Source organism: Prauserella alba (assembly GCF_024171735.1).
Classification (GTDB): Bacteria; Actinomycetota; Actinomycetes; order Mycobacteriales; family Pseudonocardiaceae; genus Prauserella; species Prauserella alba.
The window spans coordinates 114095-154892 of the sequence record NZ_JAMTCH010000008.1 but is presented as its reverse complement, the minus strand read 5'-3'; the positions used below and the strand labels follow the sequence as shown (position 1 = coordinate 154892).

Sequence of the window (40798 nt, the reverse complement as noted above, 5' to 3'; positions counted from 1 at the left end):
GATGGGTTAAGGCCCCCAAGAGATGATTGGGTTGATAGGCCAGACATGGAAGCGCAGTAATGTGTGTTGGAGTGGACTGGTACTAATCGGCCGAGGACTTGCCCACGAAGATGCTACGCACCCACTCTACGATCCTGAAACACCACACCACCCCACACGCGGGTGTGTGGGGAAGCGACAGCATGTGTTGTTTCGTAGTGTTTCGGTGGTGATAGCGGTAGGGGTACGCCCGGTCCCATTCCGAACCCGGAAGCTAAGCCTGCCAGCGCCGATGGTACTGCATCCGAAGGGGTGTGGGAGAGTAGGACACCGCCGAACTTACTTACAGTGGTAGGGCCCGCTGGAAGCGACCGTCCCGGGAGGGATGGGCGCCCAGCGGGCCCTATCCGTATGCTCAACGAGAACTTCAACAGTGGGAGGACCCGTGTCCGACACGAGCGGGCGCGACCGTTCCGGCCGCGATGACCGTGGCCGCAATGACCGTGGCCGATCCGAGCGTTCCGGCGGCGCCGGCGATTCCGGCAACCGTGGCCGCAGCAATCCCGGGCGGCCGGGACAACAGAGCCGAGGTCGTCACGACGGCCCCCGCGGCGGTGCGAGCGGCGGCCGATCGGGCGGCCGCGACGACAGGCGAGATGGTGGCCGGGGCGGTTACGGCCGAGGATCCGACGATCGCGGACGCGGCGGTGAACGCGACGACCGGCGCAGGCAGCCCGGTGGCCGTGACGACCGCGGGGACCGACGGGAGCGGTTCCGGGACGACCGCACCCGGGACGACCGGGAAGGCGGCCGGGACCAGCGCCGATCCGGGGACCGCAGTGGCGGCCGTGACGACCGCGGACGCGGCGGTCACGGTGGTTCGCGCGACGATCGCGGTCCGCGTGACGGCAGGGGCAGGCCCGGCGGCGACCAGCGCCGGACCGGTGACTCGCGCCCCGGGAGCGGCGACCGGCGTTCCGGCGGCGGGGATCGGAAGTTCCGCGATGACCGCAACCGTGACGATCGGAAACGCGACGACCGCAACCGAGGTGACGGCCGTACGTTCGGCGACAGCAGACGTCGCGACGACCGCCGTCCCGACCGCGGTGCAGCCGGCCACGGTGGCAAGGCCGAATCGGGGAAGCCGGAGCGGAGCGCTCCGCGCGACGTGCCGACGGCGCCGGAGCTTCCCGACGAGGCCGAGTACTCGATGCTCGACGGTGACGCGAAGCGCGAACTGCGGTCGCTGCCGAAGGATTTCGCCGAGCGGATCGGCCGGCATCTGGTGGCGGCGGGCATATTGCTCGACACCGATCCGGACGCGGCGCTGGCCCACGCGCGCTACGCCAAGAAGCGTGCTTCCCGGATCCCGGTCGCGAGGGAAGCGCTCGGACTGGCCGCCTACCACACCGGCAACTGGTCCGAAGCGCTGTCGGAACTCCGGGCCGTGCGGCGCATGACGCACACCGACGCGCACATCGCGGTCATCGCCGACTCCGAACGAGCGATGGGCAGACCGGAACGCGCGATCGACATCGCGAAGGAAACGGACGTCGCGGGGCTCCCGAAGGAGACCGCGGTCGAACTGAAGATCGTCGAGGCCGGCGCCCGGCGCGACCTCGGCCAGCTCGACGCCGCCGTCGTCACGCTTCAGGGCGACGACCTGGATCCGCAACGTCCGCAGCCGTGGAGTGTGCGGTTGTTCTACGCCTACGCCGAGAATCTCGCGGCGGCGGGACGGACGGCCGACGCGGTGCAATGGTTCCTGCGTGCCGCCGAGATCGACGACGACGTGCAGACCGACGCCGCCGACCGTGCCGCGGAGCTCGCGGATGAGTGACACCGCGACCCTGCTCGACGTCTGCGACGCGTTGCTGTTCGACCTGGACGGCACGGTGTATCGAGGCGGGGAACCCGTACCGGGCGCCGCCGAGGCGGTGGCGTGGGCGCGGGGACGCGGTACACCGGTCCGGTTCGTGACGAACAACGCGTCGAAGGCGCCGGATGCCGTCGTGCAGCACCTGGCGAACGTGGGCGTGCCCGCCGACGACGGGGAAGTGAGCACGAGTGCGCAGGCGGGGGTGCGGCTGCTCGCCGACCGGCTGCCGGCCGGGGCGAGTGCACTGGTCGTCGGCACGGAGGCGCTGGCCGACCAGGTCGCCGCCGCGGGACTGAAACCCGTGCGGACCGCCGACGACTCCGTCGCCGGCGTCGTGCAGGGACATTCACCCGACACGGCGTGGCCCGTGCTCGCCGAGGCATGCCTCGCGATCCGCGCGGGCGCGGTGTGGGTCGCCTGCAACGAAGACGCGACGCTGCCCGCGGAACGCGGCCTGCTTCCCGGCAACGGGGCGATGGTCGCGGCGCTGCGTGCGGCCACGGGGGCGGCTCCGCTCGTCGCGGGCAAGCCCGAGACGCCGCTGTTGCGTCTCGCCGCGGATTCGGCCGGCAGTACCCGCCCACTCGTCGTCGGCGACCGACTCGACACCGACATCGCCGGCGCCGTCGCCGCGGGAATGGCCTCGCTGGCCGTCCTGACCGGCGTGGTGACACCGGCGGCTCTGCTCACGGCAGGGCCCGCCGAGCGGCCCGGATACCTCGCCGCCGACCTCGCCGCACTGGACGAGCCCGCCGACCGCGTGGCGGTCGGCGCCCAGGAGCCCTGGCACATCGACAACGGTGGCGACGCGCTGACGGTCACGGCGGCCGCACGGACGGAGCACGCAGACCCGGTCGCGCTGCTTCGCGGTCTGTGCGACGCGGCGTGGCGCACCGGAACGACGGCGGTGCGTTCCGGCGACGCCACGGCGAGGACCGCACTGGCCGAACTCGGCCTCGGCTGAACGTCCCGTCGCCGGCCGGGTCCGGCGCCCTGCGCAGGCCCTGGCGGCGACGGCTGCCGGTGCCGGATCGGATAGCGTTGGGGCGTGCACGACGACAGCCCGGTCCCCGGCCCGCCGCAGGAGGCCGGCCAGGAGACACCAGCGAACCACGATGTGGAAGCGGCCCAGGACACCGACCCGAAGGCCGGTATCGACGACGCCGTCACCGCTCTCGACGACCTCGACCGGCTGCCCGTGGCCGACCACGTCGAACGGTTCGAGGCTGTGCACACCGAGCTCACCGTCGCTTTGTCCAGCATCGACAAGGTGTGACCATGGCGGCCAACGGCTTGGGCACATCGGTGCGCCGCTGGTGGAAGCGGTCGAGCCATGCCGCGTAGGGCACGGCTCGACGCCGAACTGGTGCGGCGCGGGCTCGCGCGGTCCCGCGAGCAGGCCAGCACGCTGATCGGCGAAGGCAGGGTCACCGTCCGCGGCATGGTGGCGACCAAAGCGGCGACGGGCGTCGAGGCGGACGCACCGATCGTGGTCCGTAGCGACGACGACCCCGGCTGGGCGTCGCGGGGCGCGCACAAGCTGCTCGGCGCACTGGAGGCGTTCACCCCCGATGGGCTGACCGTCGCGGGTGCCCGTTGCCTCGACGCGGGCGCGTCCACCGGCGGATTCACCGACGTGCTGTTGCGGGAAGGTGCCCGTGAGGTCGTGGCGGCCGACGTCGGCCGCGGACTGCTCGACTGGCGCCTCCGCACCGACGAACGCGTCGTGGTACTGGACAAGACCAACGTCCGCAGTCTGAGCCCCGACGACATCGGCGGTCCGGTGGACCTGGTGGTGGCGGACCTGTCGTTCATCTCGCTGACGCTCGTGCTCGGCGCGTTCGCCGCGTGCGCGGCCGACGGCGCCGACCTGCTGCCGATGGTCAAACCGCAGTTCGAGGTCGGAAAGCACCGGTTGGGCAGCGGTGGTGTCGTTCGTGATCCGGAACTCCGCGGCGAGGCGGTGCTGACCGTGCTGGCGGCGGCGGCCGAACACGGCCTGCACCCGCGCGGCGTCACAGCCAGCCCGTTGCCGGGACCCTCCGGCAACGTCGAATTCTTCGCCTGGCTGCGCAAGGGCGGTGCGGACACCGGCGCCGAACGGCCCGACCCGGAACAGCTGGTGCGCACCGCGGTCGAGAAGGGACCGCAGTGACGGTGACGACGGTGAGGGGGCCGCAATGAGTTTCGGGCCTCGTGAAGTGCTGCTCGTGGTGCATCCGGACCGGGAGTCGACCCAGGACGCCGCGCGCGCGGTCGCCGCGCGGCTGGCAGGCGCCGGGATCGGCCTGCGCGTCGTCGACGACGAGGTGCGCCAGCTCGTCGGCCGCGCAGGGGACACGCCGTGCGTGGTGGTCGACCCCGAGCATCGCCCGGCGGACGGGGCCGAACTGGTGCTCGTGCTCGGCGGTGACGGAACCCTGCTGCGGGCGGCCGAACTGGCCCGGCCCGCCGGGGTGCCGGTGCTGGGCGTGAACCTGGGCCGCGTCGGGTTCCTCACCGAGGCCGACTCGCACGCACTGGCCGATACGGTCGAACGCGTCGTGCGGGGTGCCTACCGCATCGAGGAGCGCATGACCATCGACGTCACGGTGACGCGGGGCGACGAGGTCGTGGCCGCGACCTGGGCCCTCAACGAGGCCAGCGTGGAGAAATCCAGCCGCGAACGCATCCTCGACGCGCTGATCGAGGTCGACGGGCGGCCGGTGTCGGCGTTCGGCTGCGACGGGGTGCTGTGCTCGACGCCGACCGGATCGACCGCCTACGCCTTTTCGGCGGGCGGGCCGGTGGTGTGGCCCGACGTCGAGGCGCTGCTCGTGGTGCCCAGCAACGCCCACGCCATGTTCTCGCGCCCCCTCGTGGTCTCGCGCGAGTCGATCATCACGGTGAGTGTCGACCCCGACGGGTTCCCCGCGGTGCTGACCTGCGACGGGCTGCGTCACATCGAACTCGACGCAGGCATGCAGGTGCGGGTCGTGGCCGGCACGGTTCCCGTCCGGCTGGCGCACCTGTGGGACGGGCCGTTCACCGACCGCCTCGTGCACAAGTTCTCGCTGCCGGTGAAGAGCTGGCGCGAACGCCACGACCGCGGCGACCCGAGCTGACGACCGAACCGGCGTGGCTGCGCGGCGGATGCCGGGCACCACCGGCGACCGATTCAGCCGCTCTCGTCCCGGTGCCAGGCTCGCACCCCGAGCGTGCCGGTCGACCCGAGGTCGATGTGCAGCCCGTCCCGGTCCGCTGCCGACTGCTCCACCGGCTGCCAGGGCCGCCCCGCGGTGGGAGCGATCTCCAGGTACTCGCCGACGCCGGGTGCGCCGGTCGCGGTGTTGGTGTTGCGCCACATCAAGCCGGTCCGCGCGGTCCCGCCCGGTTGCAGTGTGAGCTCCCGCGGCGGGTCGTCGAACCCCTCCACCGTGGCGATACCCGCGGACCCCTCGCGGACGCGCACGTCCATCCGCGTCCGGTTCTCGTCGAGCACCCGTAGCCGGGGATATCCGCTCAGGTGCTGCGGCCGTTCGCTGCAGTTCGTGAACTCCAGATGCAGTATCCGCAGCCCCATGGCGGCCTCGCTGCCGACGGCTGCGATCCGCGCATCGCTCGCAGGACACGATTCGCCGGGTGCCGAGGGTGCCGAGGGTGCCGACGTCGGGGTTCCCACGGCTTCCGGCGCCGAGGTGGGCGTGCAGGCTCCCAGGAGCAGCATCGCCAGGAGTCCGGCCGATGCGGGTACGCGATGTCTCACCGGTGCATCCTCCCGGTTGTCGGTGACTGCCGATACGGTGGTGCCCGTGCTGGCCGAGATGCGAATCCAGGGCCTCGGAGTGATCGAGGACGCCCTGCTCGAACTGCACCCGGGTCTCACCGTCGTCACCGGTGAGACCGGGGCGGGCAAGACCATGGTCGTCACCGGACTGCACCTGTTGTCGGGTGGCCGGTCGGAGGCGTCGAAAGTGCGCGCGGGAGCGGCCAAGGCGGCCGTCGAAGGGCGTTTCGAGGGAATCGGTGCGTCCGGTGACCGTGCGCCCACGATCGTGACCGACGCGGGCGCGGACATCGACGAGGACGGCAGCGTCATCGCGCTCCGCTCGGTCGGTGCCGACGGCCGCTCGCGGGCGCACCTCGGCGGCCGGTCCGTACCGGTCGGGGTTCTCGGTGACCTGGCCGAGCAGCTGATCGCCGTCCACGGGCAGAACGACCAGCTGAAACTCCTGCGCGCGGCGCAGCAGCGTGCCGTGCTCGACCGGTTCGCCGGCGACCCCGTCGCGGCGTCGCTCGCCGAGTACCGGCGGGTCCGGCGGGAATGGCTCGAGGTGATCACCGAGCTCGAAGAACGGTCGTCGCGGTCCCGTGAACTGGCGCAACAGGCGGACATGCTGCGGCACGGCCTCGCCGAGATCGAATCGGCCGCCCCGGAGCCCGGCGAGGACACCGAACTGACCGAGCAGGTGAAACGGCTGTCCGCGGTCGACGAACTGCGGGAGACGGCCTCGGCGGCGTCGGCCGCCGTCTCGGGGGCGGCCGACGGCGACCCGGACGCCCCCGGCGCGCTCGGGCTGCTCGCCGAGGCCCGCCGCAGGCTGTCGGCGGCCGACGACACGGTGCTGCGCGAATTGGAACCCCGCGTGGCCGAGGCCGCAACGCTGCTGTCCGACGTCGGTGCCGAACTCACCGGCTACCTCGACGGTCTCGAAGCCGATCCCGAGCGACTGGAACGGATCCTCGCCCGGCAGGCGGACCTGAAGAAACTGACCCGCAAGTACGCCGCGGACGTCGACGGCGTGCTCGCGTGGGCGGAGGACGCGCGGGAACGACTCGCCGGGCTGGACACCTCCGACGAAGCCCTGAGCGCACTTGCGGCCCGCCGGGACGACTTGGCTGCCGAACTGGCGGCCCACGCGGAGGCGGTGAGCACCGCCCGGCGCAGCGCTGCGGCGGAGCTGGCGGCGGGGATCACCGCCGAGCTGGCCGGCCTGGCCATGGGGCAGGCCGAGGTCGAACTGGCCGTCGGCACCAAGGCGGCCGACGACGCCGATCCGCACGCGCTGACCGTGGCGGGGGAGCGGGTGCACGCGGGCCCAGAGGGTGTCGACGAGGTCGAGCTGGTGCTGAAGGCCCATTCCGGGGCGCAGCCGATGCCGGTGCACAAGGCGGCCTCCGGCGGTGAGCTATCGCGCGTGATGCTGGCGATCGAGGTCGTGCTGGCGCACGCAGACCCCGTGCAGACGCTCGTGTTCGACGAGGTGGACGCCGGCGTCGGGGGCCGCGCGGCCGTCGAGATCGGCAAACGGCTCGCGACGCTGGCACGGACCCACCAGGTGCTGGTGGTGACCCACCTGCCGCAGGTGGCGGCGTTCGCCGACCGGCATCTCGTGGTGGACAAGGGAACGGCCGACGGCATCACGCGCAGTGGTGTGACCGTGCTCGACCCGGAACACCGGGTCGACGAGCTCGCGCGCATGCTGGCCGGTCTCGACGACAGTGAGGCGGGCCGCGCCCACGCGGAGGAACTGATCGCCACCGCGGACACGTACAAATCGGAACCGGCCCCCGGGAAGGGCGGCGCTGCGAAGGGCGGCGCTGCGAAGGGCGGCGCTGCGAAGGGCGGCGCTGCGAAGGGCGGCGCTGCGAAGGGTGCCGCGGCGAAGGGTGCTGCGAAGGGCGGTGGCTCGGACGCCACGGCTTCGCGGCGGACGGGCTCGACGGCCACGCCGCGGCAGGAGAAGGCACCGCGGGATGAGAGGACACCGCGGGATGAGAAGGCACAGCGGAGCGAGAAGGCACAGCGGAGCGAGAAGACTCGGGGCGAGAAGAAGACGTCCGGAAAGTCGGGTTCCGGGAAGGGATCGGCCGGTCGCGACCGGACGTGACCCGTCCGAAGTGGATCTTTCGCCGACGGCGGCGGTGGTGCCGGGAGCGGGCGGCGGCGATGCGCCCGCTCCCGGTGTGACCGGTTCCCGGCGGCGCGCAGGTGGTGTGATCCACGGCGCGGATGAAGGTGATCGTCGGCCGTTCCCGGCGCGTCGCCGCGGTTTTCGGCGAGTTCGTTTGCCAGTATCGAGCCATGAAACTCTCCGGCTTGCTCACCCGGGCCAAGGAAACGCTGCCCGGCATCAGCGGAGTGGCACGCGTCGACCGGCGCACCCGGGAGTTGTTGCGGCGGGTGGGCTCCGGGGACATCGTCGTGATGGACGAGGTCGACATCGACCGTGCCACGGCGGACGTGCTCACCGCGGCCGAGGTCGCGGCGGTCGTGAACGCCGCGCCGTCCATTTCGGGGCGCTTTCCCAACCTCGGCCCCGAGATCCTCGTCGAGGCGGGCATCCCACTGATCGACAACGTGGGATCCGACGTGGTGCAGCGCATCAAGGACGGCAGCAAGGTCCGCCTGTACGAAGGCACCCTGTACGCCGGGGACGAGGAGATCGCCTCCGGAACGGTGCAGACGGCCGAGAGCGTCGCCGACGCCATGATCGAGGCCAAGGCCGGGATGTCCACCCAGTTGGAGGCGTTCTCGGCCAACACGATCGAGTTCCTCCGCCGTGAGCGGGCGCTCATCCTCGACGGCGTGGGCGTGCCCGAGCTGCGCCTGCCGTTGACCGGCCGGCACGTGCTGGTCGTCGCGCCGGGCAACGAACACGCCGACGACCTCAAGGCGCTGAAGAAGTACATCAACGAGCATCGGCCCGCGCTGATCGGCGTGGACGCGGCGGCCGACACACTCCGCGAGCTCGGGTACACCCCGGACGTCGTGGTCGGCGATCCCAGCGGTATCGGCGCGCAGACGCTCAAGGAATGCCACGAGGTCGTCGTGCCGGCCCAGCCGGACGGCTACGCGCCGGGCGTCGAACGCATCCAGGACCTCGGGATCGGTGCCGTGACGTTCCCGGCATCGGGCAACTCGGAGGACCTCGCCCTGCTGCTGGCCGACACCCACGACGCGGGCCTCGTCGTCACGGTCGGGTTCCAGGCGACGCTGCGGGAGTTCCTCGACCACGGCCGGTCCGGGTCGAACCCGTCCACGTTCCTGACCCGGCTCAAGCTCGGCACGAAACTCGTCGACGGGAAAGCGGTCGCCACGCTGCACCGCAACCGCGTGTCGATGAGCGCCGTCGTGCTGCTGGTGCTGGCCGCACTGGCGGTCGTCGCGGCCGCGCTGCTCGTCTCCGACGTCGGCAGCGTGTACGCGGACTGGTTGCGCGACACCTGGAATTCGTTCGCGTCCTGGGTCAGGGGGCTGCTGTCGTGATCTCGCTGCGGTACCACATCGTCTCGATCGCGGCGGCGTTCCTCGCACTGGCGATCGGCGTCGTGCTCGGCTCGACCGCCCTGAACGGGCCACTGCTGTCCGGACTGTCGGACGAGCGCGGGGAACTGGCCGCCGAGGTGAGCGACCTCGAATCGCAACGGAACGCGTTGGAGGCACAGCTCGCCGACGCGGACGAGTTCGCAGGGTCGGTCGGCGGCAGTGTGGTCGACGGGCTGCTCGACAAGCGGTCGGTCGTGTTCATCACGACGCCGGACGCGAGTTCGGCCGACCGGGACGCGCTGACCGAACGGGTCGAGCAGGCGGGCGCCGACGTCACCGGTGAGGTCCAGCTGACGGAGGCGTTCACCGATCCCGGCCAGTCCGACCAGCTGCGGGAGATCGCCACGCGGCTGCAGCCGTCGGGAGCGCAGTTCCCGACGGCCGGGGACCCGGGCACGCTCGCCGGGGCGCTCGCCGGTTCGGTGCTGCTGCTCGACGGCGAGAACGCGAAACCCCAGGCGTCCGGTGACGAACGGCAGGCCGCGCTGTCCGGACTGACCGAGAGCGGGTTCGTCAACCCGAGCAAGGACTCGGTCAAACCGGCGCAGTTGGCGATCGTGCTGACCGGTGGTGAGGCCACGGGTGACGGGGCCGGCAACAAGGCCGCGACGGTGGCACGGTTCGCAGCCCAGCTCGACCGGTCCGGTGCGGGCACCGTGCTGGCCGGCAGGCAGGGCTCGTCGGGCGGCGCCGGTGCGGTCGGCGTGGCCAGGGCGGACACGGCGACCACGTCCGTGTTGTCCACAGTGGATAACGTTGGTGCGCACTCCGGCCGGATCGCCACCGTGCTGGCCCTGCGCGAACAGCTCGAAGGCGACGCGGGCCGCTACGGCACGGCGGGCAACGCCGAGGCGCCCGCACCGGGAGTGGACAAGGAGAGCCGCTGACGCGCCGGGACACGTACGGCACGCGGGCGAGCCGGCGGCGCACGCGTCCCCGTGAGTCGCGTCCTGCCGGGTCGCTGTGGCGTGCCGGTCAGCAGTCCGAGCGTCAGGCGGGCCAGGTTTCAGACGGGCCGGGTGTCCGACGGCGCTGAGTTCAGACGGCGCTGAGTTCAGACGGCGCCGAGTTCAGACGGCGCCGAGCATGGCGTGCCACGCGTCGACGAAGCCGGGGAACGTCTTGCCGACCGTGGCGGGGTTCTCCACCTCGACGCCGGACACCCGCAGGCCCAGCACCGCACCCGCCATGACGAGCCGGTGGTCGTCGTAGGTGTGGAACGTGCCCGCGTGCAGCGGCGCCGGGCCGATGACGAGCCCGTCGGCAGTCTCGCTGACCGCGCCGCCGAGCGCGGTCAGTTCGGTCGCGAGCGCGGCCAGCCGGTCCGTTTCGTGCCCGCGCAGGTGTGCCACGCCGGAGATACGCGAGGGACCGTCGGCGAAGCACAGCATCGCCGCGACCACCGGGGTCAGCTCGCCGACCTCGTGCAGGTCGAGCTCCCGGCCGGCCAGCCGGCCGTCGCCGCTCACGCGGAGCACGTCGGAACCGTCGGCGCCGCGCTCGAACACGGCCTCACCGCCGAGCTCGGCGACGAGGCTGCGCAGCCAGTCCCCCGGCTGGGTGGTTTCGCGTGGCCAGCCCACGATCCGGACCGTGCCGCCTGTCACCAGCGGCGCCGCGACGAACGGCGCCGCCGTCGACAGGTCCGGTTCGACGGCGTAGTCGGCCAGCGTCAGCGTGGCGGGCGGCACGTGCACCTCGCGGCCGCGGCGCTCCGGTGCCGCGCCGAACCGGCGGAGCATGTCGAGGGTCATGGCGATGTGCGGCTCGCTGGGCACCTCGCCGAGCAGCCGCACCGTCACGCCGTGGTCGAAGGCCGGTGCGGCCAGCAGCAGGGCCGACAGGAACTGGCTGGACGCCGACGAGTCCAGGTCGACCTCGCCGCCGCGCAGTCCGCCGTGGCCGTGGACGGTGAACGGGGGAGCGCCTGGCTCGCCGGGGCCGTCCTCGATGTCGGCCCCGAGCGTGCGCAGTGCGTCCAGCAGCGGTGACAGCGGCCTGCGGCGGATCGCGGCGTCCCCGTCGAAGTGGACGGTCCGCTCGCCCAGTGCCGCCAGCGCGGGCGTGAACCGCGCCACGGTGCCCGCGTTGCCCAGTACCACGTGGGTCTCGCCGTCGCCCTGCGTGAGCGGGCTGATACGCAGTCCGTCGGCCGTGTGCTCGGCCGTCGCCCCGAGTTCGCGCAGCGCGGCGAGCATCAGGCGGGCGTCGCGCGAATCGAGCGGTTCGCGCACCAGCGTGGTTCCCGCCGACAGTGCCGCGAGAACGCAGGCGCGGTTGGTGATGGATTTCGACCCGGGCACGCGCACCGTGGCACGGAGGGTGGCGTCACCTGCCGTGGCCGGTGTGGTCGCCGCCGTCGGGGCGGTCCAGGAAGTGGCGGTGGGCACGGGGTCGTCGGTGGACACGGAGTCACTGTCGCATGCGCGGCGCGCCACGGCGCGCGTGAGGCGCCTGCGCACGAATCCGGAAGCGTGAGTTAAGGTGGAAGCCCGTGGGACTTCAGCCGCGGACAACCAAGTACGTCTTCGTCACCGGAGGCGTCGCCTCCTCGCTCGGCAAGGGGCTTACCGCCTCCAGCCTGGGCCAGCTTCTCACCGCTCGTGGGCTCCGCGTCACGATGCAGAAGCTGGATCCGTATCTCAACGTCGACCCGGGCACCATGAACCCGTTCCAGCACGGTGAGGTGTTCGTCACCGACGACGGCGCCGAGACCGATCTGGACATCGGGCACTACGAACGCTTCCTCGACCGTGACCTCTCCGGTTCGGCCAACGTGACCACCGGCCAGGTGTACTCGTCCGTGATCGCCAAGGAGCGCCGCGGCGAGTACCTGGGCGACACGGTGCAGGTCATCCCGCACATCACGGACGAGATCAAGGCGCGCATCATGGCCGTCGCCGACGGTGACGGCAGCGGTAAGCGGCCCGACGTCGTGATCACCGAGGTCGGCGGCACGGTGGGTGACATCGAGTCGCTGCCGTTCCTCGAGGCGTGCCGCCAGGTCCGGCACGACGTCGGCCGGGACAACTGCTTCTTCCTGCACGTCTCGCTCGTGCCGTATCTGGCGCCGTCCGGTGAGCTCAAGACGAAGCCGACCCAGCACTCGGTGGCGGCGCTGCGCAACATCGGTATCCAGCCGGACGCGCTGGTGTGCCGCGCCGACCGCGAACTGTCCGACGAGGTCAAGAACAAGATCGGCCTGATGTCCGATGTGGACAGCGAGGCCGTGGTCGCCTGCCCGGACGCGCCGTCCATCTACGACATCCCGAAGGTGCTCCACGCCGAGGCGCTCGACGCCTACGTGGTGCGCAGGCTCGGCTTGCCGTTCCGCGACGTCGACTGGACGGTGTGGGGCGACCTGCTCGAACGCGTGCACAACCCGAGCGAGACGGTGCGGATCGCGCTGGTCGGCAAGTACATCGACCTGCCGGACGCCTACCTGTCGGTGACCGAGGCGCTGCGTGCGGGCGGGTTCGCCCACCACGCCAAGGTGAAGATCGTCTGGGTTGCCTCGGACGACCTGCTCACCGAGTCCGGGGCCGCCGCCGCTCTGTCCGATGTGGACGGAGTGCTGATTCCCGGTGGGTTCGGCATCCGCGGCATCGAGGGCAAGATCGGTGCGATCAAGTTCGCCCGCGAACGCAAGATCCCGGTGCTGGGGCTGTGCCTGGGGCTGCAGTGCATGGTCGTCGAGGCCGCCCGCAACCTCGCCGGTATCGACGGCGCGGACTCGGCCGAGTTCGACCCCGCGACCCGTCATCCGGTGATCTCCACGATGGCCGACCAGAAGGAGGTCGTCGCGGGGGAGAAGGACATGGGCGGCACCATGCGGCTCGGTGCCTACCCGGCGAAACTGCAGGCGGGTTCGCAGGTCGCGGCCGCCTACGGCGACACGGAGATCTCCGAACGGCACCGCCACCGCTACGAGGTCAACAACGCCTACCGTGCCCGGTTGTCGGAAGCGGGCCTGGTGTTCTCCGGCACCTCGCCCGACGATCGGCTCGTCGAGTTCGTGGAACTGCCCGCCGCGGAGCATCCGTTCTTCGTCGCCACGCAGGCACACCCCGAACTGAAGAGCAGGCCGACGCGCCCGCACCCGCTGTTCAGCGCGTTCGTCCGTGCGGCCGTCGATTACCACACCGCGGAACGGCTCCCGGTCGAGCTGCCGGAATCGGCGGGAACGCGGTGACGGAGCCGGGAACGCACGCGTTCGACGTGGTGTCCACGCAGGACATCCACATCGGACGCGTGGTGGGGCTGCGTATCGACGAGGTGTCGATGCCGGGCGGCGGCACGGCGCGGCGCGAGGTGGTCGAGCACCTCGGCGCGGTGGCCGTGTGCGCGGTCGACGACGACGGTGGCGTGACGCTCATCCACCAGTACCGCCATCCGGTGCGGGACCGGCTGTGGGAACTGCCCGCGGGCCTGCTCGACGTCGACGGCGAGGATCCCGTGGACACCGCGGCCCGCGAGCTGGTCGAGGAAGCGGGACTGACGGCGGCGCGGTGGGACACGCTCGTCGAGGTCGCCGCCTCGCCCGGCTTCACCGACGAGGTCGTGCGCGTCTATCTGGCACGCGAGCTGACGCCGGTGCAGCGGCAGGCCCACGGGGACGAGGAGGCCGACCTGACGATCACGACCGTCCCGCTGGCGGAGGCGGTCGGCATGGCGCTGGCCGGTGAGATCGTCAACGGTGCGAGTGTCGCGGGTGTGCTCGCGGCGCACGCCGTGCTGACCGGGCAACGCTCCCCGCGCGGGCCGCACGCCCCGTGGCGGCACCGGCCGATGACGTTCGCCGAACGGCTCCGCGACCGCTGACGCCCCGACTCGGCAGCGACGGCAGCGACGAGGTCAGTCGCGGAGTCGGCGGCCGTTGCCGTCGACTCCGCCGCGAGCCAGCAGCACGATCCCGTCGATGAACGGCCAGATCGAGCCCACGCCGAGCGTCAGCAGCGTCACCAGCAACTGGGCGAGCGCCAGGCCGGTGTGTCCCGTGTAGAACCTGCCGATGCCGAACGGAAGCAGGATCTGCAGTAGTCCGGCGAGGATCTTCGACTTGTCGGACGGCGGCAGCACATCGGCGGTGCGGCCGGCTGTGGGCGCCGTTCCGGGGCGGTGCACTGTCGGGGGAAGCGACTCGGGCGAAGGCCGGAGGAACGTCGGGTGCGGCGCGGGAAGGTCGTCGAACAGTCTGCTCAGGTCGGCACGCGTCCGGGCCGCGGCGGCCGAGCCCACGCGCTCCTCGTACTCGGCCATCGACAGCCGGCCGGAGCTGAAGTGCTCGGCGAGCACGCGGGAGGCTTCCTCCCGTTCCGCGTATCCGACGCGGAGCTCGTTCGGGTCCTGCGTCATGAGTTCGACGGTACCGTTTCGACGCCGGTTCGGACGGTCTTCGCAGGCGGGCGCCGTTCGCCCACGCGAACGAAAGGGAACAGGCCGGGGCGAATGTGCCTGCCGACGCGGCGGATCCGTCTACAGTGTCCGCGTGACACGCGCGCGAGGGTCCGTCGAGCAGGTCGTGGCGACCTATCTCGACCACCTCGCGGTCGAACGCGGCACGTCGAAGAACACCCTCGACGGATATGCCCGTGATCTGCGTCGTTACGTGGCGTTCCTGGAACGCCACGGCATCACCGAGCCGGCGGCCGTGGAGCCCGCGCACGTCGCCGAGTTCGGTGCGGTGCTGCGGGAGGGTGACGACGAGCATCGGCCGCTGGCGGCGTCGTCGGCGGCACGGGCCCTGGTCGCGGTGCGCGGGCTGCACAAGTTCGCCAGTGCGGACGGCATCACCGCCCACGACCCCGCCCGCGACGTGCATCCACCGGCGCCCGCACGGCGGTTGCCGAAGGCACTGCCGGTCGACGACGTGCTGCGCCTGCTCGCCACTCCCTCACCCGAAGGGGAGCGCCCGCTGCGGGACCGTGCGCTGCTGGAACTGCTGTACTCGACCGGCGCGCGCATCTCGGAGGCGGTCGGACTCGACGTCGACGACATCGATACGGGCGAGCGCACCGTACTGCTCGACGGCAAGGGCGGCAGGCAGCGGCTCGTGCCGATCGGCAGGCCTGCGCTGGAAGCACTCGACGCCTACCTCGTCCGTGCGCGTCCGGTGCTGGCCAGGTCGGGCCGTGGCACGGCCGCGGTGTTCCTCAACGCGCGCGGCGGCAGACTGTCGCGGCAGAGCGCGTGGCACGTGCTCAAGACCGCCGCGGAGCGGGCCGGCATCAGTGCGACCGTGTCGCCGCACACGCTGCGGCACTCGTTCGCCACCCATCTCATCGAAGGCGGCGCCGACGTGCGGGTGGTGCAGGAGCTGCTCGGGCACGCCTCCGTGTCCACCACACAGGTCTACACCCTCGTCACCGTCACCACGCTGCGCGAGGTGTACGCGACGGCCCATCCCCGCGCGCTCCACTGACGGTCCCGCCGCCGGTCGTACCGCGCCACCGTCGTACTGCACCGTCGCGCCACCGGCGGTCCCGGCGGCCTCGCCGATCGCGGCGTGTCCGGCCGCTACCGAGCGGCCGGTCGGTGACAATCGGCTCGCCGCGCGGCGAGCCTCTTTGCCGCTATGTCTACACCGCGAATAGGCTGACGGCGTTCTTGCCCCAAGGAGGAGCTTCCGCCCTATGTCGACCTCCCAGCAGCCGCGTTCCGAGTCCGGCGACACGACCGCCGGGGGCAGCGGTACGACCGCAGGCGCCACGTCCGAGCCCGCGGCAGGCCCCGGCTACTCCGGTGCGGCCGCGGCCGAAACGGCACCCGCCGCGGCCGGCGAGGACCAGACCGGCGGCAGGCAGACCGAGCAGACCGAGGAGGTCAAGCTCGGCCCGACCGGCAGGCCGCTGCGGGAGATCCCCGAACCCCCGGAGCTGCACCGTCACGGCCCGGCCACCGTGCTGGCCATGTGCAACCAGAAGGGTGGCGTGGGCAAGACCACGTCGACGATCAACCTCGGTGCCGCGCTCGCCGAGTACGGCAGGCGGGTGCTGCTCGTCGACTTCGACCCGCAGGGTGCCCTGTCGGTCGGCCTCGGCGTGCAGCCGCACGAACTCGAGCAGAGTGTCTACAACGTGATCATGGAGCGGTCGCTGCCGGTCGACAGCGTCATCCGCAACACGAAGCTCGACGGCATCGACCTGCTGCCGAGCAACATCGACCTGTCGGCGGCCGAGGTGCAGCTGGTCGCCGAGGTCGGGCGTGAGCACACGCTACTGAGGGTGCTGCATCCGGTGATGAAGCAGTACGACTATGTTCTTGTCGACTGCCAGCCGTCGCTGGGACTGCTCACCGTCAATGCGCTCACCGCGTCCGACGGCGTGATCATCCCGCTGGAGTGCGAGTTCTTCAGTCTGCGGGGCGTGGCGTTGCTGATCGACACCATCGATAAGGTGCGCGAGCGGCTCAACCCCAAACTGGACATCACCGGCATTCTCGCCACGATGTTCGACCCGAGGACGTTGCATTCGAAGGAGGTCATGGCGCGCGTGGTGGAGGCATTCGGCGACACCGTGTTCGACACGGTGATCAACCGCACCGTGCGGTTCCCGGAGACCACTGTGGCCGGCGAACCGATCACCAAGTGGGCTCCTCGCTCGGCGGGCGCGGCGGCGTACCGGCAGCTGGCACGTGAGGTGATCGGCCGGTGAGCAGGCGAGCATCCCTGCCCGGTGCGTCCGAACTGTTCCGCCGTACCAGCAACCCCGTGTTCGGCGACGGTGCCGTGACGCCCGCGGGCCCGCCCGCGCCCGCGTCGGCCCCGGAAGCCGAGTCGGTCGAGGAGACGGCGGCCGACACCTCGGCGCGGCCAGCCGGTGAGCAGGCTGCGGAGCCGGGCGCGGACACGGCCGGGAAGCAGGCCCCCGAGAAGCCGGCCGCCCCGGAGAGGTCGGCGAGGTCCGCGTCGACGACGTCGGACTCGGGCGGTCTGGCGAAGGCAGCCGCGGCGCGCCGCGGCTCGGGCAGGCAGAAGCACGACGCGAAGATCACCGTCTACCTGTCCGGTGACGAGCTGGTCGCGATGGAGCAGGCCCGGTTGGCGCTGCGTGCCTCGCACGATCTGGCGGTCGACCGCGGGCGGATCGTGCGCGAGGCGGTCGCCGTGCTGCTGGCGGACTTCGAGGCACAGGGCGAGGACTCGGTGCTGGTCACGCGGCTGCGCGGGGGCGACCTCGACGACCGCGGCGACCTCGACGAACAGGAAGCCCCGAACTGATGAACCACGGGGCACAGCCCCAGCCGGACGCCGACGACACACCGGACGCCCCGCACATTCCCACAGCCACCCCTGCAGCCGGTGACCGGACGGATCGCGGCGCGGTACCCGAGGCGCCTGCCGGTGGGAGCGGCGACGGCACCGGACACGGCACCGACAGCGGGAACGCCACCAGCGGGACCGCGCCGGCCGCAGGTGACGCCGACACCGGCGCCGCGGATGCGGGTGGCGGGGATTCCGCCGACGGCACACCGCGGTTCCAGGTGCGACTGGCGAACTTCGAAGGACCGTTCGACCTGCTGCTGCAGCTGATCTCGCAGCACCAGCTCGACGTCACCGAGGTCGCCCTGCACCAGGTCACCGACGACTTCATCGCCCACACCCGGTCGCTCGGCCAGGAATGGGACCTGGACGAGACCACCGAGTTCCTCGTCGTCGCGGCAACGCTGCTCGACCTGAAGGCCGCGCGGCTGCTGCCGTCGGCCGAGGTCGAGGACGAGGACGACCTCGCGTTGCTGGAGGCGCGTGACCTGCTGTTCGCGCGCGTGCTGCAGTACCGGGCGTACAAGCAGGTGGCGGCGCTGTTCGGCGAGCTCGAGGCCGGTGCGCTCCGGCGGTACCCACGGTCGGTGAGCATGGAGGAGCGGTATCTCGGCCTGCTGCCCGAGGTGATGCTCGGCGTCACTCCGGACAAGTTCGCCGACATCGCGCTCGGGGTGTTCCGGCCCAAACCCACGCCCGAGGTGTCGCTCGACCATCTGCACATGGGCAAGGTCTCGGTGCGCGAACATGCGGCCCTGCTGCGGATCCGCCTCGCGGAGCAGGGGAACGGCACGTTCCGTGGCCTCGTCGCCGACTGCGAACACACTCTCGAGGTGGTGGCGCGGTTCCTGGCGCTGCTCGAGCTCTACCGGGAGAAATCCGTGAATCTCGAGCAGGAGGAGGCACTGGGCGAGCTGCACGTGCGCTGGACGGGCGGCTCGGTCGAGGAGGCCACGGCGCGGGCCGAAGTCGACCGGGCTGCCGACAGGGACGACGAGGAGTACGGGTGAACGAGCCACACGACACCGATGCGCGGCCCGGCGCCGAAGCCGCCGCCACCGACAGCACGGCCGCCGACACCACGGCCACCGCCACCGACAGCACGGCCGCCACGGACGATCCTGCGGCCCCGGAGGGCGTGGGCGACACCGGGTGGACGGAGGCTCACGACGAGTCCTTCGGCGACGAGACCGTCGACACCGACCGCTCCGCCGAGGTCGCCGCTGAGATCGCCGCTGACGGCGAAACCGACGGCGGGGGCCCCGCCGACAGCGACGGCGCCCTCGACCGTGGCAGCGACGCCGCAGGCGACGAGGACCTCGGTCCCGGCGGCACTGTCACAGGCGGGGACGCCACCGCCTCCGACCCCGCCGATCCCGATCTCACCGACTCCGATCTCACCGACCCGGACCTCGCTGACGGCGATGCGGAGGGCGGGGACACGAGCCTGACGACGGTGGCACAGGACCGGACGCTGCCCGACGTGTCCGACTACGACACGCTGGTGTCGGCGCTCGAGTCGATGCTGCTCGTCGTCGACGCGCCGGTCACGGAGGAGACCCTGGCCGGTGCGCTGGAACAGCCGGTCGACCGGGTCACCGAGACGTTGCGCACGATGGCCGAGGACTACACCGACCGCGGCAGCGGGTTCGACCTGCGCCGGTCGGCGGAAGGCTGGCGGTTCTACACGCGCGACACGTATGCCCCGTTCGTGGAGAAACTGCTGCTCGACGGCCAGCGGTCGAAGCTCACGCGGGCAGCGCTCGAAACGCTCGCGGTTATCGCGTACCGGCAGCCGGTGACGCGGTCGAGGGTCGCGGCGGTACGCGGTGTGAACGTCGACGGCGTGATCCGTACTCTCGTACAGCGCGGTCTGATCGAGGAGAGCGGCGCCGACGGTGAGTCCGGCGGCACGCTGTACGTGACGACCGAGTTGTTCCTGGAGCGGTTGGGCCTGGAGTCGTTGAACGACCTGCCGCCCATCGCACCCTTGCTACCCGAGGTGGATTCGATCGATGACATCTAGCAACCCCGAAGGGGTTCGCCTGCAGAAAGTGCTCGCCCAGGCGGGCGTCGCGTCGCGGCGCGCGTCCGAGGAGCTGATCGCGCAGGGCCGGGTGAGCGTGGACGGCGAAACCGTGCGGGAACTCGGCAGGCGCGTGGACCCGGACACCGCCGTGATCCACGTCGACGGCGAACGCCTGATCGTGGACGACACGCTGGTGTATCTCGCGCTGAACAAGCCCAAGGGCGTCCACAGCACGATGTCGGACGACGAGGGCAGGCTGTGCGTGGGCGACTACGTGCGGAACCGCAGGGAACGCCTGTTCCACGTCGGCAGGCTGGACGTCGAGACCGAGGGCCTGCTGCTGCTGACCAACGACGGCGATCTGGCGAACAAGCTGATGCACCCGTCGTTCCACGTGCCGAAGACGTACCTGGCCGAGGTCGACGGTGCGGTTCCGCGGGGTCTCGGCAAACGGCTGCGCAGCGGGATCGAGCTCGACGACGGGCCGGTGCGGGTGGACGAGTTCCGGGTCAAGGACATACAGGCCGGGCGGACGCTGGTGGAACTCGTGCTGCACGAGGGGCGCAAACACGTCGTGCGCCGGTTGCTGCGCGAGGTGGGCCACCCGGTGCGCAAACTGGTCCGCACCGCGGTCGGCGGCGTCCAGCTGGGGCAGACCAAACCCGGCGCCATCCGCAAGCTGAACCGCAAGGAGATCGGCTCGCTGTACAAGGCCGTCGGTTCGTAAACCCGATTGCGCTGCGCCCGTCGCGGCGCAACCGGCTCGGACGCGGCCCCGCACGTCGACCACGTGCGGGGCCGCGTCGCCGTGCCGGCGGTCGTTCAGGCGACGGTGGCCTCGACGGTCACCGGAATGTTGCCGCGCGTGGCGTTGGAGTAGGGGCACAGCGCGTGGGCGGCCTCGGTCAACTCATCGGCGGTGGCCTGATCGACGCCCGACAGTTCGACGTGCAGGTCCGTGGCGAGACCGAACCCGCCGCCGTCCTGGGACCGCAGCTGCACCTCGGCGATCACCGCCGAGTCGCTGATCGTCGTCTTGCGTTCGGCAGCCACCGCCTTCAACGCGGAATGGAAGCAGGCCGCCCAGCCGGCCGCGAACAGTTGTTCCGGGTTCGTGCCGTCGCCCGCACCGCCCATCTCCGTGGGGACCGCGAGCGTGACATCGAGTGCCTCGTCGTTCGTGGCGGCCCTGCCGCCACGCCTGCCGTCTCCCGTGGATGTGGCGATCGCGGTGTACACGGCGTCTGACATGGGGTTCTCCTCCTCGCCTTGGCCCGATATAGAGCTTCGACCTGATGTAGACTAACTAGTACGTCTACGACGGTACATCGAACGGGACCGCTGGTCACGCGCTGCGCGCGGCCGGCGGGAGGACCGTATGACGGGAGGAATACCGATGGCGCCGCGAACGAGCGAGCGACGGGCCGCGGGAGCGGCGCCGGGGCGAGCGCAGCTGCCGGTGCGGGATCGGATCCTGGACGTGGCGGACGAGTTGTTCTACGCCGAGGGCATCCGCGCCGTCAGCGCCGACCGGATCATCGCCGCCGCGAGCGTGAGCAAGGTGACGTTCTACCGGCACTTCCCGACGAAGGACGACCTGGTCGTCGCCTACCTCGAACTGCGCGCGTCCGTCGAGCGCGAAGCGGTCGAGGTGCTCCGCGTGCGGCACGCGGGCGACCCGGAGGGCCTGCTCACCGCGTTGGCACAGCAGCTCGCGGCCGTCAGCTGTGCTCCCGGGTTCCGCGGCTGCCCGTACATCAACGCCGCCGCCGAGTACGCGGACCCGGAGCACGTCGTGCGACGGGCCGTGGCCGCCCACCGCGCGTGGTTCGCCGGGCTGCTGCAGGAGCAGCTGGGCGAGCTCGGCGTCACCGACCCGGCCGTTCCCGAGCAGCTGATGATGCTGCGTGACGGGGCGATGGTCCACGGCGACCTGGGCGGCTCCGGCGAGACACGGGCGCAGACGCTCTTGGCCGCAGGCCGCGCGATCATCCGCGCGGCACGCTGAGCCGGGGACGGATGCGGGTCACGAACCGGTCGTCGCCGGACGTGGCTGCAGGCGCCGGGCCACCGGCTCGACGACGCGGGCCGCTGTGGGGCCGAGGATCGCCATCAGCAGCACGTACGCCGTGGCGAGTGCGGCGAGCTCGCCCTCGACGGCGCCCGCGCTCACCGCGAGCCCGGCGATGACGATGGAGAACTCCCCGCGAGCCACGAGTGCCGCACCCGCTCGTGCCCGGCCGAGCCTGCCGACTCCGGAGCGCCGCGCTGCCCACCACCCGGTGCCGATCTTCGTCATCGTCGTCACCGCCGCGAGCACGACGGCCCAGGCCAGCACCGGCGGGATCGACGCGGGATCGGTGTTCAGCCCGAACACGACGAAGAACACGGCCGCGAACAGGTCGCGCAGCGGTTCCAGCAGCCGGGTGGCGTTCTCCGCGGTCGACCCCGAGATGGCGATGCCGAGCAGGAACGCGCCCACGGCCGCCGACACCTGCAGTGCCTGTGCCAACCCCGCCACCAGCAGTGCGGCGCCGAAGACGCGGAGCAGGAAGACCTCGCGGTCGTCACTGTCCACGATCGCCGACACGAACCGCCCGTACCTGATCGCGATCACCAGCACCACCGAGATGACCAGCAACGAGACACCCACGGCCGTCAGGCCGCCCAGCAGGCTCACCCCGCCGAGGACCGCGGTCAGGATCGGCAGGTACACCGCCATCGCCAGGTCCTCGAACACCAGGATCGACAGCACGACCGGGGTTTCGCGGTTACCGAGCCGTCCCAGGTCGCCGAGGACCTTGGCGATGATGCCGGACGAGGAGATGTAGGTGACACCGGCGAGCACGAGTGCGCCGATCGGGCCCCACCCCAGCAGCAGCGCGACCACCGCGCCCGGCGCCGCGTTGGCCACGATGTCGACGACGCCCGCCAGCCAGGAGCGTTTCATCCCGCCGACGAGTTCGGCCGCCGAGTACTCGAGCCCCAGTAGCAGCAACAGCAGCACGACGCCGATCTCGCTGGCCAGGTGCGTGAACTGGCCGATGTCGCCCAGCTCGATGACGCCGCCCTCACCGAAGAACAGCCCGCCCACCAGGTACAGCGGGATCGGTGACATGCCGATCCGCTGTGCGACCCTACCGAGGGCGCCGAGCAGGAAGAAGACCGCGCCGAGCTCGATGAGAGCGAGTGCGGTGTGGTCCACGGCGGGCCGTCACCCCTGGTGGAGGATCTTCGTCGCCGCGTCGAGTCCCTCCGCCGTGCCGACGGCCACGACGAGGTCTCCCGCCGTGAACACGAAGTCCGGAGTGGGGGACGGATGGATCTGGCCCGCGCGCATCACCGCGACGACGGACACGCCCGTCCGGGTGCGGATCTCGGTGTCGGCCAGCGACCGGCCGTCGTAGGGCGACGCGGACTTGATGGTCAGCTGGCGCGTACTGATGCCGGGCAGCTCCTTGTGTTCCTCCGTGAGCTGCGCGACCAGCTGTGGTGCCCCGAGCAGGTTCGCCAGCGCACCGGCCTCGTCGGGCGTCAGCGGCAGCGACGCCTGGCACGCGTCGGGGTCGTCCGACTTGGAGACGATGAGGTCGGTCGTGCCGTCGCGGTGGCTGACGACGCCGACTCGGCGGCCGTTGCCCGCGACGAATTCCTTCCGGACACCGATGCCCGGCAGTGGAGTCACTTCGACGTTCACGCCTCCACCGTAACCCTCGCGGAGCGGGGACGGTCCTCGCGGACGGTGCCGACGCACCGGCCGATGCGTCGGCGAATGCATCGGCAGTCCATTTCGGCCGGTCGCGCGGAGTGATCACCCACTTCGTAGGATGTGGGTACGGCGGGTCGAGCGAGGGCGGTGAAACCGGGTGCTGGTGGCGATCTTGGCGCACTTCGCAGTCGCCGCGGTCGTGCCGCTGATCGCCCGCCGCTACGGCAGAGCGGCCTTCGTCGTCGGCGCCCTGGCGCCGGCTGCAACCCTGGTCTACGCACTGTTCAGGGGTGGTGAGGCCGTCAGTGGTGCTCCGCCGCTGGAGACACTGGCCTGGGCGCCCGTCATCGGCCTCGAGTTCACTGCCCGCCTCGACGAACTGTCCCTGTTGCTGATCCTGCTGATCAGCGGCATCGGTGCCGTCGTGCTCGTCTACTACTCCCGGTACGCCAAGCCCGGCGATCACCGGACAGCTGCGCGGGACTCGGCGCTGCTGGTGACGTTCGCCGGCGCGATGCTCGGACTGGTCCTGGCGGACGACGTCATCTCGCTGTACCTGTTCTGGGAGCTCACCACGGTGTGCTCGTTCCTGCTCGTCGGCGGGGACGGTGTCGCGAAACGACTGCGCACCTCCGCGACGCAGGCGCTGCTGGTGACGACTCTCGGCGGGTTGGCGATGCTGCTCGGACTGATCCTCCTGGGCACCGCCGCGGGCACGATGCGGATCTCGGAGATCCTGGCCGCCCCACCGTCGGGTGGCATCGTGACCGCGGCACTCATGCTGGTCCTGCTCGGTGCGCTGACCAAGTCCGCGCAGGTGCCCTTCCACCCGTGGCTGCCGAGTGCGATGGTCGCGCCGACACCGGTCAGTGCGTACCTGCACGCGGCCGCGATGGTGAAGGCGGGTGTGTACCTCGTCGCCCGGTTCTCGCCGGCGTTCGCCGACCATCCCGCGTGGTGGATTCCCATCGTCGTGTGCGGGCTGTGGACGATGCTGCTCGGCGGGTTCCGCGCGCTGCGCCAGTACGATCTCAAGACGCTGTTGGCCTACGGCACGATCAGCCAGCTCGGTTTCCTCATGGTCATGCTCGGATCCGGCACCTGGATGTCGGCGCTCGCGGCGGGCACGCTGATCCTTGCGCACGGCCTGTTCAAATCCGCGCTGTTCCTGACCGTGGGCATCATCGACAAACGTGCGGGCACTCGGGACATCCGGGAGCTGTCCGGTCTCGGCAGGCAGTGGCGGGTGCTCACGACCTTGGCGACGTTCGCTCTGCTGTCCATGGCCGGCCTGCCGCCGCTGCTGGGTTTCATCGGCAAGGAGGTCGCGCTCGAGGCGCTGTTCGAAGGTGGCACCGTCGACCGTGTCGTGGGCGTCGGTGTCGCGGTCGGTTCCGTACTGACGGTGGTCTACAGCCTGCGTTTTCTCCGCGGCGCGTTCGGCACCAAACCCGACATGGCTCCGTCGGCTCCCGTGCCGTGCGGACGCATCATGACCGGCATGGTGGCTGTTCCCTCACTCGCCGGACTCGCCCTCGCGATCGTGCCGGACGTGATCGAGCCGATCGAGGCAGGCTACGCCGACCGTTACGGCAGTGACCCGGGATATCACCTGGCGTTGTGGCACGGCATCACACCCGCGCTGATGATCAGCGTCGGCATCGTCGTCGCCGGTGTCCTCGTGCACCGCTATGCCGGTGTGCAGCGGCTCGGCGGACACATTCCCGCGCCACTGCGTGCGCAGAGCTGGTACGGCAGGTCGATCGACGGTCTCGAGGCCCTGGCACGGGGTGTCACCGGTCGTATCCAGGTCGGTTCCCTACCGGTGTACCTGGGCGTCATCCTCACCACGCTCGTCGTCGTCCCCGGCGCAGGGCTGGTCGCGGGCGACGTCGGGTTCGGGGAGCTGCGGCTGTTCGACAACTGGCTCCAGGTCCCGATCACGTTGCTGGTGCTCATCGCCGCCGGCACCTCCTTGCTGGCCCGACGTCGGCTCACCGCGGTGCTGCTCGCGGGTGTCGTCGGATACGGAATCGGCGCGTGGTTCGTCGTCGACGGTGGTGCCGACCTCGCGCTGGCGCAGTTTCTGGTGGAGACGCTCACGCTCGTCGTGTTCGTGTTCGTCATCCGCCGCTTCCCGCCCCGCTTCAGCGAGGACAAGGCGTACGTGCACGGCCGTTGGGTGAAGGCGGCCATCGCCGGAACCGCGGGCACGTTCGTGGCGGTGCTCGCAGTGCTGTACTCGGGCTACACCGAGGGCATGCCGGAGGCGAGCCGACAGTACATCGAGCGTGCCGAGGACGAGACGGGCGCGACGAATGTGGTCAACGCGATCATCGTCGACTTCCGCGCTTTCGACACGATCGGTGAGATCACCGTGCTGGCAGTGGCGGCCACCGGCGGGGCCAGTCTCATCCTGGCGAGGTCGCGGAGACGCGGGGGCTCCGGCGAGCGCCCCGCAACCGGGGGTTCCGGTGCCGCAGACGACACCGCGGGTGAGGCGCCGGAGGTGAGGTCGTGAGCGATCGCCCTGACGACGCACGTAAGCCTGTGCCGTGGACGGAATGGGACACGCCCCGCGAGCGCTGGCTGATGACCGAGCAGGACGCCTACTCGTGGCCACGGTCGATGTTGCTCGAGGTCCTGGCCCGGGTCCTGTTCCCGACGGTGCTCGTGTTCTCCGTGTATCTGCTGCTCGCCGGGCACAACAACGCGGGCGGAGGCTTCAGCGGTGGATTGGTCGCGGCGCTGGCGTTCGTGCTCCGCTATGTCGCCGGCGGCAGTGCCGAGCTGTCGATGATGGTGCGGGTGCGTCCTCCCGTGGTCATCGGCACCGGCCTGGCCATCGCCGTGCTCACCGCACTCGCACCGGTCCTGCTCGGCGACCCCGTGCTCGCATCGGCGGTCTGGAAGCTGCACCTGCCCGTCCTGGGCGAGCTCAAGATCACGTCGAACCTGCTACTCGATCTCGGCGTCTATCTGCTGATCATCGGTGTCGTCGTGGATCTGCTGCGCACCATCGGTGCGGGCACGGAGGTCGGCGGCCCCGGTGTCGACGACGAGGAGCTCGAGGAGGAGAGAGGGTGAGGTGGTCGTGACCATCAACATCACCATGGCCGTGACTCTCGCCGGCCTCTACTCCATCGGTTTCTACCTGCTCATGCAGCGCTCGTTGATGCGTGTGATCCTGGGCATCGTAATTCTCGGCCACGGGGCGAATCTGTTCCTGCAGGTGGCGGGCGGCCCGCCCGGTGAGCCGACGTTCGCGGGCACCGCCGTGCTCGAGGCGATGGTCGACCCGCTCCCGCAGGCGCTCGCGCTCACGGCGATCGTGATCACCTTCGCGCTCACGACGTTCCTGCTCGCGCTGGCCTACCGGTCGTGGGCGCTCCTCGGCCACGACGAGGTTCAGGACGACGTCGAGGACCGCCGTATCGCCGCGGCCGAACGTGCCGCCCGGGAGGTCGAGGAGGAAACGCCCGAGAGTGAGCGGGTCGCCGGCTTCGAGGCGCCGGAGGCACCGGAGAGCCGGCCCGGTGAAGACGACGAGGAGGCCCGGCTCCGATGACCTTCCTCGTCGCACTTCCCGTGTTGCTGCCGTTGTTGGCGGCGGCACTCTCACTGGTCGCGGGCCGCTCTCCACGCGTGCAGCGACTGATGGGCGTCGTGGTGCTGACCGTCATCGCCGCGGTCGCCGCGGTACTGCTCGTGCGTGCCGACAGCGAAGGGCCGGTTGTCCTGCGCCTGGGCGGGTACGGTCCGCCGTTCGGGATCACCCTCGTCGCCGACCGGCTGTCGTCGTTGTTGCTGCTGGTCTCCGCGCTCGTCACGCTCGCCGTGCTGATCTTCTCGGTCGGCCAGCGCATCACCGACTTCGGGCGGACAACAGCCTCGACCGCGTTCCACCCGATGTACCTGGTGCTGTGCGCTGGCGTGTCCCTGGCCTACCTGACCGGCGACCTGTTCAACCTGTTCGTCGCGTTCGAGATGATGCTCGGCGCGTCGTACGTGCTGATCACCCGGCGAGTCACCGCCCAGCGAGTCCGGCCGAGCATGACGTACGTGATCGTCAGCCTCACGTCGTCGCTGCTGTTCATCACGATGATCGCCCTGGTGTACACGGCGACGGGCACGGTCAACCTCGCAGCGATGCCGGACAAGATAGCGGCACTGCCCGCGGGGGTGCAGTCGAGCCTCGCGCTGTTCATCGTCATCGTCTTCGGTATCAAGGCGGCAATCGTGCCGCTGCACTTCTGGTTGCCCGACAGCTATCCGACGGCACCCGCGCCGATCACCGCCGTGTTCGCGGCACTGCTGACGAAGGTCGGCGTGTACGCGCTGATCCGTACGCAGACGCTCGTGTTCGTGCACGAGGACAGCTGGGCCGTATTACTCGGTGTGGCGCTCGTGACGATGCTCGTCGGAGCACTGGGAGCGATCGCGCAGAACGACCTCAACCGTATGCTGTCGTTCCTGCTCGTCAGCCACATCGGATACATGCTGTTCGGCCTGGCGCTGTTCACCGTGATCGGGCTGGCCGGTGTGATCCTCTACGTCGTGCACCACATCACCGTGCAGGGCGCGTTGTTCCTGGTCAGTGGTCTCGTGACGCGGCACACCGGCACCGTGTCGTTGCAGGCGATGTCCGGGGTCGCCAGGGGTTATCCACTGGTGGCGGTGCTGTTCGCGATTCCAGCGATGAGCCTGGCCGGCCTTCCGCCGTTCTCCGGGTTCGTGGCCAAGATCGCCCTCCTGCAGGCGGGTGCGGAGGTCGGCACTCCGATGGCGATCGCCGTGACCGCCGGCGCCGTCGTGACGAGCCTGCTGACGCTGTACGCGGTCACGAAGATCTGGGTCGGCGCGTTCTGGGGCCCCCCGGCCGAACCGTTGCCCGACGACGATCCGAACGACGACGTGACGGTGGGAACGGGCTCGACCTCGACGGCCATGCTCGGTGCGACCGGCGGCCTCGTCCTGATCAGCGTGCTGATCGCCGTGTTCGCCGGTCCCCTCGCAGACATGAGCGAGCGCGCCGCCAACGACCTGCTGCACGACGAGGGCTACCGCTCCGCCGTGCTCGGTGAGGGGGACGGCTGATGTCGAGGCGCAGCACGCACGGAACCCGCGTCGCGCCCTCACTGGTGATCTGGCTCGTCGTCGTCTGGATGCTGCTGTGGGGCACGTTCGACGTGGCGACGGCGGTGTACGGCCTCGTCGTTGCGCTCCTCGTTCTCGTACTGTTCCCGTTGCCGTCGCACCGATGGAACATCTTCCGTAGGCCGTGGCGGCTGGTCGTGCTGACCGTGTACGTCCTGGCCGACCTGTTCGGCTCGGCGCTGCGGTTCGTCGCGGACACCGTCCGGAACTCGGCCAAGGTGTCGGCGGCGATCATCGCGGTTCCGGTGCTGTCCGACGTCGACCACATCATCGCCTCGGCCGCGAATGTCGTGTCGCTCGCGCCGGGCAAGTTCGTGCTGCAGATCGACCGGCCCGGCGGTATCTGGTACGTGTACGCGAGCGGGGTGCGTACCGCCGAGGATGCCCACAAGGCATACGACGACGTGATCGACATGCAGCGCGTCGCCGTGTGGGCGTTCGGCGACGAGACGGAGGCACCTGCGGCGCGAAGCCGTGCCCAGGAGGCCAAACGGCAGCGGGACCGCTCGGCGGTTCGCAAGCCCCAACGGCCGTCCCCTATCGAGGCGGTCGCCGCGTCGGAGGCCCAGTCCCGCGGCGCTGAGTCCGGTGACGCCGAGTTCCACGGGGCCGCAACCCGGGAGAACGACCACGACCGTGACGGCGGGGACGACCCCGGTGACTTCGACGAGAACCGGCGGGAGGGCCGATGACCATCGTATTCGCGATCACGTTCGGCCTGCTCGGGCTGGCAGGCCTGCTGACGTTGCTGCGCATCGTGCGCGGCCCGCGCACCCTCGACCGGATCCTCGCCGTGGACGTGCTGGTGGTGTTGATCGTCGCGGGCACGGCGGTGGGCATGGCGATGTCCTCCCGTGGCATCTACATCGCCCTGATCGTGGCGGTCGCGCTGCTCGGGTTCGTGGGCACGATCTCGGTGGTGCGGCTCGTGGAGCGCAGGGAGGAGTACCGATGAGCGTGCGGGACTGGATCAGTGCGGTGCTCCTCGTCTCGGGGGCGCTGTTCTGCGTGATCGGGGCGTGGGGCATGGTGCGGCTGCCGGACACGCTGAGCAGGCTGCAGGCGGCGACGAAGCCGCAGACACTCGGGCTGCTGCTCATCCTCGCGGGCACGGCGGTGCGCCTCGAACCGCACTTCGCGGTCGGCCTTGTGCTCGCGGGGCTGTTCCAGGTCATCACCGCGCCCGTGCTGTCGCAGCTGTTCGGGCGGGCCGCCTACCGGACCGGCGGCGTCGACCGTTCGACACTCGTGGTCGACGAGCTCTCCCAGCGCCTGCGTGCCGGGCGGGAGTGACGACCGGGCAGAATGGGACGGCAGCACAGCGCGGCACGCGGGCGGGACGCGGCGTCGCACGGACCGTGGTGCGCCTGCGAGGGCGGCACGGGCCGGCGCGGGTGACCGGTCCCCACTGGTGCGCGGACGCAAGCGAGTAGCGAGGAGACGTCGGTGACGGGAGCCCTACGCGGCGTGGTCGCCCTCGACGGGCCGTCGGGGACGGGTAAGACCACGGTGGCGCGGAAACTGGCGGCCAAACTGGGCGCCGGGTACCTCGACACGGGTGCGATGTACCGCGTGGTGACACTGGCGGTCCTCGACGCGGGCGTCGACCCGCTGGACGCGGACGCCGTGGCGGCGCTCGCGAGGGCGGTGCGGTGCGAGGTGGCCACCGATCCGGCCACGCCGGGTGCGCGGCTCGACGGCACGGACGTCGGAGAGACGATCCGGACGCCCCGGGTCGACGCCGCTGTCTCGGCCGTGTCCGCCGTGCCGGAGGTGCGCGAGTTGCTGGTGCAGCGGCAGCGGACCCTCATCGAGGAGGTGGCGCGGGAAGCGGGCGGCGTCGTTGTCGACGGCCGCGACATCGGCACCGTCGTGGCGCCGGACGCGCCGTTGAAGGTGTTCCTCACCGCGTCGGCGGAGGTCCGGGCGGCCCGCAGGGGTGCCCAGGACACCGCCGCGGGGAGGGAGACCGACCAGGCCGCCGTGCTGGCGTCGGTGGAACGCCGCGACCGGCTCGACTCGAGCAGGGTGTCCTCGCCGTTGCGGCCGGCCGAGGACGCGGTCGAGTTCGACACGTCCGACCTGTCGATCGAACAGGTGCTCGTGGCACTGACCGAACTGGCGAGCACGCGGGGACTGCTCGACGAGGACGTGGTCGAGCCGTGCCGGTGAGCGGACCGGCGGGATCCGGCGAGTTGCCGGACGGTGCCGTGCCGTGGTTGCACGACCTCGGCCGGACGATCGCCCGTAACCTGTACCGGCCCGCGTACCGCTTGCGAGTCACGGGTATGGAGCGGGTGCCGCGCACCGGCCCTGTGGTGCTCGTGGCCAACCACAGCACGATGATCGAACCGCAGCTGTTGTTCGGTCTGCTTCCGCGGCGATCGGTGTTCCTGGTCAAGGACGAGATGTTCGACGCGACGGCGGGACCGTGGCTGCGGCGGATCGGGCAGGTCCCGGTGACCAGGGGAGCGCCGGACCGGACGGCACTGACGACGGCGACCGGCGTGCTGGCCGGCGGCGGGCTCGTGGGAGTCTTTCCCGAGGGCACTCGCGGCAGGGGCGAGGTGACCTCGGCACATCACGGTGCGGCGTGGCTGGTGCGCAACTCCGGTGCGGTGGTGCAGCCCGTGGCGGTGCGTGGCACGCTGCGCCCGCCGGAACTGCAGCGCAGACGGCTGCGCCCCGCGGTGGACGTCGTCGCGGGGGAACCGTTCACACTGGAGGTCGGCCGCGGCCGCAGCGGGCTGGCCGACGCCACCGAACACATCCGCGGGACGCTCGCCGACCTGGTCTCCCGCGTCGACGCGACCAGGCACAGCGACAGGGAAGAGAAACAGTAGCGATGACCGAAGCAGACGGCACGGCCTCCGGCGAGGTCGACGGCACCTGGTCCGACGAGGCCGAGTTCGCCCGCCTCGACGAGCTGGGGGCCCAGTCGGGAAGCGACGACGGCGGGGTCGTGGGCGCGCAACCCGTGCTGGCCGTGGTCGGCAGGCCGAACGTGGGCAAGTCGACGCTGGTCAACCGGATTCTGGGCCGCCGGGAGGCGGTCGTGCAGGACGTGCCGGGGGTGACGCGCGACCGGGTGGCCTACGACGCCCTGTGGGGCGGCAGGCGGTTCACGCTCGTCGACACCGGCGGCTGGGAACCGGACGCCGACGGCCTGCAGCGTTCGGTGACCGAGCAGGCCGAACTGGCGATGTCCACATCGGATGCGGTGTTGCTCGTGGTCGACGCGACCGTCGGGGCCAGCGCCACGGACGAAGCCGTCGCGAAGGTGTTGCGCCGGTCGAAACGCCCGGTGATCCTGGCGGCGAACAAGGTCGACGACCAGCGGCTGATCGCCGAGACGGCGTCGCTGTGGTCGTTGGGGCTCGGCGAGCCGCATCCGGTGAGCGCACTGCACGGACGCAGCTCCGGCGATCTGCTCGACACGATTCTCGAGGCGCTGCCGGAGGCGCCGCGGGAACGGCGAGCACCGGTCGCGGGCCCGCGGCGGGTGGCGCTGGTCGGCAAGCCCAACGTCGGGAAGTCGAGCCTGCTGAACAAGATCACCGGTGAGCAACGATCCGTTGTGGACGATGTGGCCGGTACGACGGTCGATCCGGTCGACTCGCTCGTGGAACTCGACGGGCAGGACTGGCGGTTCGTCGACACCGCGGGGCTGCGCAAGCGTGTCCAGACGGCCAGTGGCATGGAGTACTACGCGTCGCTGCGGACCAAGACGGCGATCGACGCGGCCGAAGTGGTGATCGTGCTGCTCGACGCGAGCGAGCCACTGTCCGAACAGGACCTGCGGATCATCACGATGGTCTCGGAGGCGGGCCGCGCGCTCGTGCTCGCCTTCAACAAGTGGGACCTGGTCGACGACGACCGCAGGCATCAGCTGGAACGGGAGATCGACCGCGGCCTGGTGCGGGTGCCGTGGGCCGAACGGGTCAACGTGTCGGCCTTGACCGGGCGCGCGGTGCGCAAGCTCGCGCCGGCGCTGCGGACGTCGCTCGCCTCGTGGGATCAGCGGGTCCCGACCGGCCAGCTGAACAGCTGGCTGTCGGATCTGGTCGCGGCGACGCCCCCTCCGGTACGCGGCGGTAAACAGCCGAAGGTGCTTTTCGCGACCCAGGCGGGAATCCGCCCGCCTACTCTGGTGTTGTTCACGACGGGCTTCCTCGAGGCCGGCTACCGCCGGTTCGTTGAGCGCAAGTTCCGGGAGCGGTTCGGGTTCCACGGCTCACCGGTGCGGATCAACGTACGGGTGAGGGAGAAGAAGCCGAAGAAGCAACGGTAGCGACGGGCGCAGTGGGGCGCCGGCAACCACCCATCGCGGCTGGTGCGCGCCCCGCCTCGACACGGCCGGGCGGTGCGGACAGCGACGCGATGGCCGAGGAGGAGGTGGCGACATGGCCGATGCGGACGAGTTGTACGTGGTCGATTCCGACGTGCCGGTGCTCGACGGTGCGGTCCTGCTGTACCACCTGGACGGTTACGTCGACGCGGGCAACGCGGGCGAACTGCTGAGCGAACACCTCACCGAGACGTTCGACGGTCCGGTGGTGGCGCGCTTCGACGTCGACCGGCTCATCGACTACCGGTCGCGCAGGCCGGCGATGACGTGGGACGGCGACGGCTGGGCCGACTACCAGGCGCCGGAGCTGACGGTGCGCCTCCTGCACGACGCGGACGAGACGCCGATGTTGCTGCTCACCGGCCCCGAGCCGGATCGTGAGTGGGAGCTGTTCGCCGAGGCGGTGCGCAGGCTGATCGAGCGGTGGAAGGTCCGGCTGAGCGTGCAGTTCCAGGGGATCCCGATGGGTGTGCCGCACACGCGTCCGCTCGGGGTCACGGCGCACGCGACCCGGACGGAGCTGGTGCGCCAGTTCAGCCCCACGTTCAACCGCGCTCAGGTGCCGGGCAGTGCGGAGGCGCTGCTCGAGTTCCGCCTGGGGCAGGCGGGCCACGACGCGGCGGGGTTCGCCGCGCACGTGCCGCACTACCTGTCGCAGTCGCGCTATCCGGTGGCGGCGCTGACGCTCCTCGACGCCGTGCAGAAGGTCGCGGGCCTGCGGTTGCCGGACGACGCGTTGCGCGAGGCCGCCCGGCGCGCCGAGGTCGAGGTCGAACGCCAGGTCAAGGATTCGGACGAGGCGGCGAGCGTGGTGCACTCGCTCGAGGAGCAGTACGACGCGTTCACGTCGTCGGCCGACAACCTGTTGGTGGGTGACGCCGAGATGCCGACCGGGGACGAGTTGGCGACCGAGTTCGAGCAGTTCCTCGCCCAACAGCCGGGCACCGAGCAGGACTGACGGGGCGCCCGGCGGCGGGCCTCCGGGCACCGGTGCCCGTCAGGCTGTGCGGCGGGTGGTGATGTCGCCGCGTTCCATGAGCGCCGAGACCGCGAGCCCGGCGATCAGTCCCCAGAACGCGGCGCTGATGTTCAGCGGGGCGACGTCGGAAACGGTCACGACGAAGGCGACGAGGGCGCCGAGACTGAACCGGCCGCCGAAGGCGCTCACGAACGCCCCTTGGAGTGCGCGCAGCATGGCGAGGCCGCCGAGGACGGCGATGAACGCCTCCGGGGTGGCCAGCATGAGCTGCACGAACGCCGGTGCGAGCAGGCCGACGAGCATGGCGAGCACGCCGCACACCATGCCCGCGATGTAGTGGCGTTGTCGTCGCCCGGACGCGGTGAGCAGCGCGTTCGTGGGCCCGGTCAGGCACGTGGACACCGCACCGACCGCGGCGGCGGGCAGGGACCACAGGCCGCAGGCCACCGTGGCGACGTTGACCGGCGGTTCGTGACCGGCCTGCTTGAGGACGGCGATGCCCTGCCCGTTCTGCACCACCAGCACGGTGAGGGCCAGCGGAACGACGAGTTCGAGGATCGCCTGCCAGGACCACTGCGGTGCCTGCAGCATCGGCTGGGCCAGCCACGCCGTGTCGCCCGCGGGGTCGAACCGGCCGGAGAGTGCGACGGCCGCGACGCCCGCGAGGAGCGCGCCGAGGATCGGCGGGATGCACTTCCCGAGACCGGTCACCACGCTGAGCAGCAGGAACACGGCCACCATCGGCACGGCGACACCCGGGTCGACGCCGAAGGCGCCGACGAGATCGAGGCCGAACTGCAGGAAGACGCCCGCGACCATCGCCATGACGATCGGCATCGGCAGCGCCGCCATCACGCGACGTACCCAGCCGGTGAGCCCGACGAGCAGGATCAGCAGCGCCGTGACGACGAACGCGCCCAGCACTTCGGCCCACGTGAGGTGATCGAGGGAGTCGCCGACCACGACGGTGCCGGGGATGGTCCAGAAGAACGCGAGCGGCTGGCGGTACAGCCACGATGCGAGCAGGGTCAGCAGGCCGTTGAGGAAGAAGATCCCGAAGATCCACGACGAGAGCTGGGTGGTGGACAGGCCGCCGGAGACCCCGACGGACATGATCACCGCGATGGGTCCCGTGGCGGCGAACACCATGCCGACGAGACCGTTGGTGGCGTATCCCGCACCGACGTCCCGGCGGAGCGTGTGTCTGTTCGGCAGCGGACGGGGAGGGCGTTCGAACCGGTGCGGAGGTGGAGCGGGCGGCGCAGCCGCTCCGTCGCCGTCGGCCGTGGTCATGCGACCCTCCTCGGTCACGTTCGTACGCATACTGAACAGCCGGGCGCACAGCGTACATACCTGCGCGACGTGGCACCAGATGTGCCGGCGAGTGGGGCCGTCACGACGACAGCCGCGGGCGGAGTCGTTCCAGGTAGTCCTCCGTCTGGGATTCGGCGTCCCGCCGGTCGATCCGTCCGGCCATCAGGAGCGTCCCCAGCCCGTGGGCGAGGGCCATGACTTCGAGTGCGAGCAATCGTGCGGAGGTCGCCTCCAGGTGGGTACCGGAGCGGAGAGTGTCGGCGAGGTGGTCGGCGAGACCGTCGAGGTGTCGCTGGTAGGCACGCCCCGCCGCGCCCGGTCGGGTGATCGCGAGGGCCTCGAGGGAGACGCCGACCCGGTGAAAACCCCTGCTCGGCTCGTCCGTGGGCAGGGCCTCGCGGAGAAACTCGCGGATGCGGTCGACGGCCGGGCCGGTGGAATCGGGGTGCGCGGAACGGTTGCGCCACCGCTCGATGCTGCGATCGGCGAGCCGGTCGAGGGTGGCACCGAGCAGGTCGTCCTTGGTCCGGCCGTAGTACTGGACGAGCCGGAGTGACACGCCGGCCTCGGTGGCCACGGCGCGCATGGTCACCGCGTCGACGCCGCCCCGCGCGAGGAGGCGCTCGACCGCGCTCATGATCTCGTCCCTGCGTCGGCTCTCGGGCATCCGCGGCCTTCCTCCCGTTCGGTCTTGATACATTCGTATCATTCGTTGATACAGCTGTATCAGACAAGGTGGTGGATGCTGCGGTGCGGCGACTCGGTCTGTGGACGTCCTGCCTGGCCCAGCTGTCCGTCGTGCTGGACGTCTCCGTGGTGAACATCGCGCTGCCGTCGGTCCAGGCCGAACTCGGTCTCGGCAGGGTCGCGGCATCGTGGGTGGCGATGGCCTACGGCCTCGGCTTCGCCGGGGTGCTGCTGGTCGGCGCGAGGCTGGCCGACGTTGTCGGCACCGCACGGATGCTGGCCTGGGGTGCCGGTGCCTTCGCGCTGGCGGGCACGATCGGCGGCCTCGCCACCGAGGGCTGGGTACTCGTCCTCGCGCGGGCCGCGCAGGGTCTCGCCGCCGCCGTCGTCTCGCCTGCCACCTTCACGCTCCTGACGGTCACGCACGCCGAGGGGCCGGGCCGCACGCGCGCGATCGCGATCTGGACCGGCGTCGGCCTCGCGGGAGGTGGCCTCGGCAACGTCGTCAGCGGGGTGCTCACCGATCTGATCTCGTGGCGGCTCACCCTGCTGATCAACCTGCCCATCGGTGCCGTCGTCGTGGTCGCCGCCGCTGTCCTGCACCGGCGGAGCGTCGACGAACGCCGTGGCGGGCGGATCGGGCTCGCCGGCGCCGGGCTGGCCACCGGCGCCTTCACGGGCGCGGCCTACGCACTGTCGTCGGCGGGCGACCCGGCGGCCGGGATGCTGCCCGCCGTGGCCGGCGGTGGTGCCTGCGTACTGCTGGCACTGCTCGTGGTGCAGCAGCGGCGCAGCCGTCACCCCCTGGTGCCGAGCGCGCTGCTGCGGGACCGGACCATCGTGGCCGGCAACGTCGCGACCGCGCTGACGGCATCCTGTTTCCAGATGGGACTGTGGTTCTTCCTCACCTACCGCATGCAGACCCAGCTCGGGTACACGCCGATTCAGGCCGGTATGGCCTTCGTTCCGCTGATCGTGGCGACGCTCGCCGTCAACCTCTGGGTCGCGCCGCGCCTGATGAGCCGGTACGCCCCGCGGATTCTCGTCGTGGCCGGCGCCGCGATCGCCGTGCCCGGACTGGTCTGGTTCGCGCTGGTGACCCGCGGCCCCTTCGCCGTCTCCTTCCTGGTTCCGAGCGTCGTGATCGGCATCGGCGGGGGACTGTTGAACACGCCGTTGGCCACCGTTGTCACCACCGGCGTCCGAGCAGGCCATGCCGGTGCCGCGTCCGGCCTGATGAACACCTCGAAGCAGTTCGGCGGCGCCGCCGGCCTCGCGGCGGCGTCCACGGCGACCGCCGCGTACGGCACCGACAGGGCCGCCTTCGTCCTGATGACCCTCGCGTTGGTGGCCGCGTCCGCCGTCGTGGCCGGAACTCCCCGGCGTGGCGCCGCGCCGACATCTGTTGCGGCCGGGCACCTCAGGTGAGGACGTGGCAGCGGGTGCCGGTGCCGCGGGTGCATCACCTGCCGCGGTAGCGGTCGAGGCCCCAGGCGTGGTCGACGGCCTCGTGGGTCAGCACGTCGGTGGGACTGCCCTCGGCGAGGACGCGGCCGCCGGTGATCAGGACGCAGTGGTCGGCGCGATCGGCCTCGGCGAGGTCGTGGGTCACGTGGACGGCGGCGGTGCCGTCGCCGGCTGCCTTGCGGAGCGCCGCCGCGATCGTGTCCTGGGCGGCGACGTCCAACCCGGCGGCCGGTTCGTCGAGCAGCAAGACGTCGGAGTGCTGTACGAGTCCTTGCGCGACGAGCGCGCGCTGGCGTTGCCCGCCGGAGAGGGTACTGAGGCGCCGCCGGGCGAGGTGGGCGATACCGAGGTGGCCGAGTGCGTCCTCGACGAGCCGGTGGTCGTCCCGGCGGAGCCTGCGCCACGGTCCGCGGTGGGCCCAGCGGCCCATGCGCACGACGTCCCGCACGGTGACCGGAAGCTGTTCGGGCAGGCCGGAGTGCTGGACGACGAGTGCGGGCCTGGTGGCGGCGGGCATCGTCACGGTGCCGGAGTCGGGCCGGATCACCCCGGCGATCACACCGACCATTGTGGACTTCCCGGCGCCGTTGGGGCCGACGATCGCGGTGACGGCCCCGTGGGGGATGTGTGCGGTCACGCCGTGCAGCACGGGTGTGCCGTCGTAGCCGGCGGAGACGTCGTCGAGGGCGACCCCCGTCGGCGCGCGTGCCGTCGCGCCGGGTTCGGACGGCGACGCAGGGTCCGGTCGGACGTCGGAGTCCGGTGCGCGGCGTCCTCCGGGTGCGGCACCGGTCTCGCTCGTCTGTGTCATGGCTCTCCTCGGGCACTGCGGGTATTTCATTGAAATGAAATTCGTTTTCAGTTTAGGCTACCGCGTGTGGAGTGGTTGATCGCGCCGTTCGAGGTCTCGTTCGTCCAGCGGGCGATGTGGGGAGGGATCCTCGTCTCGGCGATCTGTGCCCTGGCCGGCACGTGGGTCGTCGTGCGCGGCATGGCCTTCCTCGGCGAGGCGATGGCGCACGGCATGTTGCCCGGGGTCGCGGTGGCCTCTCTGACCGGCGGAAACCTGATGCTCGGCGGGGCGTTGAGTGCCGTCGCGATGGCCTGCGGCGTCACCGTGCTCGGCCGGTCACGGCGGTTCACCCAGGACACCGCGATCGGCCTGCTGTTCGTCGCCATGCTCGCCGCAGGCGTCATCATCGTGTCGCAGGCGGACTCGTTCGCGGTGGATCTCACCAGCATCCTCTTCGGCGACGTGCTGGCCGTGCGGTCGCAGGACCTGCTGCAACTCGTCGCGGCACTGGCGCTCGCCGTCGTCGTGTGCGCGGGCGGGCACCGGGCGTTCGTCGCCCTGAGCGTCGACCGGCGCACGGCGACCACCCTCGGCCTTCGCCCGCGCCTGGCACACGGCGCACTGCTGCTGTTGCTGACGCTGGCGATCGTGTCGTCGCTCCACGTCGTCGGCACGCTGCTGGTCGTCGGCCTGCTGGTCGCTCCTCCCGCAGCCGCCATGTTCTGGGCCGACCGGATTCCGCTGGTCATGCTGGGCGCGGTACTGCTCGGCAGTGCGGCGACGATCATCGGACTGCTCGTCTCCTGGCATGCGGGAACCGCCGCGGGCGCCACGATCGCGCTCGTCGCCGTGGCGCTGTTCGGCCTCTCCGCATCGTTCTCCCGGATGCGCCCGCGCCGCAGCGCGGAGCGCGCCGTTCCCCCCGAATCCGCTCCGGAAAGGACACCGTGACACGGCACGTGACAACAACAGCGATCCGGCCGCGAGCCGCGACCGCGCTCACCACAGTCCTCTGTGGAATAACGCTGGCCGCCTGCGGCGGGAACGCCGAGACCGCCCGGCCGCAGGACTCCACCACGCCCCACGGCTACGTCGAAGGCGCCGAGGAGGCCACCGAACCCCAACTGCGGCTGGTGGCCGCCGAGGGCGACGGGCGGGGCGTGCGGGTCGTCGACCTGCTGACCGAGGACGTGACCGACCTGCCGGGTGGTGACAGGGTGACCGGCGCCGTCACCGACGGCCGGTTCGCCTTCCTCTCCGGCGGCGGCCGGACGCGGGTGGTCGACAGCGGCGCCTGGACCGTCGAACACGGCGACCACAACCACTACTACCGCACGCGGCCCGGAGGCGCGGGCGTCGTCGACGGCACGGTCACGGGGGCGTGGTCGGACAGCGACGTCACCGCGCTGGCCCGCGAGGACGGCACCACGGTGGTGCTCGACCGGGAGAAGCTCGAAGCGGGCGAGATCGACGAGCGCGAGACGATCGACGGCCTCGCCGTGCCGTTCGAACAGCACCTCGTGGTGGCCGGCGGTGACGGTCTCGCGGTACGGGAACGCGACGGCGGCCGGGTCGGCGACATCGACGCGACGTGCGGCGACCCCACCCGCGCGGCTGTGACCACCCGTGGCGTCGTGTTCGGTTGCGACGACGGCGCCGTGCTGGTCGGGGAGGACGACGGTGAGTTCACCGGCGAACACGTCCCGTACCCCGAGGGCGGCCCCGAGGCCGGGGCGTTCCACCAGCGGCCGGGCTCGGAGACCGTCGGTGCCGTCGCGGGCAAGCAGGGCGCGTGGAGCCTCGACACCGGTGAGGGCACCTGGACGCTCGCCGAGAGCGGACCTGCCGCCGCCGTGACGGCCACCGGAGCCGACGGACCGTTGCTGGTGCTGACCGAGGACGGCGTGTTGCACGCCTACGACGCGGAGACCGGTGAGGAGACCGCGACGGCGCCACTGCTCGACCGCGGGGCCGACGGCGTACCCGACGGGGTCACGATCACGGCCGACACGAACCGCGCCTACGTCAACGATCCCGCCACCTCGACGGTGCACGAGATCGACTACCACGACGACCTGCGCGTCGCCCGCACGTTCGACCTCGACGTCACGCCGTCGCAGCTCGTGGAGGCCGGTCGATGAGCGCGGGGCGCAGAGGCCGGCTCGCGGCCGTGCTGACCTCGCTGCTGTCGGTGGGCGCACTGGCGCTGGGCGGCTGTTCGGCCGCGGGTGCGGGCGACGGCGGCATCGTGGTGACGACCAACATCCTCGGTGACGTCACGCGTGAGATCGCGGGCGACGAGGCCGACGTGACGGTGCTCATGCAGCCCGGTGCCGATCCGCACTCGTTCGCGATCTCGGCCAGGGAGTCGGCCATCGTGGAACAGGCCGGCCTGCTCGTCCACAACGGACTCGGGCTGGAAGAGGGAGTGCAGCGCAACGTCGACGCAGCGGTCGAGGCGGGTGTCCCCGCGACGGCAGTGGCCGAGCAGGTCGAACCCGTCCGTTTCTCCGGTGGCGAATCCGGCGGCGAGGCCGATCCGCATTTCTGGACCGATCCGCAGCGGATGCGCACCGCCGTGGAACACATCCGCGACCGCATCGTGTCCGATGTGGACGGCGTCGACGAACAGGCGGTCCGGGACAACGCGGCCGCGTACCTGGCGAAGCTGGACGAACTGGACGGGTGGATGAACGGGCAGTTCGACCGTATCCCCGACGGGCAGCGCACGCTGGTCACGAACCACCACGTCTTCGGATACCTCGCGCAGCGGTACGACTTCACCGTGCTGGGAGCGGTGATCCCCAGCGGTACGACACTCGCCTCACCCAGCGCTTCGGACCTCGAAGACCTGGCAGGCACGGTGCGTGAGGCCGGGGTGCGGGCGA

At 71.1% G+C, this 40798-nt stretch carries 42 protein-coding genes and 2 rRNA genes (1 of these 44 only partly in view); 34 read left to right on the top strand and 10 right to left on the bottom strand.

The genetic code is table 11. The features are described from left to right. Positions 1–106, top strand: a 23S ribosomal RNA gene (locus LY12_RS24405); the annotation flags it as partial. A gap of 95 nt (positions 107–201) precedes the next feature. After that, a 5S ribosomal RNA gene (gene rrf, locus LY12_RS24400) occupies positions 202–318 on the top strand. 88 nt (positions 319–406) lie between these two features. Here the strand turns inward: rrf and LY12_RS24395 are convergent. After that, entirely contained in the window at positions 407–1099 is a 693-nt protein-coding gene (locus LY12_RS24395) for a hypothetical protein (RefSeq protein WP_253859809.1), read from the bottom strand. A gap of 48 nt (positions 1100–1147) precedes the next feature. Here LY12_RS24395 and LY12_RS24390 point away from each other — a divergent pair, with 48 nt between their 5' ends. The 5 genes from LY12_RS24390 (at position 1148) to LY12_RS24370 (ending at position 4962) form a co-directional block, all read left to right on the top strand. Beyond that, positions 1148–1819: a tetratricopeptide repeat protein gene (locus LY12_RS24390; RefSeq protein WP_253859808.1), complete on the top strand. Its 672-nt coding sequence runs from the start codon at positions 1148–1150 to the stop codon at positions 1817–1819. Further along, the gene (locus tag LY12_RS24385; protein ID WP_253859807.1) at positions 1812–2822 is read left to right on the top strand and encodes an HAD-IIA family hydrolase; all 1011 of its coding nucleotides are present in this window, start codon (positions 1812–1814) and stop codon (positions 2820–2822) included. Before LY12_RS24390 ends, LY12_RS24385 begins: the two co-directional genes overlap by 8 nt. Before the next feature lie 84 nt (positions 2823–2906). After that, complete coding sequence (locus LY12_RS24380) at positions 2907–3134, top strand: hypothetical protein (protein ID WP_253859821.1); 228 nt, start codon at positions 2907–2909, stop codon at positions 3132–3134. Between the two features lie 57 nt (positions 3135–3191). Further along, positions 3192–4013 (top strand): TlyA family RNA methyltransferase, encoded by an 822-nt coding sequence (locus tag LY12_RS24375; protein WP_253859806.1) that lies wholly within the window; start codon positions 3192–3194, stop codon positions 4011–4013. A 25-nt stretch (positions 4014–4038) separates the two neighbouring features. Beyond that, entirely contained in the window at positions 4039–4962 is a 924-nt protein-coding gene (locus tag LY12_RS24370) for an NAD kinase (RefSeq protein WP_253859805.1), read from the top strand. Positions 4963–5015: 53 nt separating this feature from the next. Here the strand turns inward: LY12_RS24370 and LY12_RS24365 are convergent, their stop codons facing one another. After that, a complete protein-coding gene (locus LY12_RS24365) occupies positions 5016–5603 on the bottom strand; it encodes a DUF4232 domain-containing protein (RefSeq protein ID WP_253859804.1) in 588 nt (195 codons plus the stop codon). Positions 5604–5649: 46 nt separating this feature from the next. On the opposite strand from LY12_RS24365, the gene recN reads away from it, so the two are divergent. From recN to LY12_RS24350, 3 genes are all read left to right on the top strand, one after another. Beyond that, positions 5650–7728, top strand: a complete 2079-nt coding sequence (gene recN / locus LY12_RS24360; RefSeq protein ID WP_253859820.1) for a DNA repair protein RecN — start codon at positions 5650–5652, stop codon at positions 7726–7728. A 194-nt stretch (positions 7729–7922) separates the two neighbouring features. Then, positions 7923–9107 (top strand): putative cytokinetic ring protein SteA, encoded by a 1185-nt coding sequence (gene steA, locus LY12_RS24355; RefSeq protein WP_253859803.1) that lies wholly within the window; start codon positions 7923–7925, stop codon positions 9105–9107. Continuing rightward, positions 9104–10054: a copper transporter gene (locus tag LY12_RS24350; protein ID WP_253859802.1), complete on the top strand. Its 951-nt coding sequence runs from the start codon at positions 9104–9106 to the stop codon at positions 10052–10054. Before steA ends, LY12_RS24350 begins: the two co-directional genes overlap by 4 nt. Positions 10055–10237: 183 nt before the next feature. On the opposite strand, the gene aroA is transcribed toward LY12_RS24350, so the two are convergent. Further along, positions 10238–11575 carry a 3-phosphoshikimate 1-carboxyvinyltransferase gene (gene aroA / locus LY12_RS24345; RefSeq protein WP_308292169.1) on the bottom strand — a complete coding sequence of 446 codons (1338 nt, stop codon included), beginning with the start codon at positions 11573–11575 and terminating at the stop codon, positions 10238–10240. An 86-nt stretch (positions 11576–11661) separates the two neighbouring features. Here aroA and pyrG point away from each other — a divergent pair, with 86 nt between their 5' ends. Next, positions 11662–13359 (top strand): CTP synthase, encoded by a 1698-nt coding sequence (gene pyrG / locus LY12_RS24340; protein ID WP_253859801.1) that lies wholly within the window; start codon positions 11662–11664, stop codon positions 13357–13359. Then, entirely contained in the window at positions 13356–13988 is a 633-nt protein-coding gene (locus LY12_RS24335; protein ID WP_253859800.1) for an NUDIX domain-containing protein, read from the top strand. Before pyrG ends, LY12_RS24335 begins: the two co-directional genes overlap by 4 nt. Before the next feature lie 33 nt (positions 13989–14021). On the opposite strand, the gene LY12_RS24330 is transcribed toward LY12_RS24335, so the two are convergent. Further along, on the bottom strand, positions 14022–14522 hold the full coding sequence (locus LY12_RS24330) for a DUF1707 domain-containing protein (protein WP_253859799.1): 501 nt from the start codon (positions 14520–14522) through the stop codon (positions 14022–14024). Positions 14523–14655: 133 nt separating this feature from the next. On the opposite strand from LY12_RS24330, the gene xerD reads away from it, so the two are divergent. The 6 genes from xerD (at position 14656) to LY12_RS24300 (ending at position 20183) form a co-directional block, all read left to right on the top strand. After that, positions 14656–15588, top strand: a complete 933-nt coding sequence (gene xerD / locus LY12_RS24325; protein WP_253859798.1) for a site-specific tyrosine recombinase XerD — start codon at positions 14656–14658, stop codon at positions 15586–15588. Between the two features lie 211 nt (positions 15589–15799). Then, positions 15800–16819 (top strand): ParA family protein, encoded by a 1020-nt coding sequence (locus LY12_RS24320; protein ID WP_253859797.1) that lies wholly within the window; start codon positions 15800–15802, stop codon positions 16817–16819. Beyond that, positions 16816–17385 (top strand): cobyrinic acid a,c-diamide synthase, encoded by a 570-nt coding sequence (locus tag LY12_RS24315; protein WP_253859796.1) that lies wholly within the window; start codon positions 16816–16818, stop codon positions 17383–17385. The genes LY12_RS24320 and LY12_RS24315 overlap by 4 nt, the downstream gene beginning before the upstream one ends. Continuing rightward, positions 17385–18437 carry a segregation and condensation protein A gene (locus LY12_RS24310; RefSeq protein ID WP_253859795.1) on the top strand — a complete coding sequence of 351 codons (1053 nt, stop codon included), beginning with the start codon at positions 17385–17387 and terminating at the stop codon, positions 18435–18437. Before LY12_RS24315 ends, LY12_RS24310 begins: the two co-directional genes overlap by 1 nt. 218 nt (positions 18438–18655) lie before the next feature. Further along, entirely contained in the window at positions 18656–19453 is a 798-nt protein-coding gene (gene scpB / locus LY12_RS24305) for an SMC-Scp complex subunit ScpB (protein ID WP_253859818.1), read from the top strand. After that, positions 19443–20183, top strand: a complete 741-nt coding sequence (locus LY12_RS24300; RefSeq protein WP_253859794.1) for a pseudouridine synthase — start codon at positions 19443–19445, stop codon at positions 20181–20183. The genes scpB and LY12_RS24300 overlap by 11 nt, the downstream gene beginning before the upstream one ends. Before the next feature lie 95 nt (positions 20184–20278). Here the strand turns inward: LY12_RS24300 and LY12_RS24295 are convergent, their stop codons facing one another. Further along, a complete protein-coding gene (locus LY12_RS24295; RefSeq protein WP_253859793.1) occupies positions 20279–20707 on the bottom strand; it encodes an organic hydroperoxide resistance protein in 429 nt (142 codons plus the stop codon). Between the two features lie 145 nt (positions 20708–20852). On the opposite strand from LY12_RS24295, the gene LY12_RS24290 reads away from it, so the two are divergent. Then, positions 20853–21464, top strand: a complete 612-nt coding sequence (locus LY12_RS24290) for a TetR/AcrR family transcriptional regulator (RefSeq protein ID WP_253859792.1) — start codon at positions 20853–20855, stop codon at positions 21462–21464. An 18-nt stretch (positions 21465–21482) separates the two neighbouring features. Here the strand turns inward: LY12_RS24290 and LY12_RS24285 are convergent, their stop codons facing one another. Further along, a complete protein-coding gene (locus LY12_RS24285) occupies positions 21483–22661 on the bottom strand; it encodes a cation:proton antiporter (protein WP_253859791.1) in 1179 nt (392 codons plus the stop codon). Between the two features lie 9 nt (positions 22662–22670). Continuing rightward, positions 22671–23153 (bottom strand): cation:proton antiporter regulatory subunit, encoded by a 483-nt coding sequence (locus LY12_RS24280; protein ID WP_253859790.1) that lies wholly within the window; start codon positions 23151–23153, stop codon positions 22671–22673. 169 nt (positions 23154–23322) lie between these two features. Here LY12_RS24280 and mbhE point away from each other — a divergent pair, with 169 nt between their 5' ends. The 11 genes from mbhE (at position 23323) to LY12_RS24225 (ending at position 33628) form a co-directional block, all read left to right on the top strand. Further along, positions 23323–25686 (top strand): hydrogen gas-evolving membrane-bound hydrogenase subunit E, encoded by a 2364-nt coding sequence (gene mbhE / locus LY12_RS24275; protein WP_253859789.1) that lies wholly within the window; start codon positions 23323–23325, stop codon positions 25684–25686. Continuing rightward, a complete protein-coding gene (locus tag LY12_RS24270; RefSeq protein ID WP_372493627.1) occupies positions 25683–26252 on the top strand; it encodes an MnhB domain-containing protein in 570 nt (189 codons plus the stop codon). The genes mbhE and LY12_RS24270 overlap by 4 nt, the downstream gene beginning before the upstream one ends. A gap of 7 nt (positions 26253–26259) precedes the next feature. Further along, entirely contained in the window at positions 26260–26733 is a 474-nt protein-coding gene (locus LY12_RS24265) for a Na(+)/H(+) antiporter subunit C (RefSeq protein ID WP_253859788.1), read from the top strand. Beyond that, the gene (locus LY12_RS24260; protein WP_253859787.1) at positions 26730–28262 is read left to right on the top strand and encodes a Na+/H+ antiporter subunit D; all 1533 of its coding nucleotides are present in this window, start codon (positions 26730–26732) and stop codon (positions 28260–28262) included. The genes LY12_RS24265 and LY12_RS24260 overlap by 4 nt, the downstream gene beginning before the upstream one ends. After that, positions 28262–29014: a Na+/H+ antiporter subunit E gene (locus LY12_RS24255; RefSeq protein WP_253859786.1), complete on the top strand. Its 753-nt coding sequence runs from the start codon at positions 28262–28264 to the stop codon at positions 29012–29014. Before LY12_RS24260 ends, LY12_RS24255 begins: the two co-directional genes overlap by 1 nt. Then, a complete protein-coding gene (locus LY12_RS24250; RefSeq protein WP_253859785.1) occupies positions 29011–29277 on the top strand; it encodes an MrpF/PhaF family protein in 267 nt (88 codons plus the stop codon). Before LY12_RS24255 ends, LY12_RS24250 begins: the two co-directional genes overlap by 4 nt. After that, on the top strand, positions 29274–29615 hold the full coding sequence (mnhG, locus tag LY12_RS24245) for a monovalent cation/H(+) antiporter subunit G (RefSeq protein ID WP_253859784.1): 342 nt from the start codon (positions 29274–29276) through the stop codon (positions 29613–29615). The genes LY12_RS24250 and mnhG overlap by 4 nt, the downstream gene beginning before the upstream one ends. Positions 29616–29789: 174 nt before the next feature. Beyond that, positions 29790–30494, top strand: coding sequence for a (d)CMP kinase (cmk, locus tag LY12_RS24240; RefSeq protein WP_253859816.1), 705 nt, complete (start codon positions 29790–29792; stop codon positions 30492–30494). Further along, entirely contained in the window at positions 30485–31165 is a 681-nt protein-coding gene (locus LY12_RS24235) for a lysophospholipid acyltransferase family protein (protein WP_372493626.1), read from the top strand. The genes cmk and LY12_RS24235 overlap by 10 nt, the downstream gene beginning before the upstream one ends. A 2-nt stretch (positions 31166–31167) precedes the next feature. Beyond that, positions 31168–32613: a ribosome biogenesis GTPase Der gene (der, locus tag LY12_RS24230; protein WP_253859782.1), complete on the top strand. Its 1446-nt coding sequence runs from the start codon at positions 31168–31170 to the stop codon at positions 32611–32613. A 112-nt stretch (positions 32614–32725) separates the two neighbouring features. Beyond that, positions 32726–33628, top strand: a complete 903-nt coding sequence (locus LY12_RS24225) for a proteasome assembly chaperone family protein (protein ID WP_253859781.1) — start codon at positions 32726–32728, stop codon at positions 33626–33628. A 39-nt stretch (positions 33629–33667) separates the two neighbouring features. On the opposite strand, the gene LY12_RS24220 is transcribed toward LY12_RS24225, so the two are convergent. Together LY12_RS24220 and LY12_RS24215 are read right to left on the bottom strand one after the other, a co-directional pair. After that, a complete protein-coding gene (locus LY12_RS24220; protein ID WP_253859780.1) occupies positions 33668–34942 on the bottom strand; it encodes a benzoate/H(+) symporter BenE family transporter in 1275 nt (424 codons plus the stop codon). A 100-nt stretch (positions 34943–35042) separates the two neighbouring features. Next, positions 35043–35630 (bottom strand): TetR/AcrR family transcriptional regulator, encoded by a 588-nt coding sequence (locus tag LY12_RS24215; RefSeq protein ID WP_253859779.1) that lies wholly within the window; start codon positions 35628–35630, stop codon positions 35043–35045. 83 nt (positions 35631–35713) lie between these two features. Here LY12_RS24215 and LY12_RS24210 point away from each other — a divergent pair, with 83 nt between their 5' ends. Further along, positions 35714–37078, top strand: coding sequence for an MFS transporter (locus LY12_RS24210; protein WP_253859778.1), 1365 nt, complete (start codon positions 35714–35716; stop codon positions 37076–37078). Positions 37079–37112: 34 nt separating this feature from the next. On the opposite strand, the gene aztA is transcribed toward LY12_RS24210, so the two are convergent. Further along, entirely contained in the window at positions 37113–37928 is an 816-nt protein-coding gene (gene aztA, locus LY12_RS24205; protein WP_253859777.1) for a zinc ABC transporter ATP-binding protein AztA, read from the bottom strand. Positions 37929–37994: 66 nt separating this feature from the next. Here aztA and aztB point away from each other — a divergent pair, with 66 nt between their 5' ends. The 3 genes in view from aztB to aztC are tightly spaced (at most 8 nt apart) and all read left to right on the top strand, a layout consistent with a single transcriptional unit that may run on beyond the window. Further along, complete coding sequence (gene aztB / locus LY12_RS24200) at positions 37995–38861, top strand: zinc ABC transporter permease AztB (protein ID WP_253859776.1); 867 nt, start codon at positions 37995–37997, stop codon at positions 38859–38861. An 8-nt stretch (positions 38862–38869) separates the two neighbouring features. Further along, the gene (locus LY12_RS24195) at positions 38870–40051 is read left to right on the top strand and encodes a hypothetical protein (RefSeq protein ID WP_253859775.1); all 1182 of its coding nucleotides are present in this window, start codon (positions 38870–38872) and stop codon (positions 40049–40051) included. Next, positions 40048–40798: the 5' portion of a zinc ABC transporter substrate-binding protein AztC gene (gene aztC, locus LY12_RS24190; protein WP_253859774.1), read on the top strand. It continues 185 nt past the right edge of the window; only the first 751 of its 936 coding nucleotides appear in the window; the start codon lies at positions 40048–40050; the stop codon falls past the right edge of the window. Before LY12_RS24195 ends, aztC begins: the two co-directional genes overlap by 4 nt.

Coding starts and splice junctions, on each gene's coding strand:
- LY12_RS24370 (WP_253859805.1), top strand. CDS start 4,039: ATGAGTTTCGGGCCTCGTGAAGTGCTGCTCGTGGTGCATCCGGACCGG.
- LY12_RS24220 (WP_253859780.1), bottom strand. CDS start 34,942: ATGACCACGGCCGACGGCGACGGAGCGGCTGCGCCGCCCGCTCCACCT.
- mnhG (WP_253859784.1), top strand. CDS start 29,274: ATGAGCGTGCGGGACTGGATCAGTGCGGTGCTCCTCGTCTCGGGGGCG.
- LY12_RS24295 (WP_253859793.1), bottom strand. CDS start 20,707: ATGTCAGACGCCGTGTACACCGCGATCGCCACATCCACGGGAGACGGC.
- LY12_RS24255 (WP_253859786.1), top strand. CDS start 28,262: ATGTCGAGGCGCAGCACGCACGGAACCCGCGTCGCGCCCTCACTGGTG.
- LY12_RS24260 (WP_253859787.1), top strand. CDS start 26,730: ATGACCTTCCTCGTCGCACTTCCCGTGTTGCTGCCGTTGTTGGCGGCG.
- LY12_RS24385 (WP_253859807.1), top strand. CDS start 1,812: ATGAGTGACACCGCGACCCTGCTCGACGTCTGCGACGCGTTGCTGTTC.
- der (WP_253859782.1), top strand. CDS start 31,168: ATGACCGAAGCAGACGGCACGGCCTCCGGCGAGGTCGACGGCACCTGG.
- LY12_RS24310 (WP_253859795.1), top strand. CDS start 17,385: ATGAACCACGGGGCACAGCCCCAGCCGGACGCCGACGACACACCGGAC.
- LY12_RS24330 (WP_253859799.1), bottom strand. CDS start 14,522: ATGACGCAGGACCCGAACGAGCTCCGCGTCGGATACGCGGAACGGGAG.
- LY12_RS24290 (WP_253859792.1), top strand. CDS start 20,853: ATGGCGCCGCGAACGAGCGAGCGACGGGCCGCGGGAGCGGCGCCGGGG.
- LY12_RS24250 (WP_253859785.1), top strand. CDS start 29,011: ATGACCATCGTATTCGCGATCACGTTCGGCCTGCTCGGGCTGGCAGGC.
- LY12_RS24215 (WP_253859779.1), bottom strand. CDS start 35,630: ATGCCCGAGAGCCGACGCAGGGACGAGATCATGAGCGCGGTCGAGCGC.
- LY12_RS24375 (WP_253859806.1), top strand. CDS start 3,192: ATGCCGCGTAGGGCACGGCTCGACGCCGAACTGGTGCGGCGCGGGCTC.
- LY12_RS24225 (WP_253859781.1), top strand. CDS start 32,726: ATGGCCGATGCGGACGAGTTGTACGTGGTCGATTCCGACGTGCCGGTG.
- aztA (WP_253859777.1), bottom strand. CDS start 37,928: ATGACACAGACGAGCGAGACCGGTGCCGCACCCGGAGGACGCCGCGCA.
- LY12_RS24320 (WP_253859797.1), top strand. CDS start 15,800: ATGTCGACCTCCCAGCAGCCGCGTTCCGAGTCCGGCGACACGACCGCC.
- LY12_RS24300 (WP_253859794.1), top strand. CDS start 19,443: ATGACATCTAGCAACCCCGAAGGGGTTCGCCTGCAGAAAGTGCTCGCC.
- steA (WP_253859803.1), top strand. CDS start 7,923: ATGAAACTCTCCGGCTTGCTCACCCGGGCCAAGGAAACGCTGCCCGGC.